Raw genomic sequence first — 51,469 nt, forward strand, 5'->3', positions numbered from 1 at the left:
GGGGCCGGTGCGCCCGCGCAGCGCGTCACCGGCCCGGCCCAGCACCTCGCCGGCGCGGTCGACCACCGCGCGCACGCCCTCCTGCACCTTCTCCTGCACCCTCTCCTGCAACGGTTCCCGCCCCACCCCTCGCCCGCCGCTCACGCGCCCTCCGACCGTCCTCGCCGCCAGTACCCCATGAACGCCACGCACTGCCGCGGTACCCCGAGGTCGCGCACCAGGTGCCGGCGCAGCTCCTTCACCACCGCCGCCTCACCGGCCAGCCAGGCGTAGAGGTCCTCCGGCCCGCACGTCGCCGCGGCCTCGGGGACCTCCCAGAGGATCTGCGCGTCGACGTCGACGTCCTCCAGCGCCACCGGCCCGGCCGCGGCGGGTGCCTGCACGAGCGCGGCGGTCCGCTCGCGCACGGCGGCGCACAGCAGCTCCCCGTGGGCCGCGCCCTCCCGGGGCAGCCACACGACCTCCGCGTCGGCGGCCGTGACCGGCGCCAGGACGTCGGCGGCCGTGGGCACCTCCAGCAGCGCCGCGACCCGCACCCCGGCCGGCAGCGCCTCCAGCACCGAGCACACGGCGGGCACGGCGGTCTCGTCGCCGGCCATCAGCAGCGTGCGGGCGGTGGGCGGCGGGGCGAACTCCACACCCCACATCCGCCCCGACCCCGGGGCGGATGGCCCGATCACGGTGATCTCGTCGCCCGGGGCGGCGGTCGCGGCCCAGCTCGCGGCCGGACCCGCGGGCCCGGCGTCGTGGCCGTCGACGCCGTGCAGCACGAAGTCCACGTCGATCTCCCGCAGCTGCGGGCGGCAGGCGCGGACGGTATAGGTGCGCATCGGGGGGCGCTGCGCGTCCGGCAGCGACAGCCACCACTCGTACCACCCCGGTCCGGTGCCGTGCCAGGAGACGCCGGCGCGCGGCGGCACGAGCTTGACCCGCTGGTCCCAGCCGCCGGCGCCGAAGGTGGCGAGGTCGTCGCCGGTGAGGGTGAGGCGCAGGAAGCTCGGGGACAGCCGCTCCCGCCGCGCCACGCGCAGCACGAGCGGGCGGTACGCGGGATCCACGGCGGTGGTGCTGCTGGCGGTGGTCGTGCTCACGCGGCGGCCCTCCTCGGCGGCCCGTGCCGGTCGGCGCGGTGAGGTGAGCCTAACCGATCCGCCCGGGGGTGGACCCGGGTGCGAGGAGTTCCACGCGCCCGCCCGGCCGTCGTCCTCAGCGCGGCAGCAGCCGGTGGGTCTCCTCCGCCGGCACCCCGTGCGCCTCCAGCAGGTCCACCACCGCCGAGCGCAGCTGCGCCACCACCACCGTCGCCGACAGGTCCTCCGCACCCAGCACCCGCGGGCTCAGCCGCAGCGCGAGCTCCCGCAGCGCCGCCACCCCCGGGGGCTGCTCCTCGCCCTCGAACGCCGGCACCCCGAAGGAGCGCACCGCCGCGGCCAGCTCCTCGAACACCCCGCCGAGGGACTCCGGCAGCCGCTCCCCGTAGTCCAGCGCCGTGTGCACCCGGCGCACCGCCACCCGCAGGTTGCGCGTGGCCCGGTCCACCCCCTTGGCCAGCCGCAGGTGCGCCTGCAGCTCCTCCCGGCCGCCGCGGCGCAGCGGCGACAGGCCCGCGACCTCCTGCCCGGCGGTCACGGCCGCCGTCCACGCGTCGAGCTGCTGCTGGGTGCCGCGGGCGGCCTCCAGGGTCCGCGCCGCCAGCTCCTCGTCGTGCGTGCGCACCGCCTCGGCGGTGTCCTCGAGGATGTCGGCGAGGTGCCCGGCGTACGCCGCGGTCCGCGCCCGCACGTCGCGGCGGGGGTCGTTGGGCAGCAGCGCGGCGATGAGGATGGCCACCGCCGCGCCCGTCATGGCGTCCAGCCACCGCCCGTAGCCGCCGCCGGGCTGCGGGGGCATCGCGGCGATGAACACCGCCTGCACCGCGGTCTGGTTGACGAGCAGGACCCCGTTGTCGACGAACCGGGCGAACGCCATGGCCAGCAGCACGATGAGGCTGAGCTGCCAGGCGCCGCGGCCCAGGACGTGCAGCAGCAGCGTCCCGATGACCACCCCGCCGGTGACGCCCGCCCCGATCTCGGCGACCCGCCGCAGCCGCTGGCCCGTGGAGACGCCGAGCCCGATGACCACGGCCACGCAGGCGAACACCGGGTACGGCTGGTCCCACAGCCGCTGGGCCAGCGTCCACGCGAGGGCGGCGCCCACCGCGCACTGCAGGATCTGCCACCAGGAGCCCCGCCAGCGCTGCACCCCGGCGCGCAGCCGTCGCTGCGCCGCGGTCGAGAGGAGGGTGCCGGCTGCCACCCGCCGATCCTGGCGCAGCCCGCGCGCCGCGGCAGCGCGACCGGCCCGGCGGTGCGGGGGGCCAGGCCCCGCGCGCCAGTAGGCTCGCCGTCCGTGGAGATCCTCGTCGTCGGCTCCGGTGCCCGGGAGCACGCCCTCGTCCGCAGCCTGCTCGCCGACCCGGCGGTGACCCGCGTCGTGGCCGCGCCCGGCAACGCCGGCATCGCCGCCGTCGTCACCTGCGAGCCGCTGGACGTGTCCGACCCGCAGGCGGTGGCCGACGTCGCGCGGCGCCTCGGCGCGGACCTCGTCGTCGTCGGCCCCGAGGTGCCGCTGGTGGCCGGTGCCGCCGACGCCGTGCGCGCCGCCGGGATCGCCTGCTTCGGGCCCTCGGCGGAGGCGGCCCGGCTGGAAGGCTCCAAGGCGTTCGCGAAGGAGGTCATGGCCGCGGCGGGCGTGCCGACGGCGATGGCCCACCTGTGCACCACGGAGGAGGAGGTCGCCGCCGCGCTCGACGCCTTCGGGGCCCCGCACGTGGTCAAGGACGACGGGCTGGCCGCCGGCAAGGGCGTCGTCGTCACCGACGACCGGGAGGCGGCGCTGGCGCACGCCCGCGCCTGCCTGGCCCGCGAGGGCGGCGCGGTCGTCGTGGAGGAGTTCCTCGACGGGCCGGAGGTGTCGCTGTTCTGCGTCTGCGACGGCACCGACGTGGTGCCGCTGGCGCCGGCGCAGGACTTCAAGCGCCTCGGTGACGGCGACGCCGGCCCGAACACCGGCGGCATGGGGGCCTACTCGCCGCTGCCGTGGGCGCCGGCGGACCTGACCGAGCAGGTGCTGGAGCGCGTGGCGCGGCCGGTGGTGGCGGAGATGGCCCGCCGCGGCACCCCGTTCACCGGGGTCCTCTACTGCGGCCTGGCGCTCACCTCCCGGGGCGTGCGCGTCATCGAGTTCAACGCCCGCTTCGGCGACCCGGAGACGCAGGTGGTGCTGGCCCGGCTGGTGACGCCGCTGGCGGGGCTGCTGCGGGCCGCGGCGGAGGGGGGGCTGGCGGTGGTGCCCCCGCTGCGCTGGCGCGAGGAGGCGGCGGTGACGGTCGTGGTGGCCGCCCCGGGCTACCCGGGGACCCCGCTGACGGGGGAGCCGCTGGGCGGGCTGGAGGCCGCGGCGCAGGTCCAGGACGCGTACGTGCTGCACGCGGGGACGGCGCTGCGCGGGGACGCGGTGGTCAGCTCCGGCGGGCGCGTGCTGTCGGTGGTGGGCACCGGGGCGGACCTGGCGGCGGCGCGGTCGGCGGCCTACGCCGCGGTGGAGCGCGTCGGGCTGGTGGGCGGGCAGTTCCGCCGCGACATCGCGCTGGCCGCCGCGGGCGCCTGACGGCCCGGGCCGCCCGGGTCGCTCGGGCGGCTCGGGCGGCTCAGGCGTCGGAGAAGCGCGGCACCCGCGGGTCGGGCTCCCGCTCGACGGCCGGGGGCAGCACCGAGCGCGGCAGCGGCGCGTCGTCGTGGGCGGCGGCGATCGCCTCCGCGGTGCTCTCGACCCCCTGCTCGGGGTCGTCCGGCCCGAGGTCCGGGAAGGGCGCCGGGCCGGGCTCGCCGGCTTCGCCCTCGTCGTTGCCGGTGGCCATCGCGCTGTCCAGCACCCCGTCCTCCGGCTCCCCGCCCGCTGCCGCGCCGCTCGTCGTCACGGTGACCTCCCCTGCTCGTCCTGCCCGCAGCCGTACCCGCCGGGGCGGGCGCGAAACCGGTGGGCGCACCGTCGCCGCACCGTCGCCGCACGGGGGGCCCGCGGCGGTCTGGGACGATGGGCCCCGTGACGACGCTCCCCGCCGCGCCCGCCCTCGACGGCTGGCGCCACGTCTACTCCGGCAAGGTCCGCGACCTGTACGAGCCCGCCGGTGGCTCCGGGGAGGGCTCCGCGGACGTCGTCCTCGTCGTGGCCAGCGACCGGATCTCCGCCTACGACCACGTCCTCGCCACGCCGGTGCCGGACAAGGGCAGGGTGCTCACCGCGCTGAGCCTGTGGTGGTTCGAGCGCCTCGCCGACGTCGTGCCGAACCACGTCGTCTCCACCGACGTGCCCGCGGCGGTCGCCGGGCGGGCGATGGTGTGCCGCAGGCTCGACATGTACCCCGTGGAGTGCGTCGCCCGCGGCTACCTCACCGGTTCCGGCCTCGCCGACTACCGCGCCACCGGATCGGTGTGCGGGGTGGCGCTGCCCGCGGGGCTGGAGGACGGCTCCCGGCTGCCGGAGCCGGTGTTCACCCCCGCCGCGAAGGCCGCCCTCGGCGAGCACGACGAGAACGTCGACTTCGACGCCGTGGTCGCGACCGTCGGGGCGGACACCGCCGCGCAGCTGCGCCGCCTCACGCTGGAGGTGTACTCCCGCGCGGAGGCCGTGGCGCGCGAGCGGGGCATCGTGCTGGCCGACACGAAGCTGGAGTTCGGCGCGTCCGGGGGGCGGGTCGTGCTCGGTGACGAGGTCCTCACCCCGGACTCCTCCCGCTACTGGCCGGCCGACACCTGGCGGCCGGGCCGCGCCCAGCCGAGCTTCGACAAGCAGTTCGTCCGCGACTGGCTGACGTCGCCGGCCTCCGGCTGGGACCGCTCCGCCGACGCCCCGCCCCCGCCGCTGCCCGAGGACGTCGTGGCGCGCACCCGCGCCCGCTACGTCGAGGCGTACGAGCGGCTGACGGGGCGCCGCTTCAGCTGACGCCGCGGCGGCCGGCCGGCGAAAACCCCGCGCGCCGGGGCGCGGCCGGTCGCTACGGTGCCCGGCCGTGCCCGGTACCGCACCGACCCCGCCCGAGGACCCCCGCCCCCCGGTGCTGTCCGGGGAGCTGCTCGACCTGCACCCCCTCGGCGCGGACGCCCTGGCCGCGTGGGTGGACGGCGACGCCGCGGCGCTCACCGCCCTCACCGGCGCGGTGTTCCCCGACCCGGCCGTCGCGCCCCCGCTGATGGACGACGCGCTGCCCTTCGTGCGCGACCGGCTGCGCGGGCACCCCGCCGAGCTCGGCTGGTGGGCGTGGCTGTGCGTGGACCGGGCCGGCGGTGAGGTGGTCGGGTCGGCGGGGTTCGCCGGGCCGCCCGGCGCCGACGGCGCGGTCGTGCTCGGCTACGCCACCTACCCGCGGCACGCCGGCCGGGGCGCGGCCTCGGAGGCGGCCGACCTGCTGGCCGGCTGGGCGCTGCGGCAGCCCGGGGTGCGGGTGGTGCGGGTCACCGTGCCCGTGGACCACGTCGCGTCCCTGCGGGTGGCCGCCCGCGCGGGCTTCACCCGCACCGGCACCGGCACCGACCCGGAGGCCGGCGAGGTCGCGGTGCTGGAGCGCACGGCGGGCGGCGCGCCGCCGGCCGGGTGAGCATGGCCCCGTGAGCCTCGACGCAGCAGGGACCCTCCAGGTCGCCGGCCGCACCGTCCCGCGGTTCGGCTACGGCACGATGCGGCTGACGGGGCCGCGCATCTCCGGCCCGCCGGCCGACCGCGACGAGGCGCTGCGGGTGCTGCGCCGGGCCGTGGAGCTGGGCGTGCGGGTGCTGGACACCGCCTGGTACTACGGCCCGGACGTGGCGGACGAGCTGGTCGCCGAGGCGCTGCGCCCCTACCCGGACGACCTCGTGGTGGTGTCCAAGCTCGGCGCGGCGCGGCGGGAGGACGGGTCCTGGTCCACGGCGCTGCGCCCGGAGGAGCTGCGCGCGGGCGCGGAGCGGGAGCTGCGGCTGCTGCGGCTGGAGACGCTGCCGGTGGTGCACCTGCGCTGGACGCCGAACCCGGACGTGACGTTCGCCGAGGCCCTCGACGCGATGCTCGACATCTCCGACGACGGGCTGCTGGAGCGGGTGGGGCTGTCGAACGTGGACGCCGCGCAGCTGGAGCTGGCGCTGGGGCGCACCCCGGTGGCGACCGTGTCGAACCCGTACAGCGTGCTGGACCGCTCCGGGGAGGACGTGCTGCGGATCTGCGAGCGGGAGGGGATCCCGTTCCTGCCGTTCTTCCCGCTGGGTGCCTCCCCGGTGCGCAGCGGCAGCGGGGTGGCCGCCGATGCGCGCGTGGGCGAGCTGGCCGGGCGCGCCGGTGCCGGCCGCACCCAGCTGGCGCTGGCGTGGCTGCTGCACCGCTCGCCGGTGCTGCTGCCGATCCCCGGCACCGGCAGCGTGGCGCACCTGGAGGAGAACCTCGCCGCGGCGGACCTGCGGCTCACCGGTGACGTGCTCGCGGGGCTGGACGCGCTGGCCGCGGCCTGAGTGGGCCGCCGGACGCGCCGCCGGGGCGCTGGCCCGCGCGGGGGCCACCCGCTTGACTGCCGCCCGTGCACGGTTTCCACGGCCTCGTCGAGGTCCTCCTGCTGCTCCTGGCCGTCACCGCCATCGCCGGGGCGGCGCGCCGCTACGGCCTGCCCGGCCCGATCCTGCTCGTCCTCGCCGGGGTGCTGGCCTCCGGCGTGCCCGGGGTGCCCGGTTACGAGCTGGACCCGGGGTTCGTGCTCGTCCTCGTGCTGCCGCCGCTGCTGTACTCGGCGGCGCTGACCAGCTCGCTGCAGGGGTTCCGGCAGTACCGGCGCCCGATCGGGCTGCTGTCGGTGGGGTACGTCCTGTTCGGCACCCTGCTGGTGGGTTTCGCCGCGCACGCGCTCGTGCCGGGCCTGCCGCTGGCGACGGCGCTCGTGCTGGGGGCGGTGGTGGCGCCGCCGGACGCGGTGGCGGCCAGCGCGGTGGCGCGGCGGATGGGGCTGCCCCGCAAGATCATGACGATCCTGGAGGGGGAGAGCCTCGTCAACGACGCCACCGCGCTGACGGCGTACCGGGTGGCGGTGGCCGCGGCCGTCACGGGTGGTTTCTCGCTGCTGGAGGGTGCGGCGCGGTTCGCGTGGGCCAGCGCCGGCGGGGTCGCGATCGGCCTGCTCGTCGCGGTCGTCGTGGTGTGGGTGCGCCGCCGCCTGGACGACCCGGTCGTGGAGAACGCGGTCAGCCTGCTGACGCCGTTCGCCGCGTTCCTGCCGGCGGAGGAGGTCGGCGCCTCCGGCGTGCTGGCGGTGGTGGTGGCCGGCCTGCTGCTGGGCAACCGCAACCCGGTCGTCGTGGGCTCGGCGGCGCGGATGCAGACGGCGGCGGTGTGGCGGATGGTGGACTTCGTCCTGGAGGGCGTGGTGTTCGCCCTCATCGGCCTGCAGCTGCCGCGGGTCCTGGAGGCGCTGGCGGACAACGGCCGCAGCGCCGGGGAGCTGGCGCTCTCGGCGCTGGCGGTCGTGGCGGTCGTCGTGCTGGGCCGCTTCGCGTGGGTCTTCCCCGCCACCTACCTGCCGCCGCTGCTGTCGCGTCGGGTGCGGGCGCGGGAGGGCTGGCCGCCGTGGCGGGGCCTGGTGGTGGTGTCGTGGGCGGGGATGCGCGGGGTGGTGAGCCTGGCGGCGGCGTTCGCGGTGCCGGAGGTGGACGAGGCGGGGGCGCCGCTGCCGGGCCGGGACCTGCTGCTGTTCCTGACGTTCTGCGTCATCGCCGCCACCCTGGTCGTGCAGGGCTCGACGCTGGCGGCGGTGATCCGGCTGGTGGGGGTGCGCCAGGACCCGGGCCAGGACCGCCTCAGCGCGGCGGCCGCCGTGGAGACCGCGGCCTCGGCGGCGCTGGCGGACCTGGAGGAGCAGCTGGCGCGGGAGGAGGAGCCGCTGCCGCCGGGGGTGGAGGAGCGGCTGCGGCAGGTGGTGGAGGCGCGGCGGCTGCGGGCCTGGGAGCGGCTGGGCCGGCAGGACGTGGAGACCCCGAGCGCGGCCTACCGGCGGCTGCGGGTGCGGATGCTCGGCGTGGAGCGGCGCACCCTCGTGCGGCTGCGCGACGAGGGCCGGATCCCCGACGAGCTGCTCCACGAGGCGCTGCGGGAGCTGGACCACGAGGAATCGCTGCTCACGGCGTGAACCCGCTCCCGGCGTGAACCGGCGGGCGCCGGTGGCGGGCGCGCCGGTCCAACGCGCGGATGGTGGCGGTGACGGGCACGCTGGGGGTGCCCGCGGCAGGGGGACGCCCAGCGACGGAGGACGACGTGGACGAGACCGTGGACGAGGTGCTGGGCGAGGAGGCGGGGCGGGTGGCCGCCGCTCGCGCCGGGACGCGCAGGGAGACGTTCGTGTTCGCCCCCGAGCAGGGGGTGCCGCCGCAGGTGGGGCCCTCCGCGCACGCGACGCGGTGGGGCGACCTGGTGTTCTGCACGGGGCAGCTGCCCACCGACCCCATCACCGGCGAGCTGGTGCCGGGCGGGGTGCTGGAGCAGGCGGAGCAGGTGCGCCGCAACGTGGCCGCCGTCCTCGGGGCGCTGGGGCTGACGTGGGACGACGCGCTGGTGGTCCGGGTCCACCTCGCGGACCTGGCGACGTGCGAGGCGTTCGACGAGGCCTACCGCGCGTGGTTCCGGGGTCCGCTGCCGGCCCGCAGCTGCGTGGGCGTCTCGGCGCTGGCGCTGGGCGCGGCGCTGGAGGTGGAGGTCGTCGCGGCGGCACGCCGCTGAGGACGGGCCCCTACGCGAGGCCGTGCCAGCGGCTGGCGTCGGAGGCGCGGCGCAGCGCGAAGCTGCCGGCGACGGACAGCTGCCCGATGCCCCAGCGGCCGGCGGCGTGGTCGACGCGGGCGTACTCGTCGCAGGCGGCGAGGTAGCGGCGCGTGCTGGTGCGCTCCTCCCGCACGGGTGGCCGCGCGACGGGGCTGTCCCACTCCGGCGGTTTGACGTAGAAGCGCACGTCCCCGCCGGGCACGAGGGGTGCCAGGTCGCGCAGCGCCGCACCGAGGGCGGCGTGGTCGGCGTGGGCGTCGGTCCACGTCGTCGTGCGGAACGCGCCGCCCGGGAAGAGCCGCACCCACGTGCCGACGACGCAGGCGGCGAGGGCGGCGTCGAGCCGGCCGTCGACGCAGCGGGCGAGGAACACCTGCTCCTGGGGGACGCCGAGGGCGGCGCAGGCGGCGAGGAACTCCCGGTCGCGGGCCAGGGAGAACTCCTCGTGGGACAGCCCCGTCAGCGCCCGCACCCCGGAGGCGCGCCCGTCCGTGACGAGGACGACGAGGACGTACCGGCCGGCGTTCAGCTGCTCCTCGATCGCCGGGCCCATCGTGAGGGTCTCGTCGTCGGCGTGCGGCACGAGGAACACGGCCGGGTCGAGGACGTCGGCGGGCGCGGCCATCGACCGGGTCAGCACGGGGATCGGCACGACTGTCCTCCTCCCGGCTCAGCGGACGCGCTGGGCGGTGAACTGCATGCGCGGGTGGGCGAAGACGTCCTGCGCCCGGACGATCTGCAGCTCCCGCTCCCCGGAGCGGTAGGTCGTCTCGATGAGGTCGAACACGCTGGAGGCGGTGCGCTCCAGCGCGATCGAGGCGTCGCCGGTCTGCCGGTGGTGCGCCGCGAAGAGCGCCGCGGTGACGTCGCCGGAGCCGTTGGCCTTGAACGGCAGCAGCGGGGTGCGCACGATCCAGGCGCCGGTGTCGTCGACGACGAGCATCTCGATGGTCCCGGGGTCGCGGTCGGGTCGCTCCACGCTCGTGACGAGCACCGTGGAGGGCCCCATCGCGCGGGCCAGGTCGGCGGAGGCGAGGGTGGACGCCAGCGTCGTCGGCTCGGTCCCGGTGAGGTAGCCGAGCTCGAACTGGTTCGGCGTGATGATGTCGGCGGCGGGCACGACCCGGTCCCGCAGCAGGTCCGGGATCTCGGGGGCGACGAAGCAGCCGGACCTGGCGTTGCCCATCACCGGGTCGCACGCGTAGACGGCCGAGGGGTTGGCGGCCTTCACCCGGCGGACGGCGTCGACGACGACGTCGGCGATGCCGGTGCCCCCCTGGTAGCCGGAGAGCACGACGTCGACCTGGGGGAACACCCCGCGCTCCTCGACGCCGGTGATGACGTCGCGGACGTCCTCGGCGGCCATGACCGGTCCCCGCCACGCGCCGTAGCCGGTGTGGTTGGAGAAGTTGACCGTGTGGACGGGGACGACCTCGACGCCGATCCGCTGCAGGGGGAACACGGCCGCCGAGTTGCCGACGTGACCGTGGGCCACCGCCGACTGGATGGAGAGAACCTTCACGAGCTCAGCCTTTCGACACTGCGGACGGGCCCGGTAGATGGTGTCACGTGCGGACCCCCGCCCCGGCCCCGGTGGGGGCGCGCCCGGTGCGGCCGCGCCCGGGGTCAGGACCGGCGGGCCCGCAGTACGACGTCGTCGCGGTGGTGGGCACCGGCCCCGCCGGAGACGGTGCGGGGCCGGCGTTCGTCGACCTCGATCCGCCACCCCTGGCCGAGCAGCGCGGCGACGTCCGCGGGCAGCACGTACTGCGCGGGGTCGAAACCGCCCGGGGTGGGCACGGCGAGCAGGTCGACGACGTGGTGCACCACCAGCAGCGTCCCGCCCGGTGCGACGAGGTCTGCCAGGGTGCGCTCGGCCACCGCCCCGGGCAGCGTGCGCAGGGCCGGGTACTGCGCCGAGACGAGGTCGAAGCCGCCCGCCGGCAACCCCGCCTCGACGAGCCCCGCGTGCACCCACGTCACGTCGACGCCGGCCTCGCGGGCGTGGGCCGCGGCGCGCTGCAGCGCCACGGCGGAGACGTCCAGCGCGGTGACCCGCCAGCCCCGGCGGGCCAGCCACACCGCGTCGGCGCCCTCGCCGCAGCCCACGTCGAGGGCCCGGCCGGGGGTGAGGTCGGCGACCTCGGCGAGGAGGGCGCCGTTGGGCTCACCGCTCCAGATGCGGGAGGAGGTGCCGTAGCGCTCGTCCCACTCGGCGGCGTCGGGGGTGCGGTCCGTCGGTTCGATCACCCGGCCAGCATGGCCGCCGCCCGTCCGGGGGCCGAGCGTCGTTGCCGGTCCGGCAACGACCGCCGGGGCGGCGGTCACCGCTGGGCCTTGATCACCTTCATGGTGAGGCGGGAGTCGACGCGGGCGACGGCTGGGTCGTTGAGCAGCTGGGTCGTCAGCCACCGCTCGTAGGCCTCGACGTCGGCGACGCGCACGCGCAGGAGGTAGTCGGGCGAGCCGAACATGCGGTGCAGCTCGACGACCTCCGCCATCGCGGCCACCCGCTGCTCGAACGCCTCCACGCTGTCCCAGCCGCTGGCCAGCAGGTCGGCGTGGATGATCACCTCGAAGCCGGCCCCGAGCGCTGCCGGGTCGACGAGGGCGGTGTACCCGACGATCACGCCGTCGGCCTCCAGGCGGCGCACCCGGCGCAGGCACGGGGCCGGCGTCAGGCCCACCCGGGCGGCCAGGTCCTGGTTGGTCAGCCGCCCGTCGCGGCGCAGCTCCTCGATGATTGCGTGATCCACGGCATCCATGTTCCGATCGTTGCGCCGAGGGATCGCTGGAGCAAGAAGTGGCAAGCACATTGCGTCCGATCCTTCCTACCCTGGAGCCATGGACGAACTCACCCCGGTGGGCGCCCGGGACGCCGGCGCGACGCGGCGCGCACCCCGCGGCGGCGACCTGACCGCCGCGGCGCGGGAGAGCGGGGTGGTGTGGGCGGGCATGGTCGCGCTGGGCGTCGGTTTCGGGGCGCTGGTCACCGCCCACGGCTTGCCGTGGTGGCTCGCGCCGGTGATCTCGGCGACCGTGTTCGCCGGGTCGGTGGAGTTCGTCCTCGTCGGGATGCTGGCCACCGCCGCGCCCGTCGCGGCCGTCGCGGTGACGACCCTGCTGGTCAACTCCCGCCACCTCTTCTACGGGCTCACCTTCCCCCTGCACCGCGTGCGGGGACGCCTGGGCAGGGCCTACAGCGTCTTCGCGCTGTGCGACGAGGCCTACGCCCTCACGGCGGGCAAGGCGCCGGAGGCGCTGAGCGGCGGGCGCATCGTGTGGACGCAGTTCGGCATGCACGCCGGCTGGGCCGCCGGCTCCGCGGCCGGTGGCGTGCTGGGGGCCACCGTGCTGGGCGGCCTGCACGGCCTGGACTTCGTGCTGACCGCCCTGTTCGTGGTGCTCACCCTGGACGCCTACCGCGCCCGTCCCGACCGGCGCACCCTGGTCCTGGCCGCCGGCTGCGCCGGCCTCGCGCTGGTCGCGACCAGCGCGCTGGGGTCGCAGGCGATGCTGCCGGTGGCGATGACCTCGTTCACCGCGTGCCTGCTGGCGCGCCACCACGTCACCCGCAGGCCCGGCCGTGCCTGAGGCCCCCCTCGACCCCGGGTACGCGGTCACCGCGGTGGCGGTGGTGGTGGCCATCACCGTCACCCTGCGGGCCCTGCCCTTCGCGGTGCGGGGCGCCCTCAGCGGCTCCGCCCTGCTGGCCGACCTGGGGCGGTGGATGCCGCTGGGCGCCGTCGCGATCCTGGCCGCCTACTGCCTCTCCGGCGTCGACCTCACCGCCGGCTCCCACGGGCTCGACGAGCTGGTGGGCGTCGCGGTCACGGTCGCCGTCCACCGCTGGCGCCGCAACGCCCTGCTCAGCATCGCCACCGGCACCGCCGCCTACCTCCTGCTGGTCAACGTCGGCCTGCCGACGTGAACCCCCCGTCGGCCTGCCGACCTGACCAGCGGCCCGCGGCCGCCCCTCAGCGCCGGCCGGCCGCGCGGGTGTGCTCGAAGATCAGGTTGGTCTCGGTGAGCGCGACGTCGGGATCGCGGTTGAGGTGCTCGGCGACGAACTCGCGCAGGTCCTCGGTGCTGCCGACGGCGACGTGCACGAGGTAGTCGTTGGCGCCGGCGACGAAGTAGACGTCGAGCACCTCCGGCTGCCGGCTGATCCGCTGCACGAAGGGCCCCATGCTGCCGCGGGCGTGGGCGGCGAGCTTGACGGCGATCATCGCCTGCAGGTCGCGGCCCAGGGCGCGGGGTTCCACGTCGGCGTGGAAACCGCGGATGACGCCGGCCTCCCGCAGCGCCCGCACCCGCGCCAGGCACGTGGAGGGGGCGATGCCGACCCGCTCGGCGAGGGCGTTGTTCGCCAGCCTGCCGTCGACGGCGAGCTCGTGCAGGATCGCGCGGTCCACGTCGTCGGGAGCGGGCCGAACGTTCTTCGGGACGGAGCCCGGCCCGCGGCGCGTCGGTGAACCGGTGCTCGTCATCGCGCGAGCGTACCGAATCTCGTTCAGCCGCATTGCGACGCCGTGGTCACATCTTCATCCTGGGACCAGGTCCGGACGTCCCGCGCCCCACGGCGCCGACACGAGGAGAGCGCCATGAGGGTCGGGGTCCCCACCGAGGTGAAGAACCGCGAGTACCGCGTCGCCCTGACGCCCGCGGGCGCCCACGAGCTCGTCGGCCAGGGCCACGAGGTGCTCGTCCAGGCCGGTGCCGGCCTCGGCAGCTCGCTGCCGGACGCCGACTACGAGGCCGCCGGGGCGCGGATCGTGGCGGCCGCCGAGGACGTCTGGGGCGAGGCCGACCTGCTGCTGAAGGTCAAGGAACCCGTCGAGCAGGAGCACGCCCTGCTGCGCAAGGGCCAGGTCCTCTTCACCTACCTGCACCTCGCGGCCTCCCGGGCGTGCACCGACGCGCTGCTGGCCTCGGGCACCACCGCGATCGCCTACGAGACCGTCCAGCTGCCCGACCGCTCCCTGCCGCTGCTGGCCCCGATGAGCGAGGTCGCCGGCCGGCTCGCCCCGCAGGTCGGGGCCTACCACCTGATGCGCGGTGGCTCCTCCGGCACCGGGGGCCGCGGCGTCCTGATGGGCGGGGTCCCGGGCGTGCGGGGTGCCGACGTCGTCGTCATCGGCGGCGGCGTGTCCGGGCAGAACGCCGCCCAGATCGCCCTCGGCATGGGCGCGGAGGTCACGCTGCTGGACCTGTCGATCCCCAAGCTGCGCGAGGCCGACGCCCGCTTCGGCGGGGCCGTGCGCACCGTGACCTCCAACGCCTTCGAGCTGCGCCGGGCGGTTCTGGCCGCCGACCTCGTCATCGGGGCGGTCCTCGTGCCCGGGGCGCGCGCGCCGAAGCTGGTCGGCAACGACCTCGTGGCGCGGATGCGACCCGGCTCGGTGCTCGTGGACATCGCCATCGACCAGGGCGGCTGCTTCGCCGACTCCCGGCCCACCACGCACGACGAGCCCACGTTCGCGGTGCACGACTCGGTCTTCTACTGCGTGGCGAACATGCCCGGCGCGGTGCCGCACACCTCCACCTACGCCCTGACCAACGCGACGCTGCCCTACGTCGTGAGGCTCGCCCGGCACGGCTGGCGCGACGCCCTGCGCGCCGACGCGGCCCTGGCGCACGGGTTGTCCACCCACGAGGGGCAGCTCACCAGCGCCGAGGTCGGCGAGGCGCACGGCATCGACGTGGTGGACCCGGGCGCGCTGCTGGGCTGAGCCGCCGCGGCCGGGGTGGACGCACCGCAGCCGCCCGGGACGTCCCGGGCGGCTGCGGTGTCGTGCTGCGGTGGTGCTGTGGTGGTCGTGGGCCTCGTCGGTGCCCACCGCGGCCGCGTCAGGGACGCAGCAGCGTCACCTGGCGGCTGGTCGAGGGGTTCGCCAGCGTCCAGGTGCCCTCGTCGGTCGGGGAGAGCCTCCACGCCCGGCTCGCCGCGTTCGCGCTCGTGGGCCACACGAGGACGAGCTCACCGGCGGCGTTCGTCGCCAGCTGCAGCCGGCTCCTGACGTTCGTCACCGTGGAGGCGGCGCTGCCCGCGATGGCGTCGACGCGCCACTCCTGGCAGGACTTCGCCGTGCGCTTCTGCAGCGCCACCTTCGTCAGCGCCTTGACGTCGCCGGTGCAGGCGAGGGCCCCGAGCACGTCCTGCCCGCCGGTGGGGCTGCCGAGCAGGACGTCGCCCACCGGGGTGAAGCGGAACTGCTGGGCCGCGGTCGGCGTGGCCGCGGTCGTGATCTCGACGTTGGAGCCGTTCGCGGTCCACGCCCGCTGCCCGGTCAGGACGCTGCGCACCGTCGTCCAGCCGTCGGCGGCGGTGCTGAAGCCCCAGCGCTGGCAGTCGTTGGGGCCGAAGGAGGCCACCCAGCCCCACTGCGCCACGTTGCCGCCGTCGACGTTGGTGCAGGCGGCGACCTCGGCGACGTTGTTGGTCTCGCGGTTGAGGATGCGCGAGCCGGCCCCGCGGTCGTCCACCTGCCACTGCTGGCAGCGGGCGGCGGCGCCGGTACCGGCCGCGGCGGCGAGCCCGACGTTGGCCCCCTCGTGGCCGCAGCCGTCGGCCTGCACCAGGGTGCCGGTGCTGCGGGAGGCGATCCGCACGAACGCCGTGCCGTGACCGGCGGTCGCGCTGGGGTTCAGCGGGTCGCCGATGACGGGCCAGCCGTCCTTCCAGGTGATCGGGCGCACGTTGAGGCGGGGGGTGCCGCCGCCGGTGGTGTCGTAGTAGTGGTTGACGAAGTACTGCTTGCCCCGGTCGGTCAGCACGTCACCGTGGCCGGTACCGGCGAACTCGTTGTAGCCGCGCAGCAGCTCCGTGCCGCCGCCGGCGAGCAGCGAGACGCCCTCGGCGTCGACGTACGGGCCGGTGACGGACTTCGAGCGGCCGACGACGACGCGGTAGTCGCTGTCCACGCCGCGGCAGCAGTAGTCGAACGAGGCGAACAGGTAGTAGTAGTCCCCGCGCCGCACGATCGAGGGGCCCTCGACGGCGTTCGGCGCGTACTGCCGGTTCACCAGGTCGTACGTCGCGGTGTCCGCGGTGGAGAGCTTGCCGGTGCGCTCGTCGAGGCGGCGCATCTTCAGGCCGGTCCAGAACGAGCCGAAGGACAGCCACTGCCGACCCTTGGCGTCGGTGGTGACGTCCGGGTCGATGGCGTTGAACTCCTGCGGGTTCCCGGGGCTGGGCTGCGACTGCAGCACGAGGCCCTCGTCGTGCCAGCCGAAGTCCGCCGACGCGGGGTCGAGCGTCTTGGTGGTGGCCAGGCCGATGACGGAGTGGTTCTGCCCGAACGCCGCGGAGACGGCGTAGTAGAGCCGCCACTCACCGCCCGAGTAGCTCAGGTCGGGGGCCCACAGGTCGGTGATGGGCCGGTTCACCGCGCTGCCCAGGGTGGGCAGCACCCACGAGGGCAGGTCGCTGAACACCGGGTCGAGCTCGGTCCAGGTGACGAGGTCCCGGGAGCGCTTGACGGGCAGGTAGGTGTTCGCCCGCCCGGCGTCACCGGTGATGACCATGTAGTACCAGTCGCCCTCGCGGACCACCGTGGGGTCGTGGGCGATGGTGTCCGCCGCTCGGGGAGCGGGGGTCGCGGAGGCCGCGGGGGCGGCTGCGACGGCGGGAGCTGCTGCGACGGCACCGCCGCCGACCAGCAGGGCTCCGGCGAGCGCGGGCGTCAGGGCCCTGGCGATCGCAGTTCTGATCACGGGCGCACCTCTCGTGATGCGCGTCCACCACCTTGGGGATCGCGTGGGGCGCCGCGAGCGGCGCCGAGCGCGCAGTCTGCATCGTTGTAAACAACGATGCAAGAGGGAGTTTCCGCGTGATCGGTCGACGCTGCGTGACCGGATGGTTGACGTCGACTATCCGTTGTCGGATATTTGGAGATGCCACGCGCGGAGGGGAGGATGCAGTCGTGGCACAGGCGCGCAAGGTCGCCAACCCGCTGGGCCTGGCGGTGCTCGCCTACCTGACCCAGCGGCCCATGCACCCCTACGAGCTCGGGCGCACCCTGCGGGACAACGGCGACGCCCGCAGCATCAAGTTCAACCACGGCTCGCTCTACACGGTCGTCGGCCAGCTGCAGCGCGCCGGCTACGTCGAGGAGGCCGGGACCAGCCGGTCGGGCCAGCGCCCCGAGCGCACCGTCTACGCCATCACCGACGCCGGCCGCCGCGAGGTGGACGGCTGGATCCGCGAACTCCTCGCCGAACCGCAGCACGAGTACCCCGCCTTCACCGCCGCGCTCTCCCTGGTGGCGGTGCTGCCCCCGGCGGACGTGCTGCCCCTGCTGCGCAGGCGGCTCGACCTGCTCGCCGCGCAGCGCACCGCGATCCGCGAACTCGTCGACACCGCCCTCGCGCAGGGGGTCCCGGCCCTGTTCCTCCTGGAGGAGGAACACCGGCTGGCGCTCCTGGACGCCGAGGTGGCGTTCGTCGAGCGGCTCTGCGACCGGATCGCCGACCCGCAGGAGGACTGGGCGCGGCAGTGGACCTCCCACCGCGAGGAGGCGCCGCCCGACGAGAGGTGAGACCCGTGAGCAGTTCCAGCAACCCCGCAAGTTCCAGCAGTTCCAGCAGTTCCAGCAGTTCCGCCATGGCCCGCAGCGCCGTCGTCGTGGGCGGCGGCATCGCCGGACCGGTGACCGCGATGGCGTTGCAGCGCGCGGGGATCGAGGCGAGCGTCCACGAGGCGCACCCCGGCCCGGCCGACGGCATCGGCGGTGGTCTGAACATCGCCCCCAACGGGCTCGCCGCCCTCGCCGCGATCGGGGCCGACGAGGCGGTGCGCCGCATCGGCGCCCCTATGACGTCGATCGTCCTGCACAGCTGGACCGGCCGCCGCCTCGCCGAGGTCGCCGATCCCCCCGACCTGCCGGTGAGCCGGTTCGTCTGGCGGCCGGAGCTGTACCGGGCGCTGTACGACGAGGCGGTCTCCCGCGGCGTGCGGATCCACCACTCCCGGCGCCTGGTGGCCGTCGCGGAAACCCCCGACGGGGTCACCGCCCGGTTCGCCGACGGCAGCGAGGTCACCGCCGACGTCCTCGTCGGTGCCGACGGCATCCGATCCACCGTCCGCGCCCTCATCGACCCCGGCGCCCCCGCCCCCCGGTACTGCGGGCTGCTGAACTTCGGTGCCGTCCTGCCCGAGACCGGGCTGCCGCCCACCGGGGACCGGATGCACATGGTGTTCGGCAAGCGGGCGTTCCTCGGCTACCAGGTCGACGCCGACGGCGGCGGTGGCTGGTTCGTCAACCTGCCGCACCGCGACCCCGCGACGGCGGCGCAGGTGCGGGGCGTCCCCGCGCAGGAGTGGCTGGAGCGGTTGCGCGCGGCCCTCGCCGGCGACCGCGGCCCGGGCCCGGACCTGCTGCGGCGCACCGATCCGGCCGACCTGCTCGTCATCGGCCCGGTGGAGGACCTGCCCACCGTCCCTGTGTGGAGCCGGGGCCGGGCCGTGCTCGTCGGCGACGCCGCGCACGCCACCTCGCCGAGTTCCGGCCAGGGCGCCTCGCAGGCCGCCGAGAGCGCCGTGCAGCTCGCCCGCTGCCTGCGGGACCTGCCCGTCGGGGCCGCGTTCGCGGAGTACGAGCGGCTGCGCCGGGCGCGCGTGGAGCGCGTCATCGCCGCCGGCGCGCGGACCAGCAGCGCCAAGGCGGCCGGCCCCGTGGGCCGCGTGCTGCGCGACCTGCTGATGCCCGTCGCGATGCGGGCCTTCGCCTCGCCGGAGCGGATGCGCTGGCAGACCGGCCACCGCATCGACTTCGACGCGCCCGTCGTCCCGGCGCAGCGCGAACCGGCCGGTCGCCGGTGAGGTGGGCGCCCGCGCCCCGCCCGGGCCCTCAGGCCGGGATCCGCGCCCGCTCCAGCAGCAGGACCGCGACGTCGTCCGTGAGGGTGCCGCCGACGTGGGCGCGCACCCGCGCCAGCAGGCGCTCCAGCGCCGCGTCCAGGTCGTCGGCCGCAGGAACACCCGGGGAGGCCCCCGGCCCCGCGAGGTCCTGCACCGCCGCGGTCAGGTCGAAGAAGCGCCCCTCCGCGTCGCGCGCCTCCAGCAGCCCGTCGGTGTGCAGCAGCAGCCGCTCCCCGGGTTCCAGGCGATCCGCCTCCACCACCGGCTCCACGCCCATCCCCAGCGGCGGGCACGACGTGGCCCCCACCTCCCGCGGCGCCCGGCCGGGAGCCAGCAGCAGCGGGGCGGGGTGCCCGCAGCGCACCACGTCCAGCCGGCCGTCGGGGTGCACCTCGCACAGCACCGCCGTCACGAAGTCCTCCGGGCCCAGCGACGGGCTGACGGCGGCGTCCACGGCGCGGGCCACGTCGTCCAGGTCCGGCCCCTCCAGCGGGGCGCTGTGCCGGAACGCCGAGAGCACGGCGGCCGCGGTGTGCACCGCCGGCAGCCCCTTGCCCCGGGCGTCGCCCACGACCACCCGGACCGAACCGTCCCGGGCCACGACGTCGAACAGGTCACCGCCCACGAGGGCGGCGGCGTCGGCGGAGACGTAGCGGGAGGCCAGCACGAGCCCGCCCACCTGCGCGGGCACCGGGTGCAGGATCGCGGTCTGCGCGACCGTCGCGACCTCCGTGACGGCCCGGATGCGCTCCTCCCGCCGGACGCGGACCCGGGCCCCGAACACGGCGAAGCCCGCCAGCGCCGCGCTGCCGGCCACCCGGACCTCGCCCACGCCGTCGAGCAGGTCACCCGTCTCGTGGCTGAGGTGCGCCACCGCCAGCACCGAGGTGAGCGCGACCGCCGCGGTGGGCCGCCAGCCCAGGACCAGGGAGGCGGCGAGCGGTCCCAGCGCCAGCCAGGGCACCACGACGAGGCGGCCCCCGGCGGCGAACTGCACCCCCCACAGCGCCAGGACCCACCCGAGGGCCAGCGCGAGGACCGTGCCGGCGCGCACCCTCAAGGGGTCTCCCGCAGTTCCGCGACGAGGCTGTCCACCACCGCCACGAGGTCCCCGCCGGCGGCCTCCGCCACGGCGCGCTGGCGCTGGTAGCTCGCACCGCGGCGCGGGATGTCGGCCACCGAGGCCAGCTCGTCGGCGCAGCCCAGCCGGCGGGCCACCGGCGCCAGCCGCTCCAGCACGTCGGCGAGGTCGTCGGTGACCAGCCGCTCGCGCCCCGCCGCGTCGAGGATGACCTCCGCGTCCAGGCCGTAGCGCGCCGAGCGCCACTTGTTCTCCTGCACGTGCCAGGGCGGCAGGGTGGGCAGCTCCTCGCCCGCCTCCAGCCGGGTGTCCAGGTCCACGACGAGGCAGTGCACCAGCGCCGTCAGCGCCGTCAGCTCCCGCAGGGTGGGCACCCCGTCGCACACCCGCGTCTCCAGCGTCCCCAGCGCGGGGGAGGGCCGCACGTCCCAGCGCACGTCGCTGAGCCCGTCGATGACGCCGGTGACGAGCATGTCGTCGATGTAGGACTCGAACTCCGCCCACGAGCCGAACTGGAACGGCAGGCCCGCCGTCGGCAGCTGCTGGAACATCAGCGCCCGGTTGCTGGCGTAGCCGGTGTCCGTGCCCGTCCAGTACGGCGACGACGCGGACAGCGCCTGCAGGTGCGGGTAGGTGTTGAGCATCGTGTTGAGGATCGGCAGCACCTTGTGCACGGAGTCGACGCCGACGTGCACGTGCACGCCCCAGATGAGCATCTGCCGGCCCCACCACTGGGTGCGCTCGATGAGCTCGGCGTAGCGGGGGTTGTCGGTGACCTGCTGGGCGCTCCAGCGCGCGAACGGGTGGGTGCCGGCGCTCATGAGCTCGATGCCCAGCGGGTCGGTGACGCGGCGGACCTGCGCGAGGCTGCCGGACAGGTCGGCGGCGGCCTCCGCGACCGTGTCGCAGATGCCGGTGACGACCTCGACGGTGTTGCGCAGCAGCTCCTTGTGGATGCGGGGGTGCTCGCGGCCGTCGTCGCCGCGCAGGGCGTCCAGCACGGTGCCCGCGCGGCTCGTCAGGTCCCGGCTCGTGCGGTCGACGAGCGCGAGCTCCCACTCCACGCCCAGCGTGGGGCGGGGGGAGGGGGTGAAGTCCACGCGCACGTGTCGAGCCAACCACAGGCCGGGTCCCCGTGCCGCCCGCCCGGTGGCGTCCCCCGGCGCATCCCCTAGCGTCGCGCCCATGAGCGAGGTCGTGGGCGGGCGCGAGGTGGACGTCGTCGTCATCGGGGCCGGGCCGGTGGGGGAGAACCTCGCCGACCGGGCGCACCGCGGCGGCCTGTCGGTCGTCCTGGTCGAGCGCGAGCTCGTCGGCGGGGAGTGCTCCTACTGGGCGTGCATGCCCTCCAAGGCGCTGCTGCTGCCCGGTCACGCCCTGGCTGCCGCCCACCGCCTGCCCGGGGCCGCGCAGGCCGTCACCGGTGGTCTCGACGCGGCCGCCGTCCTGGCGCGGCGCACCACCTTCACCCACGGCTGGGACGACTCCTCCCAGGAGGAGTGGGTGGGCTCGGCGGGCCTGGAGCTGCTGCGCGGCACCGCCCGCCTGGCCGGGGAGCGGCGCGTGGTGGTCGACGCGCCGGACGGCACCACCACGGTCCTCACCGCCCGCCGCGCCGTCGCCGTCTGCACCGGCTCGGTGCCCGTGCTGCCGCGGCTGGAGGGCCTGCCGGAGACGCCGCACTGGACGAACCGGGAGGCCACCGGCGCCCAGGAGGTGCCCGGCGCCCTCGTCGTCCTCGGCGGCGGGGTCGTGGCGGTGGAGATGGCGCAGGCGTGGCAGCGCCTGGGCTCCCGGGTGACGCTGCTGGCCCGCTCCGGGCTGCTCGGGGGCGCCGAGCCCTTCGCGGGGGAGCTGGTGGGCGCCGCGCTGGCCGCCGACGGCGTCGACGTGCGCACCGGCACCTCCCCCGAGCGGGTGGCGCAGCGCGGGGGGCAGGTCGTGGTCACCCTGCCCGGCGGCGAGGAGGTCGTCGCCGACCGCCTGCTCGTGGCGACGGGGCGGCGCGCCGCGGTGGACACCCTGGCGCTGGAAACCGTCGGCCTGCCCGGCGACGGCCCGCTGGAGGTGGACGACTCCGGGCGGGTGCTCGCGGTGCCCGGCGGCTGGCTGTACGCCGCCGGCGACGTCACCGGCCGCGCCCCCCTCACCCACCAGGGCAAGTACGCCGCGCGGGCCGCGGGCGACGCGATCGCGGCGCGGGCCGCCGGGGACCTCGGCGACCAGGTGCCGGCGTGGTCGCGGTACGCGGCCAGCGCCGACGCCGCCGCGGTGCCGCAGGTGGTGTTCACCGACCCCGAGGTCGCCTCGGTCGGGCTCACCGGGCGGGAGGCGGGCGAGCGCGGCCTGGACGTGCGGGTGGTGGACGTGGAGCTCGGCGCGGTGGCCGGGGCCTCCCTCGTCGCCGACGGCTACACCGGCCGGGCCCGGCTCGTCGTCGACGAGACCCGCCGCGTCGTGGTGGGCGCCACGTTCGTCGGGCAGGGCGTCGCGGAGCTGCTGCACTCCGCCACGGTCGCCGTCGTGGGGGAGGTGCCGCTGGAGCGGCTGTGGCACGCCGTGCCCAGCTACCCGACGCTCAGCGAGGTGTGGCTGCGCCTGCTCGAGGAGTACGGGCTGTGAGCGCGGTGGCGTTCGCGCAGGGCATCGGCGTCGCCGAGGCGGCGCAGCTGTGCGGGCTCAGCGCCCACACCCTGCGGTACTACGAGCGCGACGGCCTGATGCTGGCCCCGGTGGCCCGCACCGCCTCGGGGCGGCGCGCCTACACCGAGGAGGACCTGCGCTGGATCGCGATGGTGACCCGGCTGCGCGCCACCGGCATGCCGATCCGGGAGGTCCGCGCCTACGCCGAGCTGTGCCGCGGCGGCGGTGGCGAGCGGGAACGGCTGGCGATCCTGCTCGCGCACCGCGCGCGGGTGCTGGCGCAGCTGGCGGAGGTGCAGGGGCACCTGGCCGCCATCGACGGCAAGATCGCCCGCTACGAGGAGCAGCTGGCCGCCCGCGCTTGACTTCGAGCGCGCTCGAAGACGCAGGCTCGCGCCATGACAGCGACCGGCAGCACGTCCGCCCCCACCACCGCCCGCCGCACGCTGGGCAGCGGCACCGCGGCCCTGGAGGTCTCCGCCCTCGGCCTGGGCTGCATGGGCATGTCGGAGTTCTACGGCCCCGGCGACGAGGCGGGGTCCCTGGCCACGATCGGCGCCGCCCTCGACGCCGGGATCACGTTCCTGGACACCGCCGACATGTACGGGCCCTTCACCAACGAGCGGCTCGTGGGCCGCGCGATCGCCTCCCGCCGCGAGGAGGTGCAGCTCGCGACGAAGTTCGGCAACGAGCGCCTCCCGGACGGCGCGCGCCGGGTCAACGGCCGCCCCGAGTACGTCCGCGCCGCCTGCGACGCGAGCCTGCAGCGCCTCGGCGTCGACGTGATCGACCTGTACTACCAGCACCGCGTGGACACCACCGTGCCCGTGGAGGAGACCTGGGGCGCCATGTCGGAGCTCGTCGCCGCGGGCAAGGTGCGCCACCTCGGCATCTCCGAGGCCGCGCCGGGCACGATCCGCCGCGCCCACGCCGTGCACCCGGTCACGGCGCTGCAGACCGAGTGGAGCCTGTGGACCCGGGACCCCGAGGAGAACGGCGTCCTGGCGACGGTGCGGGAGCTCGGCATCGGCTTCGTGCCGTACTCCCCGCTGGGCCGGGGTTTCCTCTCCGGCGCCATCCGCAGCACCGACGACCTGGCCCCCGACGACTTCCGCCGGCACAACCCCCGGTTCCAGGGGGAGAACCTGACCGCGAACCTCCGGCTGGTCGACGAGGTCCGCGCGCTGGCCGCCGCGAAGGGCGTCACCGCCTCCCAGCTGGCGCTGGCGTGGCTGCTGGCGCAGGGGCCGGACGTCGTGCCCATCCCCGGCACGCGCCGGCGCGAGCGGCTGGCGGAGAACGCCGGTTCCCTCGCCGTGCAGCTCACCGGCGAGGAGCTGCGGCACCTGGCGGAGGTGCTGCCGGTGGGGAGCGCGGCGGGCGAGCGGTACCCGGACATGAGCTCCGTGCACCGCTGACACCCGCCGCCGTCCTGGCGCCGCCGCCGCGTCCGGCTCAGAACTCCCCGGGGCCGGTCTCGGCGAGGTCGCGGACCTCCGCGCCGCCCAGGTTGCCGACGTGGCGCACGTACATGCCCCGCCCGTGCGGCTGCAGCAGGGAGTCGTGCACCGGCACCGCGACGCGGGCACCGACGGCGCGCACGAAGTCCACCGTCTCCTTCAGCGCCGCCCACGGGGCGTTGAGCGGCACCGCGAGCACGTCGACGCCCTCGGGTGCGGTGCCGTAGGAGTCACCGGGGTGCAGCAGCACGGGCTCGCCGGGGGCGCGCACCAGCAGGCCGACGTTGCCCACCCGGGGGATGTCGTCGTGGATGACGGCGTGCTCCCCGCCGACGGCCTCCACGCGCGCCCCGCCCAGCTCCAGGACCTCGCCGGGGCGCACCGCGGCGGCGGTGAGGCCCTGCCCGGCGAGCTGCTCGGCGGTCTGCGCCTCGGCGTGCACCGCGGCGCCGGGGTTGCGCTCCAGCAGCGGGCCGAGGCGGGCGGGGTCCACGTGGTCGGGGTGCTGGTGGGTGATGAGGACCGCGTCGAGACCGGTGAGGTCCTCGAACCCGGCGGAGAAGACACCGGGGTCGAGCAGCAGCCGGGTCCCGGCGGTCTCGACGAGGAGGCAGGCGTGGCCGAGGTGGGTGATCCGCATGGCGGCATCCTCGCCCCTGCCCGGGAGCCGCCGCGCGCCGGCCGGGGCGTCGGGGCCGGTATCAGGTGCGGGCGCCGGCACCTCTGCCGGTGGTGACGACACCCGCGCCAGGACCTGCGAACCGTCGACCGACCAGCGTGGCCCCCGGGCTCGTCGTGAGCCTCGTGACGAGCCTCGTCGTGAGCCTCGCCGCGGGCGGGGTGGCCGGTGCCGCGGCCGCGGCCGCGGCCCCGCTGGGCGCCGGGCGCGTGGGTGGGGAACCGCTGGGCTCGCGGGTCACCCTGACGCGGTACGGCGACGACGCGCCGGTGCGGGTGCTGAACGTCACCACCTACATCCAGCCGATCGACGTCATGACCGCCACGGACACCACCGACGCCCACTTCCTGAAGGTGCGCGGGCTGAGCGACGCCAACTGCATCTCGTGGGAGTCGGCGAAGCACCGCGGCCGCTTCCTGCGCCACCGCGGTCCCGGGACGCGGCTGGAGCTGGCCGGCGGGCTGTTCGACCCGTGGTTCGCGGCCGACGCGACCTTCTGCCCGCACTACCTGGGCGACGGCTGGATGGGGGTGTCGCCCCACGTGGAGCTGGAGTCGGTGAACCACCCCGGCCACTTCGTGCAGGTGCACGGGGACCACCTCGTGCTGGACCGGCGCGACCACAGCGGGCCGTACACCTGGGGGTTCGCGGAGCGGGACCCCGCTTCCCTCGGCCAGGTGAGTGGCGGCGGGTGGACCATCCACGAGGACGACACGGCGACGTACGAGCGGTGGGGGACGTGCACGGGCCTGACCCCGTGGTTCGGCCAGCCCCGGCGCAGGAGCGTCTCCGTCACGCTCTCCACCGGCCGGGTCGTCAGCAGCACCGCCACGTCGACCCCGTTCGTGGGGTACTACCCGCACGTCGCGCTGCGCAGCACCCGCGCCGACTGGCCGTCGGTCCACGCCGTCGAGCGGAACGTCTGGCCCTGCGTGTGGTGAGGGTGCGCGACCCTCGCCGGGCGCCCGTCAGACGCGGAAGCGGGAGACGGTGTCGCGCAGCTCCGCCGACATCCGCGCCAGCGCCGCGGCGGCCTCGCGGGCCTCGGTGGCGCTGCCGGTGGTGACCTCGGCGGCGCGCGCCACGTCGGTGATGCTGCCGGCGATGTGGCCGCTGCCGGCGGCGGTGTCGGCGACGCTGCGGGTGATCTCGTTGGTGACGGCGGTCTGCTCCTCCACCGCGGTGGCGATGGTGGTCTGGTAGCCGCTGATGTCGTCGATGACCCGGCTGATCCGCTGGATGGCGGCGGTGGCGCTGCCGGTGTCGTCGCGGATGGTCGCGACCCGCACGACGATGTCCTCGGTGGCCCGCGCGGTCTGCTGGGCGAGCTCCTTGACCTCGCTGGCGACGACGGCGAAACCCTTGCCCATCTCACCGGCCCGCGCGGCCTCGATGGTGGCGTTGAGGGCCAGCAGGTTGGTCTGCTCGGCGATCGCGGTGATGACCTGCACGATCTCGCCGATCTCGGCCGAGGAGCGGTCGAGCTTGCCGACCACCTGGCTGGTGGCGGTGGCCTCGGCGACCGCGCCGCGGGCGACGGCGGCGGCGTCGGCGGCGTTGCTGGAGATCTCGGCGATGGAGGCGCTCATCTCCTCCGCCGCCGCCGACAGGGTCGCGACGTTGCCGGAGACCTCGCCGGCCGCGGAGGACACCGCGGCTGCGGACGTGGCGGTGGTGCCGGCGCCGTGGGAGAGGTCGTCGCCGATGCGGTCGAGGGAGGAGGCGGCGTCGGCGAGCTGCGCGGCGCTGCCGCTGATCGAGGCGACGGTCTCGCGCATGCTGCGGGTGGCGCCGGTCAGCGCGGCGGCCATCGTCCCCAGCTCGTCGCGGGTGTCGACGTGGGCCTCGGCGGTGAGGTCGCCGGCGGAGACGGCGCCGAGGACGGCGGTGACCCGGCGCAGCGGCCGCACGACGGCGCGGGTGGCGAGGGCGGCCAGGACGCCGCCGGCGAGGAGACCGAGGGCACCGGCGAGCACGACGTTGCGGACGACGCCGCGGCTGGTGGCGTGCACGCTGTCGGCCTCGGTGAGCGCACGCTGCGCCTGGAGCTCCTCCAGCGCGGTGAAGTCGGCGTCGATGCCCTCGTTGATCTCGGTGGCCTGGTTGTAGCCGGCCCAGAAGGCCTTGAGGTCCTGCGTGTGGGCGGCGGGCAGCATCTGCTCGTCGCGCAGGGCGACGTAGGCGTCCCACTGCTCGAGCAGGCGCTGCGTGCGCTCGGGGTCGGCGCTGACGGCGGCGTACTCGGCGGCGACGGTCTCGATGTCGGCGTCGATCTCCTCCATCGAGGCGGCGATCTTCGCCTGGAAGGTGGGGTTCGACATGTAGTAGTTGAGCACGTAGGCACGGGTCTGCAGCACCCCGCGGTGCAGCTGCGCCAGGCGTGAGATCGGCGTGACGCCCTCGTCGTAGACGGCGCCGGCGCGGTCGTCGACGGAGCGCAGCCCCGCCACGGCGAACGCGGCGACGGCGACCACGGCGAGCGCGACGGCCACGACCCCGGCGGTCACCTTCGCGGCGACCGGCAGGTCCGCCAGCCGTGCGGTCGTCCCCGAGTGCGGTGCCATGAGCCGTCCCCCGTGTGCGTGGTGTACCCGTGCCGGGCCTGCGCCCCCATCGGCAGCCCGGCCGCCGTCCTGAGGCCCGGCGGGGTGCGCGCGGATATATCCGCGGCGTCACACGGTGGAAACGACCGCTTCCTAGGGTCGTCACCGCCGGTTCGCACGTCCCACCACCGCCGGCGGCCGCCACCCGCCCGTCCTCCCGGGAGTAACCATGAACCCACCGCCGACGCAGGCCGCGGTCCCCGAGGACACCGGCCACCTCGCCGGACCCGCTCTCGTCAAGCCCGGCTACGACCCGCGGCTGACCAACGAGGACCTCGCCCCGCTGCGCGAGCAGCGCTGGGGGTCGTACAACTTCTTCGCGTTCTGGATGTCCGACGTGCACAGCGTCGGCGGCTACGTCACCGCCGGCAGCCTGTTCGCGCTCGGCCTGGCCGCCTGGCAGGTGCTGGTGGCCCTGCTCGTCGGCATCTCGATCGTCTACCTGCTGTGCAACCTGGTGGCCCGCCCGAGCCAGGTCACCGGGACCCCGTACCCGGTGGCCTCGCGCATCGCGTTCGGGGTGGTGGGCGCCAACCTGCCCGCCGTCATCCGCGGCCTCATCGCGGTGGCGTGGTACGGCATCCAGACCTACCTCGCGTCGAACTCCCTCGTGCTGCTGGCGCTGAAGCTGTCCCCGGGCCTGGCCCCGTGGGCGGAGGTGGGCACCCACGGGTTCCTCGGGCTCAGCGCGCTGGGCTGGGCGGCGTTCGCGGTGATGTGGGTGCTGCAGGCGGTGGTGTTCTGGCGGGGCATGGAGGCCATCCGCAGGTTCATCGACTTCTGCGGCCCGGCCGTCTACGTCGTCATGGTCGCCCTGGCCCTCTACCTCGTCGTGCGGGCGGGCTGGTCGAACATCGACTTCACCCTCACCGAGGTGACCCACACCGGCTGGGGCGCGGCGGGTGTCATGGTCACCGCCGTCGCGCTCGTCGTGTCGTACTTCTCCGGCCCGATGCTCAACTACGGCGACTTCGCCCGCTACGGGCGCTCGATGGCGGCGGTGCGCAAGGGCAACTTCCTCGGCCTGCCGGTGAACTTCCTGGCCTTCGCCCTGCTCGTCGTCGTCACCACCTCCGCCACGCTGCCGGTGTACGGGGAGATGATCGACGACCCGGTGGAGACGGTGGCGCGCATCGACTCCACCACCGCCGTGCTGCTGGGCTGCCTGACGTTCGTCATCGCCACGATCGGCATCAACATCGTGGCGAACTTCATCTCCCCGGCGTTCGACTTCTCCCACGTCGCGCCGCAGCGCATCTCCTGGCGGATGGGCGGCATGATCGCCGCGGTGGGCTCGGTGCTGCTCACGCCGTGGAACCTCTACAACAACCCCGAGGCGATCCACTACACCCTCGACGTGCTCGGCGCCTTCATCGGCCCGCTCTACGGCGTCCTCATCGCCGACTACTACCTGGTGAAGAAGCAGCGGGTGGACGTCGACGCCCTCTACACGATGGACCCGCAGGGCGCCTACCACTACCGCAGGGGGGTGAACCCCGTCGCGGTCGTCGCGACCGTCGTCGGCGCCGTGCTGGCCCTGCTGCCGGTCATGGCGGGCTGGAGCACCGTCGCGGCGTTCAGCTGGTTCATCGGCGCCGCCATCGCCTTCGCCGCCTACTGGCTGCGCCGCTCGGCGATCCCCGCACCGGCCGTCCCCGCCGCCCGGGTGCCGGCGTGAGCCGGATCCTCGTCGTCAACGTCAACACCGACGCCGACGTGACGGCCGCCATCCGCGCCAGCGCGCGGGCGGCGGCCTCGCCGGGCACCGAGGTCGACGCGGTGCAGCCGCTGTTCGGGCCGGCGTCGGTGGAGAGCAACTTCGAGAGCTACCTGTCCGCCGTCGCCGTCATGGACCGGGTCGTGACGTACCCCGGCCACGTGGACGCCGTCGTGCAGGCGGGGTTCGGCGAGCACGGCCGCGAGGGCCTGCAGGACCTGCTCGACGTGCCGGTCGTCGACATCACCGACGCCGCCGCGCACGTCGCGATGCTCGTGGGCCGCACGTTCGGGATCGTCACCTCGCTGGACCGCACCGTGCCCGCGATCCGCGACCGGCTGCGCTCGGCGGGGCTGGCCGAGCGGTGCGCCGGGGTGCGCGCGGTCGGCCTGGGGGTGGGGGAGCTGGGCGCGGACCGCGCCGCCACCGCGGCGGCCTTCACCGCGGCCGCCCGCCGGGTGGTGGCCGAGGACGGCGCGGAGGTCGTCGTGCTCGGCTGCGCGGGCATGGCGGGGCTGGCCGAGCGGGTCGCCCCCGCCCTCGCCGTGCCCGTCGTGGACGGGGTGGCCGCGGCGGTCCGGCTGGCGGAGTCCCTCGTGGCCCTCGGCCTGCGCACCTCCAAGGTCCGCAGCTACGCCCGCCCCAAGGCCGGTCCCGTCAGCGGCTGGCCGGTCAGCGGCCCGGCGCGGCGCGCGGTGGACCTCGACGGGCGCGCCGGGAGCCGCCACGCTGCGCGGGGTGCGGCAGGAGCGGCGGCCGAGGGGCCCGGTCACGAGCGGTCCGGGCAGCGGGGGACGGGGGTCGGTGCCGGCCGCTGACCCCGGCGGGCCGCCGCGGGCGGGCACCACCCGCGAGGCCGTGCTGGCCGAGCTGCGCCGCCGGGTCCTCGACGGGGAGTTCGCGCCCGGGCGGGCCATCGACGTGGAGGAGGTCGCCGCCGCCGGCGGGGTGAGCCGCGTGCCGGTGCGCGAGGCCCTCATGACGCTGGTGGGCGAGGGGCTCGTGGAGCACCGGCCCCGGCAGGGCTACGCGGTGGCCCGGCTGCGCCCCGACGAGCTCGACGAGCTGTACGAGGTGCGCGGCATCCTGGAGCTGGCCGAGCTGCGCCGCGCCGCCACGGCGCCGCCGGAGGCGCTGGCCCCGGCCCTGCAGCGGGCGCGCGCCGCGCTCGTGGCGGTGGCCGCGGCCCTGGAGGCCGGCGGCGAGCTCGCCCACCACCGCTCCAGCCGCGCCTTCCACATGGCGCTGGTCGGGCCCTGCGCGATGCCGCGCCTGCTGCGGCTGTTCGCCACGACGTGGGACACCACCGACCCGCACCGCCCGATGCGGGACCTGCCGCACGCGGAGGGGGTGCTGCTCGTCGCCGAGCACGCCGCGATGCTGGCGGCGCTGGAGGCGGGCGACGTCGAGGGGCTCTGCGCGGCCGCCGACGCCCACCTGCGCCGGCTGCACGGCAGGATCGGCGCCCGGCCGGCGGCCGAGGACGAGCCGGGTCCGCTGCGGCGCGTCCGCCGTCGGCGGTGAGCGGCGCGGGGCGCTCGCCCCGCGCTCCGGCCGGACGGGGGGTCCTCCGCGCGCGGGTAACCTTGGGGGTGCCGGTGCAGCGCGCCAGCACCCACGCAGGGCACGTCCGGGAGCAGTCCCCTCGAGACCACAGGAGCGTCGCGCATGGGCCGCGTCGTCATCGACGTCATGCCGAAACCCGAGATCCTCGACCCCCAGGGCAAGGCCGTCGTCGGCGCGCTGCCGCGGCTGGGCTTCACGGGCTTCACGGGGGTCCGCCAGGGCAAGCGGTTCGAGCTGGAGGTGGACGGCGAGGTCACCGACGAGGTGCTCGAGCAGGCCCGCCGCGCCGCCGAGACCCTGCTGTCCAACCCGGTGATCGAGGACGTCGTCTCCGTGCGCGCCGCGGAGGGCGCCGCGACCGGTGCGGTGGGGGCCGGCGCGTGAGGATCGGCGTCGTCACCTTCCCCGGCTCCCTCGACGACGGCGACGCCCGCCGCGCCGTGCGCCTCGCCGGTGGCGAGCCCGTCGCCCTGTGGCACGCCGACGCCGACCTGCACGGCGTGGACGCCGTCGTGCTGCCGGGCGGCTTCTCCTACGGCGACTACCTGCGCTGCGGCGCCATCGCCCGCTTCTCGCCCGTCATGGGCGAGGTCGTCGCGCAGGCGCAGCGCGGCCTGCCCGTCCTGGGCATCTGCAACGGCTTCCAGGTGCTGTGCGAGTCGCACCTGCTGCCCGGGGCGCTCGTGCGCAACGACCACCGCAAGTTCGTCTGCACGGACCAGCGGCTGCGGGTGGAGTCCACCTCGACGCTGTGGACGTCGGCGTTCGACGCCGGGCAGGAGATCGTCGTCCCGCTGAAGAACGGCGAGGGCGGCTACGTCGCCGACGAGGCCACCCTCGACCGGCTCGAGGGCGAGGGGCGGGTGGTGTTCCGCTACCTCGGCGCCAACCCCAACGGCTCGCTGCGCGACATCGCCGGCATCGCCAACGAGCGCGGCAACGTCGTCGGCCTCATGCCGCACCCCGAGCACGCGGTGGAGCCGGGCTACGGCCCGGGCACCGACGGCCTGGACCTGTTCACCTCGGTGATCGCCTCGGCGCTGGTGTCGGCGGTGGGCGCGTGAGCACCCACACCCCCGCCCGCCCCGGCGCGGCCCTCGACACCGTCGCCCGGGCCGCCGCCACCCCGGAGCAGGAGCAGCCCTGGGCCGCGCTCGGCCTCAAGGCCGACGAGTACGCCCGCATCCGCGAGATCCTCGGCCGCCGCCCCACCGGTGCGGAGCTGGCGATGTACTCGGTGATGTGGAGCGAGCACTGCTCCTACAAGTCCTCCAAGGTGCACCTGCGCACCTTCGGGCAGCACACCACCGACGAGATGAAGAAGCACCTGATGGTCGGCATCGGCGAGAACGCCGGCGTCGTCGACATCGGGCAGGGCTGGGCCGTCACCTTCAAGGTGGAGAGCCACAACCACCCCTCCTTCATCGAGCCCTACCAGGGCGCGGCCACCGGCGTCGGCGGGATCATCCGCGACATCATGGCGATGGGCGCGCGGCCGATCGCCGTCATGGACTCCCTGCGCTTCGGCGAGGTGGACCACCCCGACACCGCCCGCGTCCTGCCCGGCGTGGTGTCCGGCGTCGGCGGCTACGGCAACTGCATCGGCCTGCCCAACATCGGCGGGGAGGTGTTCTTCGACCCCAGCTACCAGGGCAACCCCCTCGTCAACGCCCTGTGCGTGGGCGCCATGAAGCACGAGGACGTCCACCTCGCCAACGCGCGCGGCGCGGGCAACCTCGTGGTGCTGTTCGGCGCCCGCACCGGTGGCGACGGCATCGGGGGCGTGTCGGTGCTGGCCAGCGAGACGTTCGAGGACACCGGCCCCAGCAAGCGCCCCGCGGTGCAGGTGGGCGACCCGTTCCAGGAGAAGGTCCTCATCGAGTGCTGCCTGGAGCTGTTCGCCGCCGGCCTGGTGGAGGGCATCCAGGACCTCGGCGGCGCGGGGCTGTCCTGCGCCACCAGCGAGCTGGCCAGCGCCGGTGACGGCGGCATGCTCGTCCACCTGGACCGGGTGCCGCTGCGCGACCCCTCCCTCTCGCCGGAGGAGATCCTCATGAGCGAGTCGCAGGAGCGGATGATGGCGGTCGTCACCCCCGCCAACGTCGAGGCGTTCCTCGCGGTCACCGCGAAGTGGGACGTCGAGGCGGCGGTCCTGGGCGAGGTCACGGACGGCGACCACCTCGTGGTGCAGTGGCACGGCGAGACCGTGGTGGACGTGCCGCCGCGCACCGTCGCCCACGAGGGTCCCGTCTACGAGCGCCCCTACGCGCGGCCCGCCTCGCAGGACGCGCTGCAGGCCGACGCCCCGACGCCCGGGCGCCTGCCGCGCCCGGGCACGGGGGAGGAGCTGCGCGCCACCCTGCTGCGGATGGTCGCCTCCCCGAACCTGTGCAGCCGCGCGTGGGTCACCGACCAGTACGACCGCTACGTGCTGGGCAACACGACGCTGGCCACCCCCGACGACGCGGGCGTGGTGCGCGTCGACGAGGAGACCGGCCTCGGCGTGGCCCTCGCCCTGGACGGCAACGGCCGCTTCACCAAGCTCGACCCGGCCACGGGTGCGCAGCTGTCCCTGGCGGAGGCGTACCGCAACGTCGCCACCGCCGGGGCGCGCCCGCTGGCGGTGACGGACTGCCTGAACTTCGGCTCCCCGGAGGACCCGGGCGTCATGTGGCAGTTCGCCGAGGCCGTGCGCGGCCTGGCGCTGGCCTGCGAGCGGCTCGGCGTACCCGTCACCGGCGGCAACGTGTCGCTGTACAACCAGACCGGCGACCGGGGCCTGGACTCCGCGGTGCTGCCCACCCCCGTCATCGGGGTGCTCGGCGTGCTGGACGACGTCTCCCGCCGCACGCCCTCCGGGTGGCGGCAGGCCGGGCAGGCGCTGTACCTGCTGGGCACCACCCGCGACGAGCTCGCCGGCTCGGAGTGGGCGTGGGTGGAGCACCGCCACCTCGGTGGGCTGCCGCCGCGGCCGGACCTGGCGCACGAGGCGCTGCTGGCCGACGTGCTGGTGAACTGCTCCCGCGACGGCCTGGTCGACGCCGCGCACGACCTGTCCGAGGGCGGGCTGGCGCAGGCGCTGGTCGAGGGGTGCCTGCGCTTCGGCGCCGGGGCGCGGCTGTGGCTGGAGGAGCTGTGCGAGCGCGACGGGATCGACCCGTTCGTCGCGCTGTTCTCCGAGTCCGCCGGCCGGGTGCTGGTGGCGGTGCCGCGCGAGGAGGAGGTGCGGTTCACCGACATGTGCACCGCCCGCGGTCTGGCGCACCTGCGGGTCGGGGTGACGGAGGAGGTCGGCGCCGACGCCGCCGTGGACGTCCAGGGGTTGTTCGCGGTGCCGCTGGCGGAGCTGCGCGAGGCGCACACCCGCACGCTGCCGGCGCGCTTCGAGGGCTGAGCCGCACGCGCAGGAGGGCCGGACCCCGCGGGGTCCGGCCCTCCTGCGCGTGGCGCCGCCTCAGCGGTCGACGAGGGTGACCTCGAAGGCGTAGCGGCTGGCGCGGTAGACGTGCTGGCCCCACTCCACGGCGCGGCCGGAGTCGTCGTGGGTGGTGCGCTCCATCGTCAGCAGGGGGGAGCCGCGCCGCTCGCCGAGCAGGTGGCACTCCTCCGTGGTGCCGCGGCGGGCGCCGATGCGCTGCTTGGCCACGCGCATGCCCACGCCGCGGTTGCGCAGCAGCTGGTACAGCCCGCGCTGCTGCAGGTCCTCGGCGCCGAGGTCGGTGAACTCCGGCGGCAGGTGGTTGTCGAGGACGGCGAGGGGTTCGCCGGCGGAGAAGCGCAGCCGGCGGACGTGGAGGACCTCGGTGCCCGGCGCGAGGTCGAGGGCGACGGCCACCTCGTCACCGGCGGGCTCGACGCGGTGCAGCAGGACGTCGGTGCGCGGCGCCTGGCCGGAGCGGGTGAGGTCGTCGAAGAGGCTGGTCAGCTCGACGGGGCGGGTGACCTGCCCGTGGACGACCTGGGTGCCGACGCCGCGCTTGCGCACGAGGAGGCCCTTGTCGACGAGCTGCTGGATGGCGCGGCGCATCGTGGGCCGCGAGAGCCCGAGCTGGTCGGCGAGGCTGATCTCGTTGTCCAGCCGGGAGCCGGGGGCGAGCTGGCCGCTCTCGATGGCGGCCTCGATCTGCCGGGCGACCTGGAAGTACAGGGGCACGGGGCTGGACCGGTCGAGGTCCACGAACAGGCCGCTCATCCCACTCCCTCGGCTGCGCCCGGGCGGCTGCGCCCCCGGTGGCGGTGGTGTCGAGCATAGTCACAAGCGGTACCTACGTCTCCATGACGTGACGTCCTCACATGCTAGATCGCGGCTGTGTCCTTGGTGGCCAACCATGCTCACTTGTCCTGACATACTCTTGACACTGCCTGGTGGGCGCGGCAGGCTCGTGCACGTCCCCGCGCCGGCGCGGCCCGGGGAGCCGCAGCCCGGGGAGGGCCGTCGCGGTCGGGGCGCGCACCTCGGCGCCACCCCGCCCGCGACGGCGCCGACCGCCCAGCACCCACCCGGCGACCCGCCCGGCGCCGACCCGGCCCGACGACCGACCGCACAGGAGGACTCGCGTGAACAGCACCGCCGCGTTCGACGTGGTGACCATGGGGCGGGTCGGCGTCGACCTCTACCCCCTGCAGGACGGCGTCGGCCTGGAGGACGTCGAGACCTTCGGCAAGTACCTCGGTGGCAGCGCCACGAACGTCGCCGTGGCCGCCGCCCGGCACGGGCGCGCGAGCGCCGTCATCACCCGCACCGGCCGCGACGCCTTCGGCACCTTCGTGCACAAGGCGCTGGCCGAGCTCGGGGTGTCCGACGCCTTCGTCTCGCCCGTGGACGGCCTCAACACCCCGCTCGCCTTCTGCGAGATGTACCCGCCGGACCACTTCCCGCTGCTGTTCTACCGGCTGCCCACCGCCCCCGACCTGCAGATCCGCCCCGAAGAGCTCGACCTCGACGCGATCGCCGGGGCCGGGGTGTTCTGGGCCACCGTCACCGGGCTGAGCGAGGAGCCCAGCCGCTCGGCCCACCACGCGGCCTGGCAGGCCCGGGCCCGCCGCCCGCTCACCGTCCTCGACCTGGACTACCGGCCGATGTTCTGGAAGGACCCGGCCGAGGCCACCGCGCAGGTGCGCCGCGCGCTGCCGCACGTCACCGTCGCCGTCGGCAACCGCGAGGAGTGCGAGGTCGCCGTCGGGGAGACCGAGCCCCGCCGCGCCGCCGAGGCCCTGCTGGACGCCGGTGTCGAGGTCGCGATCGTCAAGCAGGGGCCGAAGGGGGTGCTCGGCATGACCCGGGAGGGCGTCGTCGAGGTGCCGCCCACCCCCGTGCAGGTGATCAACGGCCTGGGTGCCGGGGACGGCTTCGGCGGTGCGCTGTGCCACGGCCTGCTCGCCGGCTGGGACCTGGAGCGCGTCCTGCGCTTCGCCAACGCCGCCGGCGCCATCGTCGCCACCCGGCGGGAGTGCTCCACCGCCATGCCCACGACCGCCGAGGTCGAGGCCCTGCTCGAGGAGGTCGCCGCCCGTGCCTGAGACGAACGCGCCCGTGCTCACCCCGCCGGCCCCCGCCGCCGTGCCCTCGGAGTTCGCCCGCGACCACGCGGAGGTCTCCGAGATCCGCGCCCGCCACCCCGAGCGCATCGGTGAGCTGGCCCGCGCCCGCCGCCGCCGGCACTCCCTGCTGCCGCCCGACGGCCGGCTCATGGTCGTCGCGGCGGACCACCCCGCGCGCGGCGCCAACGGCGTGGGCGGGCGCCCGATGGCGATGGCCAGCCGCACCGAGCTGCTGGAGCGGCTGCGGGTGGCGCTGGCCGACCCGGGCGTGGACGGCCTGCTCGGCAGCGCCGACATCATCGAGGACCTCACCCTCATGGGGGCGCTGGAGGACAAGGTCGTCTTCGGCTCGATGAACCGCGGCGGTCTGCAGGGCGCCTGCTTCGAGCTGGACGACCGCTTCACCGGCTACGACGCGCAGGCCATCGCCGACATGAACCTCGACGGCGGCAAGTTCCTCACCCGCATCGCCCTGGACGACCCCGGCACGCTGCCCACCCTCACCGCGTCCGCCGACGCCATCAGCGAGCTGGCCGCGCGCCGGCTCGTGGCGATGATCGAGCCGTTCTGGTCCCGCCGGGAGGGCGGTCGGGTCGTGCACGACCTCACCGCCGACGGGGTGGTGAAGTCCGTGAACGTCGCGCAGGCCCTGGGGCGCACCACGGCCTGGACGTGGCTCAAGCTGCCCGTCGTGGACGACATGGAGCGCGTCATGGAGGCCACGACGCTGCCCACGCTGCTGCTCGGCGGCGACCCGGCGACCGCACCGGAGGAGACGTTCGCGACCTGGCAGAAGGCGCTGGCGCTGCCGTCGGTGCGCGGGCTGACCGTCGGGCGCACCCTGCTGTACCCGCCCGACGACGACGTCGCCGGCGCGGTGCGCACCGCCGCCTCCCTGGTCCACTGACCCCCGCCCACCGGACCCGTCCCCCGAGGAGACCCGCGCCGTGACCGATGCCCAGCTCCACCTGCCCGCCGGCAGCGCCGCCCGCGACGGCTTCGACCTCGTCGTCACGCCGGAGCGGGCGGGCTGGGGGTTCTCCAGCCTGCGGGTGCTGACCCTGGAACCCGGTGGCGAGCACACGTTCGGCACCGGTGAGGACGAGCTGCTCGTGCTGCCGCTGTCCGGCGCTGCGAGCGTCGAGGTGGACGGGGAGGTCCATGAGCTCACCGGGCGCGCCGGCCCCTTCGACGGCGTGAGCGACTTCGCCTACGTCGGCCGCGACAGCGAGCTGACGGTGCGCAGCGCGGCCGGTGCGGTGCTGTCGTTCCCGGGTGCGCGGGCGCGGCGGCGGCTGCCGTTCCGCTACGGCCCCGCCTCCGGGGTCCCGGTGGAGCTGCGCGGGGCGGGGGCGTGCAGCCGGCAGGTGCACAACTTCGCCACCCCGCAGGCGTTCGAGACGGACAAGCTCATCGCCTGCGAGGTGATCACGCCGGCGGGCAACTGGTCCTCCTACCCCCCGCACCGGCACGACCGCACCAGCGAGGCCGAGAGCGAGCTGGAGGAGGTCTACTACTACGCGTTCCGCTCCCGCGCCCCCGAGGGGGTGCCCGCCGTGCCGGGCGGGGTGGGCTACCAGCGCGTCTACGGCGAGGCGGAGCGGCCGATCGACGTGCTGGCCGAGGTCCGCTCCGGCGACGTCGTGCTCATCCCGCACGGCTGGCACGGCCCGTCCATCGCCTCGCCCTCGCACGACATGTACTACCTCAACGTCATGGCCGGCCCGGAGGACGAGCGGGCCTGGAAGATCTGCGACGACCCCGCCCACGGGTGGGTGCGCAGCACGTGGGAGGACCAGCAGGTGGACCCGCGCCTGCCCCTGCGCCCCGCCCCCTCGCCCAGCAACTCCTGACCCAGCCACGATCGGAGCCGATCGCCATGAGCAGCACCCCCTCCGGCAGCAACGGTGCCACCGTCCGCCTCACCGTCGCGCAGGCGGTGGTGCGGTTCCTGCAGAGCCAGTTCTCCGAGCGCGACGGGCAGCGGCAGCCGTTCTTCGGCGGCGTCCTGGGCATCTTCGGCCACGGCAACGTCGCCGGTGTCGGGCAGGCGCTGCTGGAGGCCGAGCTGGGAGCGCTGGGCGACGGCTGGCGGCCGCCGGCCGAGGTGCCCTACGTCACCGGCCGCAACGAGCAGGCGATGGTGCACACCGCCGTCGGCTACGCCCGGCAGAAGGACCGGCTGCAGACCCTGGCGGTGACCGCCTCGATCGGGCCGGGTTCCTCGAACATGCTCACCGGCGCGGCGCTGGCCACCGTCAACCGGATCCCGGTGCTGCTGCTGCCCAGCGACGTCTTCGCCACCCGGGTGGCCTCGCCCGTCCTGCAGGAGCTGGAGCAGGACTACGGCTACGACGTCTCCGTCAACGACGCGTTCCGGCCGCTGTCGCGGTTCTTCGACCGGGTGTGGCGCCCGGAGCAGCTGCCCGCGGCGCTGCTGGGCGCGATGCGGGTGCTCACCGACCCCGCGCAGACGGGCGCGGCCACGATCGCGCTGCCGCAGGACGTGCAGGCCGAGGCCTTCGACTGGCCGGTGGAGCTGTTCGGCGAGCGCACCTGGCGCATCTCCCGCCCGGTGCCCGAGCGCGCCCTGGTGGCGGAGGCGGCGGCGCTGGTGCGGGCCGCGAAGGCACCGATGATCGTCGCCGGTGGCGGTGTGACGTACTCCGGCGCCGACGACGCCCTGCGCGCGTTCGTGGAGGCCACGGGGATCCCGGTGGGGCAGACCCAGGCGGGCAAGGGCACGCTGCCCTACGACCACCCCCTGTGCCTGGGGGCGATCGGCTCCACGGGTACCACCGCGGCCAACGAGATCGCGGCGGAGGCCGACCTCGTCATCGGCATCGGGACCCGCTACTCGGACTTCACCACCGCCTCGCGCACGGCGTTCCAGAACCCGGGCGTGCGGTTCGTCAACGTCAACGTGACCGGGCTGGACGCCGTCAAGCACGCGGGCCTGCCGGTGCTGGCGGACGCCCGCGAGGCGCTGGAGGCCCTCGGGGCCGAGCTGGCGGGTTTCTCCACGCCGCCGGGGTACCGCGAGCGCGCGGCGCGGCTCAACCGGGAGTGGGACGCCGTCGTGGAGCGGTACTACCACTCCGGCATCGGCGAGGAGACGGGGCTGCTGGCGCAGGCGGAGGTGCTCGGCGCCGTCGACGAGGTGGCCGAGGCCCGCGACGTCGTGGTGTGCGCGGCGGGTTCCCTGCCCGGGGACCTGCACTGCATGTGGCGCACCCGCGAGCGCAAGGGCTACCACGTGGAGTACGGCTACTCCTGCATGGGTTACGAGATCCCCGGCGGCATCGGGGTGCGGATGGCGGCGCCGGACCGGGACGTCTTCATCACGGTGGGGGACGGCTCCTACCTGATGATGCCGACGGAGCTGGTGACCGCGGTGCAGGAGCACGTCAAGGTCATCGTGGTGCTGCTGCAGAACCACGGCTTCGCCTCCATCGGCGCCCTCAGCGAGTCCCGCGGTTCGCAGCGCTTCGGCACGAGGTACCGCTACCGGGACGCCGAGGGCCGCCTGGCCGGCGACAGGCTGCCCGTGGACCTGGCCGCGAACGCCGAGAGCCTCGGGGTGCGGGTGCTGCGGGTGAACACCCGCAAGGAGCTGGTGGAGGCGCTGCGCGACGCCAAGGCGCACCCGGAGTCCACGCTGGTGCACGTCGAGACGGACCTGCACTCCGAGGCGCCCGACGGCGGCGGCTGGTGGGACGTGCCGGTCTCGGGCGTCTCGCACCTGGGGTCGACCCAGACCGCGCGCGCGGAGTACGAGCGGCAGAAGGCCCGCCAGCGCCCGCTGCTCTGACGCCCGTCCGACCGACCGCCCGGGAGGCCGGGGCGCCCCTGCGGGGGCGCCCCGGCCTCCGCGCGTCCGGGCCGGGTCCCGGAGGACGGCCGACCGGCATCCATCACGTAAGTATGTCCGGACAATTGCTTGACAGTGGCGGGTCCCCGCGCCAGAGTTCTGCCAGCCGCACCGGGCGCCCCGCGCCCGCACGAGCGCACGACGACGTGGAGGAGCACCCATGGTCAGCACCGCGGGCACCGGGCGGCGCAGCCGCCTCACCATCGGCACCGCCCCCGACTCCTGGGGCGTCTGGTTCGCCGACGACCCGCAGCAGACCCCCTGGGAGCGGTTCCTCGACGAGGTCGTCACCGCCGGCTACCGCTGGATCGAGCTCGGCCCGCACGGCTACCTGCCCACCGACCCCGCGCGCCTGTCCGACGAGCTGGAGCGGCGCGGCCTGCGGGTGTCCGCCGGCACCATCTTCGCCGCCCTGCACCGCCCCGACCACTACGACCAGGCGTGGGCGCAGGTCGAGCAGGTCGCGGCCCTCACCCGGGCGATGGGCGGCACCCACCTCGTGGTCATCCCCGGCCAGTGGCGCAGCGACACGACCGGCGAGGCCCTCGAGCCCCGCACCCTGGACGAGGCGGGCTGGCAGCGCCTGGCGTCGGGGATGGACCGCCTCGGCCGCGAGGTCCGCGACGGCTACGGGCTGCAGCTGGCCTTCCACTCCCACGCCGACACCCACGTCGACACCCAGGACGAGATCGAGCGCTTCCTGGAGATGACCGACGCCGACGCCGTCAAGCTCTGCCTGGACACCGGGCACGTCGCCTACTCCGGCGGCGACAACCTGGAGATCATCCGCAGGTACCCCGACCGCATCGCCTACGCCCACCTCAAGCAGGTCGACCCGCAGGTCGTGGCCAAGGCCAAGGCGGAGGACCTCGGGTTCGGCGACGCGGTCAAGCTCGGCGCGATGGTCGAGCCCCCGCGGGGCGTGCCCGCCATGCCGCCGATCCTCGACGCCCTCGAGGGCCTGGACCGCGACGTCTTCGCCATCGTCGAGCAGGACATGTACCCCTGCCCCGTCGAGCAGCCGCTGCCCATCGCCCGGCGCACCTTCTCCTACCTGACGTCCTGCCGCTGACCCCAGGTCCCGCTCACCCCGCCCGCACCGAGAGGAACGGATCGACGATGACCCGCTCGCGCAAGACCTCCGCCGCCGTGCTGGCCGCGCTCGCCGCGGTGGTGCTCTCCGGCTGCAGCAGCTCCGGTGGTGCCCCCGACGACTCCTCCGAGGCGACGGGCGCGGCCGCCGGGGTGGCCGACACCCCGCGCATGACCGTCTCCATGATCACCCACGCGGCGCCGGGTGACACCTTCTGGGACATCGTCCGCTCCGGCGCCGAGGCCGCCGCGGCCAAGGACAACGTGGAGCTCAACTACCAGGGCGCGCCGGAGGCGGGGGACCAGGCCAACCTGGTGCAGAGCGCCATCGACGCCGGGGTCGACGGCATCGCGGTGACCCTCGCCAAGGCCGACGCGCTCACCCCGAGCGTCCAGGCCGCCGGTGAGGCCGGCATCCCGGTCGTGGCGTTCAACGGCGGCTTCGGGGAGTGGGAGGCCGCCGGCGCGCTGAGCTACTTCGGGCAGGACGAGGGGCTGGCCGGCGAGGCCGCCGGTGAGCGGCTGAGCTCCGAGGGCGCCAAGCACACCCTGTGCGTCATCCAGGAGCAGGGCCACGTGGGCCTGGAGGCCCGCTGCGCCGGTGTGGCGAAGACCTTCTCGGGCACCACGGAGAACCTCTACGTCACCGGCACCGACATGCCCTCGGTGCAGCAGTCGATCACCTCCAAGCTGCAGCAGGACCCCGGCATCGACCGCGTCGTCACCCTGGGCGCGCCGTTCGCGCTGACCGCGGTGAAGTCGGTGGCCGACGCCTCCAGCGGCGCGCAGGTGGCCACGTTCGACACCAACAAGGAGCTCATCGGCGCCATCCAGAGCGGTGACGTGCAGTGGGCCATCGACCAGCAGCCCTACCTGCAGGGCTACCTGGCCGTCGACGCGCTGTGGCTGCAGAAGACCAACGGCAACACCATCGGCGGCGGCCAGGCGACCCTGACCGGCCCCTCGTTCATCGACTCCACGAACGTCGACCGGGTGGCCGACTTCGCGGCGAACGGCACCCGGTGAGCACCGCGGTCAGCCCGTCGACGGCGGGGGGAACCCCTCCCGCCACCCGCGCCGCCGACGACCGGGTCCGCACCCGGCCGCTGGCCTCCCGGCTGCTGTCGCGGCCGGAGATCGGCTCCCTCATCGGCGCCGTAGCCGTGTTCGTGCTGTTCTGCGCGGTGGCGCCGACGTTCCGGCAGGCGTCCTCCCTGGCGACGGTGGCCTACGCCGGCTCCACCATCGGGATCATGGCCCTGGCGGTGGCGCTGCTCATGATCGGCGGCGAGTTCGACCTGTCGGCCGGCGTGGCGGTCACCACGTCGGCGCTGTTCGCCACGACGTTCGCCTACCAGCTGCGGCTCAACCTGTGGGTCGGGGTGGTCGTGGCGCTGGTGGTGTCGCTGGGCATCGGGGCGTTCAACGGCTGGCTGCTCGTGCGGACGGGGCTGCCGAGCTTCCTCATCACCCTCGGCACGTTCTTCATGCTGCAGGGCATCAACCTGGGGGTGACCAAGCTGCTCACCGGCTCCGTCTCCTCCGACTCCGTCGCCGACATGGACGGCTTCTCCTCCGCGCAGGCCGTGTTCGCCTCCAACGTGTCCGTCGGCGGGGTCAACATCAAGGTCACGGTGCTGTGGTGGATCCTCTTCGTCGCCCTGGGCACCTGGACGCTGCTGCGCACCCGCGTCGGCAACTGGATCTTCGCCGTCGGCGGTGACTCCGCCGCCGCCCGCGCCGTCGGCGTCCCGGTCAGGCGCACGAAGATCGGGCTGTTCATGCTGGTGGGGTTCATGGCCTGGTTCGTGGGCATGCACCAGCTCTTCAGCTTCGACTCCATCCAGTCCGGCGGCGGGGTGGGGCAGGAGTTCATCTACATCATCGCCGCCGTCGTAGGCGGCTGCCTGCTCACCGGTGGCTACGGCTCGGCGATCGGCTCGGCGATCGGCGCGCTGATCTTCGGCATGACGAGCCTGGGCATCGTCTACGCCGGCTGGGACGCCAACTGGTTCAAGCTGTTCCTCGGCGTGATGCTCCTGCTGGCCACGATCGTCAACCTGGTCGTCAAGAACCAGGCCGCGAAGAGGTGAGGACGATGACGGAGACGACCACGGCCGGCGGGGTGCCGCAGACCCCCAACACCGAGATCCTGCGGCTGACCGACGTCGGCAAGCGCTACGGCAACGTCCACGCCCTGCGGGGTGTGTCGCTCTCGGTGCGGCAGGGGGAGATCACCTGCGTGCTCGGCGACAACGGTGCCGGCAAGTCGACCCTCATCAAGATCATCGCCGGTCTGCACCAGCACTCGGAGGGCACGGTGCAGGTCAACGGCGAGGAGGTGCGCTTCGGCTCCCCCCGCGAGTCGCTGGAGCGGGGCATCGCCACCGTCTACCAGGACCTGGCGCTGGTGCCGCTGATGTCCATCTGGCGCAACTTCTTCCTCGGTGCGGAGCTGCGCACCGGCGTGGGGCCCCTCAAGCGGCTGGACGTCAAGCGCATGGTCGCCATCGCCGACGAGGAGCTGACGAAGATGGGCATCGCGGTGCCCGACCTGGAGCGCCCCGTCGGCGCGCTGTCGGGCGGGCAGCGGCAGTGCATCGCGATCGCCCGGGCCATCTACTTCGGCGCCAAGGTCCTCATCCTGGACGAGCCCACCGCCGCCCTCGGGGTGAAGCAGTCCGGTGTGGTGCTGAAGTACGTCGCCAAGGCCCGCGACGCCGGCCTGGGCGTCATCTTCATCACCCACAACCCGCACCACGCCTACCTGGTGGGCAACCACTTCGTGATCCTCAACCGCGGCAACGTCTCCCTGGACATGGCGCGCAGCCAGATCACGCTGGACCGCCTCACCAACGAGATGGCCGGCGGCGCCGAGCTGGAGGCCCTCAGCCACGAGCTCAGCGCACCGGGCCAGACCCCCGAACCCGCCGCCGTCCTGGCGGCGTCCCGCGAGACCGGAAGGTGACGAGGAATGAGCACGGCCACGCAGACCGCCGAACGGCACACCGCCCGCCAGGGCTACGACGGTGATCTCCGCGTCGCCGTGCTCGGCGTCGGGATGATGGGCCAGGACCACGCCCGGCGCCTGGCGCAGCTCACGAAGGGGGCCCGGCTCGTCGCGGTCAGCGACGTGGACGCCGCGCGCACCGACGCCGTCGCCGCGGAGTTCGGCGTGCGCGCCGTGCACGACCCGGTCGCGGCCATCACCGACGACGAGGTCGACGCGGTCGTCATCGCCACCCCCGGCTTCACGCACGAGGACCTCGTCCTCGAGGCGCTCGAGGCCGGGAAGCCGACCCTGTGCGAGAAGCCGCTGACGACCTCCCCGGAGACCTCCCGCAAGGTCGTGGAGGCCGAGCACGCCCTGGGCCGCCGGCTGGTGCAGGTGGGCTTCATGCGCCGCTTCGACGCCGAGTACGAGCAGCTGCGCGGCGTCATCGCCGCCGGGGAGCTGGGCCGGCCGCTGTTCCTGCACTGCGCGCACCGCAACGCCACGACCCCGCCCAACTTCAGCTCCGAGATGCTGATCCTGGACTCGGTCGTCCACGAGGTCGACGTGGTCCGCTACCTGCTGGGGGAGGAGATCACCGCCATCACGGTGCTCACCCCCGGCCGGACCTCCGCCGCCCCCGAGGGCCTGCAGGACCCGCAGTTCGTCCTCATGGAGACCGCCGGCGGCACCCTGGTCGACGTGGAGATCTTCGTGAACACCACGTTCGGCTACGAGGTGCGCACCGAGCTGGTCGCCGAGCGCGGCAGCGCCACGATCGGCCTGGGCGTGGGCCTGGTGCAGCGCTCCGCGGCCGGCTGGGGCGGTGGCATCGCCGCCGACTTCAAGGAGCGGTTCGGCGCCGCCTACGACACCGAGTTCCAGCGCTGGGTGGACGCCGTCCGCGGCGGGGCGGGCGTCGACGGCCCGGGCGTGTGGGACGGCTACGCCGCCGCCGCGGTCTGCGCCGCCGGCGTGGAGTCCCTGCGCACCGGGCGCCGCGTCGAGGTCGACCTCGGCCCCCGGCCCTGAGAGGAGCTGACGAGCATGCAGATCGCCCTCGACACGTACATGTTCCGCGACGTCCCGCTCCTGGAGCTGCCCGGTCTCGTGGCCGACCTCGGCTACGAGTGGATCGAGCTGTCGCCGCGGGAGGACTTCATCCCGTTCTTCCGCCACCCGCGCGTCGACCTGGCCACCGTGCGCCGGTTCCGCAAGGCGCTGGACGCCGCGGGGGTGGGCGTGTGCTCCACCCAGTTCGTGCAGCGCTGGTCCGGCCCGGGGGAGGACGAGCGCAGGCAGGCGGTGCGCAACATCAAGCGCATCGTCGAGGTCACCACCGAGCTCGGCGTGCCGGTCGTGCAGTCGGAGTTCAACGGCCGCCCCGAGCTGCCGGAGGCCAGCGAGGCGCGGTTCTTCACCTCCTTCGAGGAGCTGGCGCCGGTCTTCGAGTCCGCCGGTGTCGAGCTGCGCCTGGAGCCGCACCCCGACGACTTCGTCGAGGACGGTTTCCGCGCGGTGGACCTGGTGCGCGGCCTCGACCGGCCGTGGCTGGGGTTCGTCTACTGCACCCCGCACACCTTCCACCAGGGTGGTGACGGCCCCGGCATCGTCCGGTACGCGGGGGACCTGGTGCGCCACGTGCACGTCGCGGACTCGTTCGACTTCCGCGGTTCGTCGGGTCTGCGCTACATCGTCAACCCGCCCGGCTCGACCGCCCGCATCCACCAGCACCTCAACATCGGTGAGGGCGAGGTGGACTTCGACGGCATCTTCGCCGCGCTCGGCGAGGTCGGCTTCGACGGTGCGCTGTGCGCCAGCGTGTTCGCGTGGGAGGAGAAGCGCGAGGAGTCCAGCCGGCTCATGCGCAAGCGGATCCAGGAGTACGTCGACCGCTGGTGAGGCCCGGTGGGCGCACGGGGGCGGGTGCCGCGGCGCCCGCCCCTCCGTGCGCCCGGGGCCCCCGCGCGGCGGTGGCAGCCCTGATGTGCAAGAACGTTCTGACAGGAGGTTTCCGTGCCGCTGCTCCGCTTCGACCTCGTCGCCGGCCGCACCCCCGACGAGCTGCGCACCCTGCTCGACGCCGCCCACGACGCCGTCGTGGCGGCGTTCGAGGTGCCCGACGGCGACCGCTACCAGGTCGTCCACCAGCACGTCCCCGGTGAGCTCGTCGTCCACGACACCGGCCTCGGCATCGCGCGCACCGACGACGTCGTGGTGCTGCAGATGACCAGCCGGCAGCGCACCCGCGAGCAGAAGGAGCGCTTCTACGCCCTGCTCGTGGCCAACCTCGCCGACCGCTGCGGCATCGCGCCCACCGACGTCGTCGTCTCCGTCGTGGAGAACTCCGACGCCGACTGGTCCTTCGGCCACGGCCGCGCCCAGTTCCTCACCGGGGAGCTGTGAGCGCCCCGGCGGTGCTCGGCGTCGGCGTCGTCGGCACCGGCGTCATGGGCGCCGACCACGCCCGCACCCTGGCCCGGTCGGTGTCCGGTGCGCGGTTGGTGGCCGTCACCGACGTCGACGCCGCCCGCGCCGGTGCGGTCGCCGGCGAGCTGGGGGTCGGGGTCGCCGCCGACGCCGCCGCGCTGCTGGCCGACCCGGCGGTGGACGCGGTGGTCGTCGCCTCCCACGACGCCACCCACGCCGGCCTGGTGCGCGCCGCGGTGGCCGCCGGCACGCCCGTGCTCTGCGAGAAACCGCTGGCCCCGACGCTGGCCGAGGCCGCCGCGGTGCTCGCCGACATCGGCCCGCGCGGGGCGGAGCTGCTGTCGCTGGGCTTCATGCGCCGCTTCGACCCCGGCTACGCCGAGCTGCGCGCCACGCTGGAGCGCGGTGGGATCGGCGCCCCGCTGCTGGTGCACTGCGTCAGCCGCGGCGTCAGCTCCGGTCCGGGCGCCACGTCGGAGTCCTCCCTGACCGGCTCGGCCGTCCACGAGTTCGACGTCGTGCCGTGGCTGCTGCGCAGCCCGGTCGTGGAGGTGTCCTGGTCCGCGCCGCACCACCCGGCGCGGGTGCCGGGCCTCGTCGACCCCCAGGTGGTGCTGCTGCGCACGGCGAGCGGGGCGCTGGCCACCGTGGAGGTGTTCCTGAACGCCGGCTACGGCTACGACATCCGCTGCGAGGTGGTGGGGGAGGGCGGCGCCGCGAGCCTGGCCGAACCGGTGCGCACCGTCCTGGACGGCGCCCGCACCCGCAGCACCGGCTACGCCGCCGACTGGCGCCCGCGGTTCGCCGACGCCTACCGCCTGCAGCTGCAGGCCTGGGTCGACGCCGTCGCCGCCGGGACCCCCGCGCCGCTGGCCACCGGCCGCGACGGGGTGCTCGCCGCCGCCGTCGCCGACGCGGCGATCACCTCCATGCGCGCCGGTGGCGGGCCCGTCCCCGTCGAGGTGCCCCAGGTGGCGCGGTGACCGCCGGCACCGGCGCGCTGCCGGCGCCGCGCACCCCGGACCCGCTCGCCGCGCCGCCGCTGCGCTGGGGCGTGCTGGGCACCGGCTGGATCGCCGAGCGGTTCACCGCAAGCCTGCGCCGGCACACCCGCCAGCGGGTCGTCGCCGTCGGTGCCCGCACCCCGCAGGCCGCCGCCGCCTTCGCCGCCCGCCACGGCGTGCCCCGCGCCCACGGCAGCGCCGAGGCCCTCGTGCGCGACGCCGGCGTCGACGTCGTCCACGTCGCCACCCCGCACCCGCAGCACCACCCCCACGCCCTGCTGGCGCTCGACGCCGGCAAGCACGTCCTCGTGGAGAAACCCCTCGCCCTCGACGCGGCGCAGGGCCGGGAGGTGGCCGAGCGCGCCCGCGAGCGCGGACTGCTGTGCACCGAGGCGATGTGGACGGCGTTCCTGCCCCGCTACGACGTGGTGCGGCAGGTGCTGGCCGACGGCCTGCTCGGCGAGCTGCGCACCGTCGTCGCCGACCACGGCGAGCGCTTCGGACCGGAGCACCGCATCATGCGCGCCGACCTGGCCGGCGGCCCGCTGCTGGACCTCGGCACGTACTGCGCGGCGCTGGCCGTGGCGGTGCTCGGCCCTCCCGAGGAGGTCCACGCCGTGAGCTCCGACGCCCCCGGTGGCGTGCACGGGCAGGTCTCCGCCGTCCTGCGCCACGGCGCTGGGGCGCACTCGCTGCTGTCCACGACCCTGTTCAGCGACACCCCCACGTCCGCCGTCGTCGCCGGCACGGCCGGCACCCTCGTGCTGCCCGGTCCGTTCTTCGCGCCCGGCGACGTGGAGGTCCGCCTCGCCGGCGGCCGCGTCCTCGCCCACCGGGAGGCCGCCACCGGGCACGACGGCCTGCACCACGAGGCCGCGGAGGTGGCCCGCCGCATCGACGCCGGCGAGACGGGGTCCCCGCTGTGGCCGCTGGAGCGCTCCCTGGCGGTGCTGGAGGTCCTCGACGCGATCCGCGGCCGCACCGGCATCGCGTTCCCCGGCTCGCCCGCCACGGACCCCGCCACGAACCCCGGGGGGACCGGCGCCCGCGGGACCCGGCGCGACGTGCAGCCACCCGTTCGACGACGAGAGGACGTGGTCCCGTGACCGCCACCCCCGCACCCACCACCCCCGCACCCACCACCCCCGCACCCACCACCCCCGCACCCGCCACCGGCTGGTTCAGCGCGGCCGACTGCCGGCTGGAGGAGTTCCGCGCCGTGGTCGAGCAGGACACCGACCTGCGCGGCTACCCCTGCGCCGACGCCGTCGAGCAGGGCGTGCTCGTCTACGGCCCCCGCCTGCTCGCGGCCGCCGCCACGCCGCGGGGCCGGCGCGACGCGCAGGCCGAGGTCGCCCGCGCCCTGCTGGAGGGCCCGGGCATCGTCGTGCTCGCCGGCGCCTTCGAAGCCGGCGCCGTCGACCGCGCCACCGCGGTGTTCCAGGACCTCATCGCCGCCCAGCGCGCCGCCGGCGTGCAGGCCGGGGACCACTTCGCCAAGCCCGGCGCCAACGACCGCGTCTGGGGTGCGCTGGACAAGTTCGCGCTGCGCGACCCGGAGGCGTTCGCGGACTACTACGCCAACGACGCCCTCGCCCTCGTCTGCGAGGCGTGGCTAGGCCGCGGCTACCAGGTGACGTCCCAGGTGAACGTCGTCAACCCCGGCGGCGCGGCCCAGACCGCCCACCGCGACTACCACCTGGGGTTCATGTCGGCCGAGCAGGCGCTGGGCTTCCCGGCGCACGTCCACGCGCTGTCCCCGCTGCTCACCCTGCAGGGCGCGGTGGCGCACGTGGACATGCCGGTGGAGACGGGCCCCACCCTCTACCTGCCGCACTCGCAGAAGTTCCCCGCCGGGTACGTCGCCTTCCACGACCCGCGGTTCACCGCGTACTTCGAGGAGCGCTTCGTGCAGCTGCCGCTGGCCAAGGGTGACGCGGTGTTCTTCAACCCGGCCCTCTTCCACGGCGCCGGCACCAACCGCAGCGCCGACGTCAGGCGGATGGCGAACCTCCTGCAGATCTCCTCCGCGTTCGGCCGGGCCATGGAGTCCGTGGACCGCACCGCGATGTGCGAGGTGCTGTACGGGGTCCTCGCCCGCCGCCGGGCGGCCGGTGCACCCGAGCGCGAGCTGGCCAACGTCGTCGCGGCGTCGGCGGAGGGCTACGCGTTCCCCACGAACCTGGACCGCGACCAGCCCGTCGGGGGCCTGGCCCCGCAGACGCAGGCGGAGCTGGTGCGGCAGGCGCTGGCGGAGGGCTGGGACGCCGGGCGGCTGCACGCGGCGCTGGCCGCCCAGCAGCAGCGGCGGGTCCCGTCCGCCGGCTGAGGACCGGCCGCCACGTGCGAGGGCCCCCACCGACCGGCGGTGGGGGCCCTCGCACGTGGCGGGTGCAGGACCCGCCCGGGTGCTCAGCGGAAGCGCTCGGCGCCGCCGACGACCGGGATGCCGCCGGGCGGGGTCTTGAGGTGCTCCTCCAGCGACTCCAGGGTGTGCCCCCTCGTCTCCGGGGCGCACCGGGCGATGAAGACGATCGAGGCGAGGTTGACCAGCACGAAGATGCCGAAGGTGCCGGTGGACCCCAGGGCGGTGTTGACCTGCGGGAACAGCCAGGAGATGGCCGCGTTGACCGTCCACAGCACGAACACCGACAGGCCCATCGCGAAGCCCCGGATGGCCAGCGGGAAGATCTCCGCCAGCATCAGCCAGACGCCGGTGCCGATGAAGCACTGCACGAAGGCGACGAACACCAGCATGCAGCCGAGGATGACGAAGCTGCGCGTCGTGGTGGCCGGCAGCAGGAACGCCAGCGCCAGCAGCGCCTGGGAGCAGGCCACGCCGGTGAACCCGGTCAGCAGCATCCGGCGGCGCCCCACGAACCCCAGCAGCCAGATGCCCACCAGCGTCATGACGACCGAGGTGACGCCGACGGCGATCGTGGAGACGAGGGACACGCTGGCGGTCAGGCCGCTGTCCTCCAGGATCGTCGGCGCGTAGTAGTTGACCGTGTTGATGCCCGTGGCCTGCTGCACGGCCGCCAGGCCGGCACCGATCCACAGCAGCCGGCGCATCCACGGGTTGGCGGCCAGCACCTGCCGGATCGGGGTGCGGGCGGCGGCCCGGTCCTGCTCGGCGAGGTGCGCCACCTCGTGCAGCTCGATCTCGACGTCGTGGGGGGAGCGGCTGTGCGCGAGGACCTCGCGGGCCTCCTGCGTGCGGCCCTTCAGGGCGAACCAGCGCGGCGACTCCGGCAGCACCGCCATGCCGATGAGCAGGGCGATCGCCGGGACGGAGGCGATGCCGAGCATGAGGCGCCAGACGCCCTCACCGCCGATGGTCTGGTCGATGAGCGCGTTGATCGCGAAGGCGAGCAGCTGGCCGGTCACGATCATCAGCTCGTTGATGGTGACCATCCGGGCCCGGCGGTCCGCCGGTGCCATCTCCGCCAGGTACACGGGGCAGATCACGGCGGCCGCGCCGACGCCCAGGCCGAGCAGGGTGCGGGCGGCGACCATGAATCCGTAGTTCGGGGCGACGGCGCAGGCCAGCGCCCCGAAGAGGAACACCAGGCCGCAGAGCAGCAGGCTCTTGCGCCGTCCCAGCCGGTCGGCGATGCGGCCGGCGCACAGGGCGCCGACGGCGGCGCCGGGGAAGAGCAGGACGCTGACGACCGTGGCCTCCTGCCCGACGGTCAGGCCCAGGTCGGAGCGCAGGTAGAGCAGCGCGCCGGAGATGACCCCCGTGTCGTAGCCGAAGAGCAGGCCTCCGAGGGTGGAGATGACGGTCAGGCGGGTCAGGAAACCGCGTTGGCCCGCAGGGGCGGCGAGGAGCCCGCCCCCGCCGGATGCACGTTCCGTGGACATCGGCGCTCCCTCGCGCTCGTGGCGCCGCAGCGCCCTTGGGATGTCGGTGCCGGGGCCCGTCCGGCGGTCGGCACCTGGTGCATGACGGTAAATGGGTAAGAATGTCCTGTCAATAAGTCCAACTACGCAGTGTGATAGCGAAAGCGCCGGGCCCGCACGGCGGTGGCAGGATCCGGGCGTGCCACCCCGCCGCCGCACCGATCCCGCCGCCGACCGCGCCGCGCTGCGGCAGGCCCTCGCCGTGCTGCGCGGTCCC

The 51,469-nt window shown here is 75.2% G+C and carries 50 protein-coding genes; 35 read left to right on the forward strand and 15 right to left on the reverse strand.

All coding sequences use genetic code 11. The annotated features are described in order from the left end of the window. Nucleotides 1-140: 140 nt before the first annotated feature. Nucleotides 141-1,091: a siderophore-interacting protein gene (locus tag ABEB16_RS02535; protein ID WP_345710703.1), complete on the reverse strand. Its 951-nt coding sequence runs from the start codon at nucleotides 1,089-1,091 to the stop codon at nucleotides 141-143. Between the two features lie 115 nt (nucleotides 1,092-1,206). Further along, nucleotides 1,207-2,295, reverse strand: a complete 1,089-nt coding sequence (locus ABEB16_RS02540; RefSeq protein ID WP_345710704.1) for an FUSC family protein — start codon at nucleotides 2,293-2,295, stop codon at nucleotides 1,207-1,209. A 93-nt stretch (nucleotides 2,296-2,388) separates the two neighbouring features. On the opposite strand from ABEB16_RS02540, the gene purD reads away from it, so the two are divergent. Next, nucleotides 2,389-3,648 carry a phosphoribosylamine--glycine ligase gene (purD, locus tag ABEB16_RS02545; RefSeq protein ID WP_345710705.1) on the forward strand — a complete coding sequence of 420 codons (1,260 nt, stop codon included), beginning with the start codon at nucleotides 2,389-2,391 and terminating at the stop codon, nucleotides 3,646-3,648. A gap of 40 nt (nucleotides 3,649-3,688) precedes the next feature. Here purD and ABEB16_RS02550 read toward each other — a convergent pair whose 3' ends face one another. Next, the gene (locus ABEB16_RS02550; protein ID WP_345710706.1) at nucleotides 3,689-3,958 is read right to left on the reverse strand and encodes a hypothetical protein; all 270 of its coding nucleotides are present in this window, start codon (nucleotides 3,956-3,958) and stop codon (nucleotides 3,689-3,691) included. 116 nt (nucleotides 3,959-4,074) lie between these two features. Here ABEB16_RS02550 and ABEB16_RS02555 point away from each other — a divergent pair, with 116 nt between their 5' ends. From ABEB16_RS02555 to ABEB16_RS02575, 5 genes are all read left to right on the forward strand, one after another. Then, nucleotides 4,075-4,983, forward strand: coding sequence for a phosphoribosylaminoimidazolesuccinocarboxamide synthase (locus tag ABEB16_RS02555; protein ID WP_425560092.1), 909 nt, complete (start codon nucleotides 4,075-4,077; stop codon nucleotides 4,981-4,983). A 67-nt stretch (nucleotides 4,984-5,050) separates the two neighbouring features. Beyond that, on the forward strand, nucleotides 5,051-5,635 hold the full coding sequence (locus tag ABEB16_RS02560; protein ID WP_345710708.1) for a GNAT family N-acetyltransferase: 585 nt from the start codon (nucleotides 5,051-5,053) through the stop codon (nucleotides 5,633-5,635). 10 nt (nucleotides 5,636-5,645) lie between these two features. Next, on the forward strand, nucleotides 5,646-6,518 hold the full coding sequence (locus ABEB16_RS02565) for an aldo/keto reductase (protein ID WP_345710709.1): 873 nt from the start codon (nucleotides 5,646-5,648) through the stop codon (nucleotides 6,516-6,518). 65 nt (nucleotides 6,519-6,583) lie between these two features. Continuing rightward, nucleotides 6,584-8,179: a Na+/H+ antiporter gene (locus ABEB16_RS02570; protein ID WP_345710710.1), complete on the forward strand. Its 1,596-nt coding sequence runs from the start codon at nucleotides 6,584-6,586 to the stop codon at nucleotides 8,177-8,179. Nucleotides 8,180-8,304: 125 nt separating this feature from the next. Continuing rightward, entirely contained in the window at nucleotides 8,305-8,766 is a 462-nt protein-coding gene (locus tag ABEB16_RS02575) for a RidA family protein (protein ID WP_345710711.1), read from the forward strand. Nucleotides 8,767-8,776: 10 nt separating this feature from the next. Here the strand turns inward: ABEB16_RS02575 and ABEB16_RS02580 are convergent, their stop codons facing one another. The 4 genes from ABEB16_RS02580 to ABEB16_RS02595 form a co-directional block, all read right to left on the reverse strand. Further along, complete coding sequence (locus ABEB16_RS02580) at nucleotides 8,777-9,460, reverse strand: PIG-L family deacetylase (protein WP_345710712.1); 684 nt, start codon at nucleotides 9,458-9,460, stop codon at nucleotides 8,777-8,779. 18 nt (nucleotides 9,461-9,478) lie between these two features. Next, a complete protein-coding gene (pdxY, locus tag ABEB16_RS02585) occupies nucleotides 9,479-10,330 on the reverse strand; it encodes a pyridoxal kinase PdxY (protein ID WP_345710713.1) in 852 nt (283 codons plus the stop codon). A gap of 104 nt (nucleotides 10,331-10,434) precedes the next feature. Continuing rightward, complete coding sequence (locus ABEB16_RS02590) at nucleotides 10,435-11,058, reverse strand: class I SAM-dependent methyltransferase (protein ID WP_345710714.1); 624 nt, start codon at nucleotides 11,056-11,058, stop codon at nucleotides 10,435-10,437. Nucleotides 11,059-11,132: 74 nt separating this feature from the next. Then, complete coding sequence (locus ABEB16_RS02595) at nucleotides 11,133-11,573, reverse strand: Lrp/AsnC family transcriptional regulator (protein WP_345710715.1); 441 nt, start codon at nucleotides 11,571-11,573, stop codon at nucleotides 11,133-11,135. 79 nt (nucleotides 11,574-11,652) lie between these two features. On the opposite strand from ABEB16_RS02595, the gene ABEB16_RS02600 reads away from it, so the two are divergent. Together ABEB16_RS02600 and ABEB16_RS02605 are read left to right on the forward strand one after the other, a co-directional pair. Further along, nucleotides 11,653-12,402, forward strand: a complete 750-nt coding sequence (locus tag ABEB16_RS02600) for an AzlC family ABC transporter permease (protein WP_345710716.1) — start codon at nucleotides 11,653-11,655, stop codon at nucleotides 12,400-12,402. After that, complete coding sequence (locus tag ABEB16_RS02605) at nucleotides 12,395-12,739, forward strand: branched-chain amino acid transporter permease (RefSeq protein WP_345710717.1); 345 nt, start codon at nucleotides 12,395-12,397, stop codon at nucleotides 12,737-12,739. Before ABEB16_RS02600 ends, ABEB16_RS02605 begins: the two co-directional genes overlap by 8 nt. A gap of 46 nt (nucleotides 12,740-12,785) precedes the next feature. Here ABEB16_RS02605 and ABEB16_RS02610 read toward each other — a convergent pair whose 3' ends face one another. Further along, nucleotides 12,786-13,298, reverse strand: coding sequence for an Lrp/AsnC family transcriptional regulator (locus tag ABEB16_RS02610; RefSeq protein WP_345710718.1), 513 nt, complete (start codon nucleotides 13,296-13,298; stop codon nucleotides 12,786-12,788). Nucleotides 13,299-13,412: 114 nt separating this feature from the next. Between ABEB16_RS02610 and ald the strand changes: the two genes are divergently transcribed. Continuing rightward, a complete protein-coding gene (gene ald, locus ABEB16_RS02615; protein WP_345710719.1) occupies nucleotides 13,413-14,540 on the forward strand; it encodes an alanine dehydrogenase in 1,128 nt (375 codons plus the stop codon). Between the two features lie 118 nt (nucleotides 14,541-14,658). Here ald and ABEB16_RS02620 read toward each other — a convergent pair whose 3' ends face one another. Continuing rightward, nucleotides 14,659-16,524: a family 43 glycosylhydrolase gene (locus ABEB16_RS02620; RefSeq protein WP_345710720.1), complete on the reverse strand. Its 1,866-nt coding sequence runs from the start codon at nucleotides 16,522-16,524 to the stop codon at nucleotides 14,659-14,661. A 209-nt stretch (nucleotides 16,525-16,733) separates the two neighbouring features. On the opposite strand from ABEB16_RS02620, the gene ABEB16_RS02625 reads away from it, so the two are divergent. Both ABEB16_RS02625 and ABEB16_RS02630 read left to right on the forward strand, forming a co-directional pair. Then, nucleotides 16,734-17,348, forward strand: coding sequence for a PadR family transcriptional regulator (locus ABEB16_RS02625; protein WP_345710721.1), 615 nt, complete (start codon nucleotides 16,734-16,736; stop codon nucleotides 17,346-17,348). Between the two features lie 5 nt (nucleotides 17,349-17,353). Beyond that, nucleotides 17,354-18,631 (forward strand): FAD-dependent monooxygenase, encoded by a 1,278-nt coding sequence (locus ABEB16_RS02630; protein WP_345710722.1) that lies wholly within the window; start codon nucleotides 17,354-17,356, stop codon nucleotides 18,629-18,631. 28 nt (nucleotides 18,632-18,659) lie between these two features. On the opposite strand, the gene ABEB16_RS02635 is transcribed toward ABEB16_RS02630, so the two are convergent. Together ABEB16_RS02635 and ABEB16_RS02640 are read right to left on the reverse strand one after the other, a co-directional pair. Beyond that, nucleotides 18,660-19,724, reverse strand: a complete 1,065-nt coding sequence (locus ABEB16_RS02635; RefSeq protein ID WP_345710723.1) for a SpoIIE family protein phosphatase — start codon at nucleotides 19,722-19,724, stop codon at nucleotides 18,660-18,662. 2 nt (nucleotides 19,725-19,726) lie between these two features. Then, nucleotides 19,727-20,857, reverse strand: coding sequence for a glutamate--cysteine ligase (locus tag ABEB16_RS02640; protein ID WP_345710724.1), 1,131 nt, complete (start codon nucleotides 20,855-20,857; stop codon nucleotides 19,727-19,729). A 79-nt stretch (nucleotides 20,858-20,936) separates the two neighbouring features. On the opposite strand from ABEB16_RS02640, the gene ABEB16_RS02645 reads away from it, so the two are divergent. From ABEB16_RS02645 to ABEB16_RS02655, 3 genes are read left to right on the forward strand one after another with little or no spacing between them, the layout of a single operon-like run. Next, nucleotides 20,937-22,373, forward strand: coding sequence for a dihydrolipoyl dehydrogenase family protein (locus ABEB16_RS02645; protein ID WP_345710725.1), 1,437 nt, complete (start codon nucleotides 20,937-20,939; stop codon nucleotides 22,371-22,373). Further along, the gene (locus tag ABEB16_RS02650; RefSeq protein WP_345710726.1) at nucleotides 22,370-22,759 is read left to right on the forward strand and encodes a MerR family transcriptional regulator; all 390 of its coding nucleotides are present in this window, start codon (nucleotides 22,370-22,372) and stop codon (nucleotides 22,757-22,759) included. The genes ABEB16_RS02645 and ABEB16_RS02650 overlap by 4 nt, the downstream gene beginning before the upstream one ends. A gap of 33 nt (nucleotides 22,760-22,792) precedes the next feature. Then, nucleotides 22,793-23,812 (forward strand): aldo/keto reductase, encoded by a 1,020-nt coding sequence (locus ABEB16_RS02655; protein ID WP_345710727.1) that lies wholly within the window; start codon nucleotides 22,793-22,795, stop codon nucleotides 23,810-23,812. A 37-nt stretch (nucleotides 23,813-23,849) separates the two neighbouring features. On the opposite strand, the gene ABEB16_RS02660 is transcribed toward ABEB16_RS02655, so the two are convergent. After that, nucleotides 23,850-24,494 (reverse strand): MBL fold metallo-hydrolase, encoded by a 645-nt coding sequence (locus ABEB16_RS02660; protein ID WP_345710728.1) that lies wholly within the window; start codon nucleotides 24,492-24,494, stop codon nucleotides 23,850-23,852. Between the two features lie 137 nt (nucleotides 24,495-24,631). Between ABEB16_RS02660 and ABEB16_RS02665 the strand changes: the two genes are divergently transcribed. Further along, nucleotides 24,632-25,474: an AbfB domain-containing protein gene (locus tag ABEB16_RS02665; protein WP_345710729.1), complete on the forward strand. Its 843-nt coding sequence runs from the start codon at nucleotides 24,632-24,634 to the stop codon at nucleotides 25,472-25,474. A 27-nt stretch (nucleotides 25,475-25,501) separates the two neighbouring features. Here ABEB16_RS02665 and ABEB16_RS02670 read toward each other — a convergent pair whose 3' ends face one another. Next, entirely contained in the window at nucleotides 25,502-27,097 is a 1,596-nt protein-coding gene (locus ABEB16_RS02670; RefSeq protein WP_345710730.1) for a methyl-accepting chemotaxis protein, read from the reverse strand. A 208-nt stretch (nucleotides 27,098-27,305) separates the two neighbouring features. Here ABEB16_RS02670 and ABEB16_RS02675 point away from each other — a divergent pair, with 208 nt between their 5' ends. The 6 genes from ABEB16_RS02675 (at nucleotide 27,306) to purL (ending at nucleotide 33,813) form a co-directional block, all read left to right on the forward strand. After that, nucleotides 27,306-28,814, forward strand: a complete 1,509-nt coding sequence (locus tag ABEB16_RS02675) for an NCS1 family nucleobase:cation symporter-1 (protein ID WP_345710731.1) — start codon at nucleotides 27,306-27,308, stop codon at nucleotides 28,812-28,814. Further along, nucleotides 28,811-29,671 carry an aspartate/glutamate racemase family protein gene (locus ABEB16_RS02680; RefSeq protein WP_345710732.1) on the forward strand — a complete coding sequence of 287 codons (861 nt, stop codon included), beginning with the start codon at nucleotides 28,811-28,813 and terminating at the stop codon, nucleotides 29,669-29,671. Before ABEB16_RS02675 ends, ABEB16_RS02680 begins: the two co-directional genes overlap by 4 nt. Further along, nucleotides 29,658-30,377 carry a GntR family transcriptional regulator gene (locus tag ABEB16_RS02685; protein ID WP_345710733.1) on the forward strand — a complete coding sequence of 240 codons (720 nt, stop codon included), beginning with the start codon at nucleotides 29,658-29,660 and terminating at the stop codon, nucleotides 30,375-30,377. The genes ABEB16_RS02680 and ABEB16_RS02685 overlap by 14 nt, the downstream gene beginning before the upstream one ends. 144 nt (nucleotides 30,378-30,521) lie before the next feature. Then, nucleotides 30,522-30,803 carry a phosphoribosylformylglycinamidine synthase subunit PurS gene (gene purS, locus ABEB16_RS02690; RefSeq protein ID WP_345710734.1) on the forward strand — a complete coding sequence of 94 codons (282 nt, stop codon included), beginning with the start codon at nucleotides 30,522-30,524 and terminating at the stop codon, nucleotides 30,801-30,803. After that, nucleotides 30,800-31,483 carry a phosphoribosylformylglycinamidine synthase subunit PurQ gene (gene purQ / locus ABEB16_RS02695; RefSeq protein WP_345710735.1) on the forward strand — a complete coding sequence of 228 codons (684 nt, stop codon included), beginning with the start codon at nucleotides 30,800-30,802 and terminating at the stop codon, nucleotides 31,481-31,483. Before purS ends, purQ begins: the two co-directional genes overlap by 4 nt. After that, nucleotides 31,480-33,813: a phosphoribosylformylglycinamidine synthase subunit PurL gene (gene purL / locus ABEB16_RS02700; protein WP_345710736.1), complete on the forward strand. Its 2,334-nt coding sequence runs from the start codon at nucleotides 31,480-31,482 to the stop codon at nucleotides 33,811-33,813. Before purQ ends, purL begins: the two co-directional genes overlap by 4 nt. A gap of 60 nt (nucleotides 33,814-33,873) precedes the next feature. Here the strand turns inward: purL and ABEB16_RS02705 are convergent, their stop codons facing one another. Then, nucleotides 33,874-34,611, reverse strand: coding sequence for a GntR family transcriptional regulator (locus tag ABEB16_RS02705; protein ID WP_345710737.1), 738 nt, complete (start codon nucleotides 34,609-34,611; stop codon nucleotides 33,874-33,876). 365 nt (nucleotides 34,612-34,976) lie between these two features. Here ABEB16_RS02705 and iolC point away from each other — a divergent pair, with 365 nt between their 5' ends. From iolC to ABEB16_RS02775, 14 genes are all read left to right on the forward strand, one after another. Then, on the forward strand, nucleotides 34,977-35,939 hold the full coding sequence (iolC, locus tag ABEB16_RS02710; protein WP_425560093.1) for a 5-dehydro-2-deoxygluconokinase: 963 nt from the start codon (nucleotides 34,977-34,979) through the stop codon (nucleotides 35,937-35,939). A gap of 40 nt (nucleotides 35,940-35,979) precedes the next feature. Beyond that, the gene (locus ABEB16_RS02715; RefSeq protein WP_345710751.1) at nucleotides 35,980-36,867 is read left to right on the forward strand and encodes a Cgl0159 family (beta/alpha)8-fold protein; all 888 of its coding nucleotides are present in this window, start codon (nucleotides 35,980-35,982) and stop codon (nucleotides 36,865-36,867) included. 40 nt (nucleotides 36,868-36,907) lie between these two features. After that, nucleotides 36,908-37,813, forward strand: a complete 906-nt coding sequence (iolB, locus tag ABEB16_RS02720; protein WP_345710738.1) for a 5-deoxy-glucuronate isomerase — start codon at nucleotides 36,908-36,910, stop codon at nucleotides 37,811-37,813. A 26-nt stretch (nucleotides 37,814-37,839) separates the two neighbouring features. Next, a complete protein-coding gene (gene iolD, locus ABEB16_RS02725) occupies nucleotides 37,840-39,771 on the forward strand; it encodes a 3D-(3,5/4)-trihydroxycyclohexane-1,2-dione acylhydrolase (decyclizing) (RefSeq protein ID WP_345710739.1) in 1,932 nt (643 codons plus the stop codon). 220 nt (nucleotides 39,772-39,991) lie between these two features. Then, nucleotides 39,992-40,903, forward strand: coding sequence for a sugar phosphate isomerase/epimerase family protein (locus tag ABEB16_RS02730; protein WP_345710740.1), 912 nt, complete (start codon nucleotides 39,992-39,994; stop codon nucleotides 40,901-40,903). Between the two features lie 47 nt (nucleotides 40,904-40,950). Beyond that, the gene (locus ABEB16_RS02735; protein WP_345710741.1) at nucleotides 40,951-41,949 is read left to right on the forward strand and encodes a substrate-binding domain-containing protein; all 999 of its coding nucleotides are present in this window, start codon (nucleotides 40,951-40,953) and stop codon (nucleotides 41,947-41,949) included. Further along, a complete protein-coding gene (locus tag ABEB16_RS02740) occupies nucleotides 41,946-43,016 on the forward strand; it encodes an ABC transporter permease (protein WP_345710742.1) in 1,071 nt (356 codons plus the stop codon). The genes ABEB16_RS02735 and ABEB16_RS02740 overlap by 4 nt, the downstream gene beginning before the upstream one ends. A 5-nt stretch (nucleotides 43,017-43,021) precedes the next feature. Beyond that, complete coding sequence (locus tag ABEB16_RS02745; protein ID WP_345710743.1) at nucleotides 43,022-43,891, forward strand: ATP-binding cassette domain-containing protein; 870 nt, start codon at nucleotides 43,022-43,024, stop codon at nucleotides 43,889-43,891. A 6-nt stretch (nucleotides 43,892-43,897) separates the two neighbouring features. Then, entirely contained in the window at nucleotides 43,898-44,947 is a 1,050-nt protein-coding gene (locus tag ABEB16_RS02750) for a Gfo/Idh/MocA family protein (RefSeq protein WP_345710744.1), read from the forward strand. Nucleotides 44,948-44,962: 15 nt separating this feature from the next. Beyond that, entirely contained in the window at nucleotides 44,963-45,817 is an 855-nt protein-coding gene (locus ABEB16_RS02755) for a sugar phosphate isomerase/epimerase family protein (RefSeq protein ID WP_345710745.1), read from the forward strand. Nucleotides 45,818-45,931: 114 nt separating this feature from the next. Continuing rightward, a complete protein-coding gene (locus tag ABEB16_RS02760; RefSeq protein ID WP_345710746.1) occupies nucleotides 45,932-46,321 on the forward strand; it encodes a tautomerase family protein in 390 nt (129 codons plus the stop codon). After that, the gene (locus ABEB16_RS02765) at nucleotides 46,318-47,328 is read left to right on the forward strand and encodes a Gfo/Idh/MocA family oxidoreductase (protein WP_345710747.1); all 1,011 of its coding nucleotides are present in this window, start codon (nucleotides 46,318-46,320) and stop codon (nucleotides 47,326-47,328) included. The genes ABEB16_RS02760 and ABEB16_RS02765 overlap by 4 nt, the downstream gene beginning before the upstream one ends. Beyond that, complete coding sequence (locus ABEB16_RS02770; protein WP_345710748.1) at nucleotides 47,325-48,455, forward strand: Gfo/Idh/MocA family protein; 1,131 nt, start codon at nucleotides 47,325-47,327, stop codon at nucleotides 48,453-48,455. Before ABEB16_RS02765 ends, ABEB16_RS02770 begins: the two co-directional genes overlap by 4 nt. Beyond that, nucleotides 48,452-49,678: a phytanoyl-CoA dioxygenase family protein gene (locus tag ABEB16_RS02775; protein WP_425560094.1), complete on the forward strand. Its 1,227-nt coding sequence runs from the start codon at nucleotides 48,452-48,454 to the stop codon at nucleotides 49,676-49,678. Before ABEB16_RS02770 ends, ABEB16_RS02775 begins: the two co-directional genes overlap by 4 nt. Before the next feature lie 83 nt (nucleotides 49,679-49,761). On the opposite strand, the gene ABEB16_RS02780 is transcribed toward ABEB16_RS02775, so the two are convergent. Next, nucleotides 49,762-51,213, reverse strand: coding sequence for a sugar porter family MFS transporter (locus tag ABEB16_RS02780; protein ID WP_345710749.1), 1,452 nt, complete (start codon nucleotides 51,211-51,213; stop codon nucleotides 49,762-49,764). Nucleotides 51,214-51,469 lie beyond the last annotated feature (256 nt).

Source organism: Kineococcus glutinatus (genome assembly GCF_039542765.1).
Taxonomy (GTDB): domain Bacteria; phylum Actinomycetota; class Actinomycetes; order Actinomycetales; family Kineococcaceae; genus Kineococcus_A; species Kineococcus_A glutinatus.

What these genes read in the sequence shown, in the direction of transcription:
- iolD (WP_345710739.1), top strand. Translation starts at nt 37,840, where the DNA reads ATGAGCAGCACCCCCTCCGGCAGCAACGGTGCCACCGTCCGCCTCACC.
- ABEB16_RS02660 (WP_345710728.1), bottom strand. Translation starts at nt 24,494, where the DNA reads ATGCGGATCACCCACCTCGGCCACGCCTGCCTCCTCGTCGAGACCGCC.
- ABEB16_RS02675 (WP_345710731.1), top strand. Translation starts at nt 27,306, where the DNA reads ATGAACCCACCGCCGACGCAGGCCGCGGTCCCCGAGGACACCGGCCAC.
- ABEB16_RS02655 (WP_345710727.1), top strand. Translation starts at nt 22,793, where the DNA reads ATGACAGCGACCGGCAGCACGTCCGCCCCCACCACCGCCCGCCGCACG.
- ABEB16_RS02750 (WP_345710744.1), top strand. Translation starts at nt 43,898, where the DNA reads ATGAGCACGGCCACGCAGACCGCCGAACGGCACACCGCCCGCCAGGGC.
- ABEB16_RS02555 (WP_425560092.1), top strand. Translation starts at nt 4,075, where the DNA reads ATGGGCCCCGTGACGACGCTCCCCGCCGCGCCCGCCCTCGACGGCTGG.
- ABEB16_RS02595 (WP_345710715.1), bottom strand. Translation starts at nt 11,573, where the DNA reads ATGGATGCCGTGGATCACGCAATCATCGAGGAGCTGCGCCGCGACGGG.
- ABEB16_RS02645 (WP_345710725.1), top strand. Translation starts at nt 20,937, where the DNA reads ATGAGCGAGGTCGTGGGCGGGCGCGAGGTGGACGTCGTCGTCATCGGG.
- ABEB16_RS02745 (WP_345710743.1), top strand. Translation starts at nt 43,022, where the DNA reads ATGACGGAGACGACCACGGCCGGCGGGGTGCCGCAGACCCCCAACACC.
- ABEB16_RS02755 (WP_345710745.1), top strand. Translation starts at nt 44,963, where the DNA reads ATGCAGATCGCCCTCGACACGTACATGTTCCGCGACGTCCCGCTCCTG.
- ABEB16_RS02705 (WP_345710737.1), bottom strand. Translation starts at nt 34,611, where the DNA reads ATGAGCGGCCTGTTCGTGGACCTCGACCGGTCCAGCCCCGTGCCCCTG.
- purS (WP_345710734.1), top strand. Translation starts at nt 30,522, where the DNA reads ATGGGCCGCGTCGTCATCGACGTCATGCCGAAACCCGAGATCCTCGAC.
- ABEB16_RS02670 (WP_345710730.1), bottom strand. Translation starts at nt 27,097, where the DNA reads ATGGCACCGCACTCGGGGACGACCGCACGGCTGGCGGACCTGCCGGTC.
- ABEB16_RS02730 (WP_345710740.1), top strand. Translation starts at nt 39,992, where the DNA reads ATGGTCAGCACCGCGGGCACCGGGCGGCGCAGCCGCCTCACCATCGGC.
- ABEB16_RS02780 (WP_345710749.1), bottom strand. Translation starts at nt 51,213, where the DNA reads ATGTCCACGGAACGTGCATCCGGCGGGGGCGGGCTCCTCGCCGCCCCT.
- ABEB16_RS02610 (WP_345710718.1), bottom strand. Translation starts at nt 13,298, where the DNA reads ATGACGAGCACCGGTTCACCGACGCGCCGCGGGCCGGGCTCCGTCCCG.
- ald (WP_345710719.1), top strand. Translation starts at nt 13,413, where the DNA reads ATGAGGGTCGGGGTCCCCACCGAGGTGAAGAACCGCGAGTACCGCGTC.
- ABEB16_RS02600 (WP_345710716.1), top strand. Translation starts at nt 11,653, where the DNA reads ATGGACGAACTCACCCCGGTGGGCGCCCGGGACGCCGGCGCGACGCGG.
- ABEB16_RS02735 (WP_345710741.1), top strand. Translation starts at nt 40,951, where the DNA reads ATGACCCGCTCGCGCAAGACCTCCGCCGCCGTGCTGGCCGCGCTCGCC.